The sequence below is a fragment of the Nonomuraea sp. NPDC059023 genome (assembly GCF_042740095.1).
GTDB lineage: Bacteria > Actinomycetota > Actinomycetes > Streptosporangiales > Streptosporangiaceae > Nonomuraea.
This window is the reverse complement of sequence record NZ_JBHYIO010000004.1, coordinates 57,672-114,164: the sequence shown is the minus strand read 5'-3', so window position 1 is coordinate 114,164 and position 56,493 is coordinate 57,672. Positions and strand designations below refer to the sequence as shown.

The following is a 56,493-nucleotide window of genomic DNA, read 5'->3' as shown; positions in this document are numbered from 1 at the left end:
CGAGGATCTGGAAGCCGTTCTGCAGCACCGCCGGGATGAACACGCCGATGACGGTGCCGGCCACGGTGCCGACGCCGCCGAACAGCGACGTGCCGCCGATCACGACGGCGGCGATGGCCTGCAGGTTGTCGGTGGAATGAGCGGACACGCCGGTGATGCCGTACTTCGCCAGTGACAGGTAGCCGGCCAGCCCGGCCAGCAGTCCGGCGAGGCCGTACACGGTGACCAGGTGCCTGGCGACGCGCACGCCGGCGCGGCGGGCGGCCTCGGCGTTGGAGCCGATCGCGTAGGTGTGGCGGCCGAAGCGGGTGCGGGCGAGGGCGAAGCCGAGCACGGCGGTGACGGCGCCGCAGATCCACACGAGGTGCGGCACGCCGAGCCAGCGTGCCAGGCCGAGGCCGAGGTTCAGCTCGCCGGGCGCGCGCAGGTCGACGCCGCCGGTCAGCAGCAGCGCGGCGCCGAGCGACATGCCGAGCGTGCCGAGGGTGACGATCAGCGCGGGGATCCGCCCGTGCGCGACGAGCAGGCCGTTGAGCAGACCCCACCCCAGCCCCGACAGTACGGCCGCCGCCGCCCCCACCAGCAGCGAGCCGGTGGCCTCGGCCGTCAGAGCGGCGGCCACGGCCGAGAAGACCAGCACGCCGCCGACCGACAGGTCGATCCCGGCGGTGATGATCACGTAGGTCATGCCGGTGGCCAGGAGCAGGAGGATGGCGGCGTCGCTGACCAGGTTCAGGAGGTTGAAGGGGGTGGCGAAGCTGCCGGGCCGCAGGAGGGCGAAGGCGGCGAGCAGGCCCGCGAGCACGAGCCCGATCCAGAACACCTGCGCCGACAGCAGCCGTCCGCTCATCCGAGTGCTCCCGTCATCGCGCCGACCAGTTCTTCCATGGAGACCTGCGCGGTGGCGAAGCGGGCCACCCTGCGGCCGAGCCTGAGCACCTCGACCCGGTCGGAGACGGCCTTGACGTCCTGCATGTTGTGGCTGATCAGCAGCACGCTCACGCCGGAGTCGCGCACGCCGCGGATGAGGTCGAGCACGCGGCGGGTCTGGACGACGCCGAGCGCGGCGGTCGGCTCGTCCATGAACACCACGCGGCGCGCCCAGGTGACCGCCCTGGCCACGGCGACGCCCTGCCGCTGGCCGCCGGAGAGCGTGGAGACCGGCGCGTCCTGCGACTTCAGCTCGACCCCGAGGCGCTCGCAGGCCTGCCGGGCGCGCTCGCGCATGGCGGCGTCGTCGAGCAGCCCGAGGCGGCCGAGCAGGCCGGGCCTGAGCAGCTCGCGGCCGAGAAAGAAGTTGGCCGCGGGGGTGAGGTCGGCGCAGAGGGCGAGGTCCTGGTAGACGGTCTCGATCCCGGCGGCCCTGGCGTCCTCGGCGGAGGAGAAGGCCACGGGCCCGCCGTCGAGCAGGATCTCGCCGTCGTCGGGCGGTTCGACCCCGGACAGGATCTTGGCGAGGGTCGACTTGCCCGCGCCGTTGTCCCCGATCAGCGCGACGACCTCGCCGGGCGGCAGCGCGAGGTCGGCTCCGCGCAGCGCCTCGACGTGGCCGTAGCTCTTGACGATGCCGCGGGCTTCGAGCAGCGGTCCGGCCATAGATCTATCAAGAGCGGGGTTGACATCGTTGTCAACCCCCGATCAAGAACAGTCGTGGAGGCCGTCCTGGCCCTGCACGGCCGTGCAGTTCTCCTGGACCCACGCGGTGGCCTGGCCACTTCCTCTACCGCCTCCGGTCATCACGTAGCGCAGGCGGCCGGAGGAGGTCAGCTCCTCCAGGCGCGCGGTGGTCATGGCCGGGTCGGCGCCGGTGAAGCCGCCCATGGCGATGACCGGCTCGCCGGTGGACAGGATCAGCGAGGCGGCCTGCTGCGCGCTGCCCACCGCGACCAGCCAGTCGGCGTTCCCCCGGTTGGCCTCCAGGAAGGTGACCAGCTCAGCACTGACCTCCCGCCCACCAGGACCCCCGGAAAAGCCCGGGTTCCCGGAAGAGCCCGGAGTGCCGGAGAAGCCTGGGGTGCCGCCGGGCGACCGGTCTCCTTGGGGCGGGCCCTCTCCGGCGGGCTGGCGGCCGCCCGGCTGGCCCATTGGGCCGCCGCCGAAGCCGCGGCGGCCGCTGTCGGGTCCCGCGGTCGGGTTGGTGCCGTTCACCGGGGACCGCAGCGGCGTGACCGCGTACGCCGCCGGTCCGGCCAGGCCCGCGACCAGGGCCAGGACCAGCCCGGCGACGGTGATCGCGGCGCCGCGCCGTACCCGGGCCAGGATCAGCGTGAGCCCGGCCAGAGCGGTGGTCCCGAGCACGGCCCAGGCCAGCCACGGCGCCCACTCCGGCGTACGGCGCAGCACCGCGAACGCCCACCCCCCGGTCACCACCACGGCCACCGGCAGCACCCAGCCCAGCACCCGCGCCTCCCGGTAGGCCCGCCACATGAGCACCCCTCCCATCCCGCTCAGCGCCGCCACCGCCGGAGCCATGGCGGTGCTGTAGTAGGGGTGGAAGGTGCCGCTGGAGAAGCTGAAGACCACGACGTGCACGGCCAGCCAGCCGCCCCACACCAGCCACGGCCCCCAGGCCCACGCCTGCCCCGACCTCCGGGCCCGCAGCCCGGCCAGGGTCGCCAGGAGCAGGGCGATCGCGCAGAACGGCAGCAGCCACGAGATCTGCCCGGCCATCACGTCGTTGAACAGCCGCCCGGCCCCGGACTCCCCTCCGAACGAGGGTCCGCCGGCCCGCCCGCCGCCCTGGCCGAAGATCCGGCCGAGGCCGTTGTAGCCGATGACCAGGTCCCGGACCGAGTTGTCGGTGGATCCGCCGACGTAGGGGCGCGAGCCGGTGGGCCACAGGTCGACGATCGCCATCCACCAGCCGCTCGACACCACGAGCACCGCACCGGCGGCCAGCAGGTGGCCGAGCCGCCTGACCACGGTGGCGCGGGCGCAGAACAGGTAGGCGAGGGCGAAGGCGGGCAGCACCAGGTACGCCTGGAGCATCTTGGTGTTGAACCCGAGGCCCACGAAGACCGCGCAGAGCAGCAGCCAGCGGGGACGCCCGGTGCGCAGCGCCTCCAGGCAGAACCAGGCGGCCACGGTGAGCAGCAGGACCAGGAGCGTGTCCGGGTTGTTGTCGCGGTTGATGGCCACGGTGATCGGGGTCAGCGTCATCGCGAGGGCCGCGATGAGCCCGGCCGCCTCCGCCCGCCGTTCACCGAAATATGCGGACATGTTGCGGCGTACCGCCGAGTAGACCACCGCGACCGCCGCCACGCCCGCCAGCGCCTGCGGCAGCAGCATGCTCCACGTCGAGAACCCGAAGATCCGCGCCGACAGCGCCATCACCCACAGCGCCAGCGGCGGCTTGTCCACGGTGATGAACGACCCGGCGTCCAGCGCGCCGAAGAAGAACGCCTTCCAGCTCTGGGTGGCCGACAGGACGGCGGCCGAGTAGTAGGTGTTGGCCATCCCGCTCAGCGCCCACGTGTACAGGACCAGGGCGACGGCGAGCACCCCGGCCAGCGCCCAGCGCGCCCGCGTCATCGGCTCACCCTGCGCGGGTTGAACACCCACACGCGCAGCAGCAGGAAGCGCACCAGGGTGGCCAGCGCGTTCGCCAGCACGACCGCGGCCAGCTCGACGCCGTGCGAGACCCCGCCGGGCAGCAGCGCGAGCCCGCCGGTGGTGAGCGCCAGCCCCACGAGGAAGGCGATCAGGCCCTCGAACTGGTGCCGTACGACGCCGGCCGGGCCGCTGATCCCGAACGTGAAGCGCCGGTTGGCCGCGGTGTTGGCCACGGCGGTGACCAGCAGAGCGATCGCATTGGCCGGCATGGGCGCGAGCGCCCCGCGCAGCAGCGTGTACAGCCCGAGGTAGGCCAGCGTGCTCACGACGCCCACGATCGCGAAGCGGGGCAGCTGCCTGGCCAGCCCGCGCGGCACCTCCCGCGACGGGATCGGCGCGCGCAGCGCGTGGGCGCGGGCCAGCCTGGCCATGCCGCGCAGGTCGTCCAGCGCGGTGCGCACGACGTCGACCCGGCTGTCCGGGTCGTCGACCCAGTCGACCGGCACCTCGTGGATGCGCAGCCCGTGCCGCTGGGCCAGCAGGAGCAGCTCGGTGTCGAAGAACCACTGCTCGTCCTCGACCGCGGGCAGCAGCGCCTGCGCCACCTCGGTACGCACCGCCTTGAAGCCGCACTGGGCGTCGGTGAAGCGGGCGCCGAGCAGGGCGTGCAGGAGCAGGTTGTAGCAGCGGGAGATGACCTCACGCTTGGGCCCGCGCTCCACGCGCGCCGCCGGTGCCAGCCGGGTGCCGATGGCCAGGTCGCTGTGACCCGACAGCAGCGGCGCGACCAGCGGCAGGAAGGCGTCCAGGTCCGTGGACAGGTCCACGTCCATGTAGCTGACGACGTCCGCCTCGCTCCGCGACCACACCTGGCGCAGCGCCCGGCCGCGCCCCTTCTCCTCCACGTGTACGGCCCGCACGTGCGGCAGCTCGGCCGCCAGCTCCCCGGCCAGCGGCCAGGTGCCGTCCGTGCTGGCGTTGTCGGCGATCGTGATGCGGAAGCCGTACGGGAAGGTGGCCAGCAGATAGTCGTGCAGCCGGGTCACGCTCGCGCGCAGGGCGCGCTGCTCGTTGTGGACCGGGACGACCACCTCGACCAGCCGCGTCTTGATGGATGTTGGCATGCTCCCAGGTCACCGGCCCGGTCTTTAGCCGGACTTAGCCGATGATGAGAGTGGGGTGAGACTTCCCGGCAGCCGCACGGTGGCGATCACTCCGCCGCCCTGCGCGTTGTCCAGCCGGACGCTCCCGCCCGCCTCGGCCACCGCCTGCGCCACGATCGCCAGCCCCAGCCCCGAGCCGGGCAGCGCGCGGGCCGACGGGGAGCGCCAGAACCGCTCGAAGACGTGCGGCAGCTCCTCGCGCGGGATGCCGGGCCCGTGGTCGCGCACGGTCAGCACGCCTCCGCGCAGCATCACCTCGATGCCGTTCTCGCTGAACTTGCGGGCGTTGTCGATGAGGTTGAGCACCGCCCGTTCCAGCGAGGCGGCGTTGCCGACGGTGTACCACTGGCCGAGGTCGGTGCTCAGCTCCGCGCCGCGCAGCCTGGCCCGCTCGGCGGCGGCCTTCACCACCTCGTGCAGGGCCAGCTCCACGTGCGGTTCGTGGTCGGTGTCGCCCCTGGCCAGCATGAGCAGGTCGCCCACCAGCGCCGACAGCTCGGCGAACTGGGCCTTCACGTTGACCAGCAGCCGCTCCTTGGCGGCCGGGTCGAGCTGCCTGCCGGTCTGCTCGCTGCGCAGCAGCAGGTCGATGTTGGTGCGCAGCGTGGTCAGCGGGGTGCGCAGCTCGTGGCCGGCGTCGGCGACGAGCTGGCGCTGGCGGTCGCGGGAACCGGCCAGGGCGGCGGTCATCGCGTTGAAGGAGGCGCTCAGGCGGGCGATCTCGTCGTCGCCCTTGACCGGAATGGAGGTGTCGAGGTCCTCGGTGGTGGCGATGTGCTCGACGGCCCTGGTCAGCTCGCCTACCGGGCGCAGGGCCGTACGGGAGACGAACAGGCCCGCCGAGGCGGCGCCGAGCACGCCGAGGCCGGCCACGCCCGCGAGCAGGGCGGCCAGGGTGTTGAGGGAGTTCTGCAGGCGGTCGAGGCGGCGGGCGCTCATGACCGCCACGCCGGGCGCGACCCACTTGGTGGCGACGCGGACCTGCGCGCCGTCGCTGGTGGTGCTCGTGTGCAGGCACTGGCCGCCGGAGCGTGCCACGCGCAGGTCGTCCTCGGTCACGTGGATCGGCGTGCCGAACGAGCAGGTCGGGCTCCCGTCGGCGTAGATGATCTGCTCGGAGTACGGCGGCACGTAGGCGTCCGAACGCGGCGGCTCGGTCGAGCACCTGACCAGGAGCTTGCTCACGTCGGGCCGCTTGCCCGGCGGGCCCTCCAGCTCGTGGTCGAGCTGGTTGAGCAGTTCCATGCGCACGATGGAGAAGCACAGGACCGCCGAGAGCGCGACCGCCAGCGCCACCGCAGCCGTGACCAGCAACGTCATCCGGGCGCGCAGGCTGCTCCATCTCACGGCGCGTTCCGCAGCACGTAACCGACGCCGCGCACGGTGTGGATCAGCCGGGGCTCGCCGCCCGCCTCGGTCTTGCGCCGCAGGTACATCACGTAGACGTCGAGGGAGTTGGAGGTCGGCTCGAAGTCGAAGCCCCACACCTCGCCGAGGATCTGGTCGCGGGTCAGCACCTGGCGCGGGTGGCTGAGCAGCAGTTCGAGCAGCTGGTACTCGGTCCTGGTCAGGTCGAGCCTGCGGGCGCCGCGGGTGACCTCGCGGGTGGCCGGGTCCATGCGCAGGTCGGCGTAGGCGAGCAGGCCGTCCTGCGGCACGGCGCCGAGCGCGCTGCGCCGCAGCAGCGCCCGTACCCTGGCCAGCAGCTCGTCCAGCTCGAACGGCTTGACCAGGTAGTCGTCCGCGCCCGCGTCCAGGCCGGAGACGCGGTCGCCGACGGCGTCACGGGCGGTCAGCATCAGCACCGGCACGTGGTTGCCGCCCTGCCGCAGCCGCCGGCACGCGGTCAGCCCGTCGAGCCTGGGCATCATGACGTCCAGCAGCACCGCGTCGTACGCCTCGCGGGCCAGCTGCTCCAGCGCGGCCTGCCCGTCCACGGCCGTGGCCACCTGGTAGCCCTCGAACTCCAGGCTCGACTGCAGCGCCTCGCGCAGCGCCGGCTCGTCGTCCACCACCAGGAGTCGCATGGGCTCACTCATGAGCCAACGCTATGCCGCCATCATGAGAACTCGCTGAAGGACATGTCGGTCAGGTCAGCAGCGACATCGCGGCGTTGTGGCCGGGGATGCCGCTGACCCCGCCGCCGCGCCGCGCCCCGGCCCCGCACAGCAGCAGCCTCGGGTGCCCGGTCTCGACGCCCCAGCCGCCCCCGTCGGCGTAGGGCCAGCTCAGGTCGCGGTGGAAGATGTGCCCGCCGGGCAGCCCGGCCTCGTTCTCCAGATCGACGGGCGTCTTGGCCTCCAGGCAGGGCTCGCCCGCCGGGGTGGTGGCCAGGCAGTCCTCGATGGGCTCGGCCAGCACGGAGTTGATCGAGCGGAGCGTGGCGTCCAGGGCCGCGCGCCGCGACTTCTCCGGGTCGTCGCGGAAGAGGCGGGCGGGCATGTGCAGCCCGAACAACGTCATCGTCTCCCCGTCCTGGCCGAGGATGGACCGGTCGGTCAGCGAGTGGCAGTAGACCTCCGCGGGCGGCAGCGCCGGGATCTCGCCCCGCGCCGCCTGGGCGAAGGCCCGCGCGAGCTGCTCCTGGCTCTCGTTGATGTGGAAGGTGCCGCTGAAGGCCGCGTACGGTTCCACGCCGGTGTCCTTGAGCCGTGGCAGCCGCCGCAGCACCATGTTGACCTTGAGCTGGGCTCCCTCGGGCGTCTCCGGCTCGTGTCCCAGCAGCCGATCCAGTACGGCCGGCGGCACGTTGGCCAGCACCCGCTCCGCGGACACCACGTGCTCGGCCTCCCCCAGCCGGAAGCTCACCTCCCCGGCCTCCGGGTCGATCCCGATCACCTCGGCCCCGGTCCTGATCTGCGCCCCGGCCTCGCGGGCCGACGTGGCCAGCGCGCCGGACACCGCGCCCATGCCGCCGACGGGGACGTTCCACTCCCCGGTCCCGTCCCCGATCACGTGGTAGAGGAAGCACCGGTTGGCCAGCAGGTCGGCGGCGGGGTCGGCGAACGTGCCGATGAGCGCGTCGGTCAGCACCACGCCGCGCACGGTGTCGTCGCGGAAACGCGCCTCCACCGCCCGCCCGATCGGCTCGGCGAACATCTCCCCCCAGGCCCGCGCCCCGACCAGCCGCTCGACCTCGCGCGCCGCGGGCAGCGGCCCGAGCAGCGTGGGCGCCAGCACCCGCGCCACCTCGGCGGTCATCTCGTAGAACTCCCGCCAGGCCCGGTAGTCCCGCGCGCCGCCGGTGACGGCGCGGAAGGACTCCTCGGTACGGCCGGCGTCCTCGTTGTCCACGAGCAGCCCCGTCCGCCCGACCGGGGTGTAGGAGGCGTAACGCCGCCGCCGGAGCTCGACCCGCAGGCCCAGATCCGTGACGATCTTCGTCGGCAGGAGGCTGACCAGGTAGGAGTAGCGCGACAGCCGCGCCTCGACCCCGGGAAAGGCCTGGGCCGAGATGGCCAGTCCGCCGACGTGGGCGAGCCGTTCGAGGACGAGCACCCGGCGACCGGCGCGGGCGAGATAGGCGGCGGCGACGAGCCCGTTGTGCCCGGCGCCCACGATGACGGCGTCATAACGCATGAAAGGTCCTTAAGCAGGAGACAGGGATGGGACGGCACGAAAGACGCCCCGCTACAGCCCCGTCTGCCAGTGCGGCTCCGGCCGCAGCAGTTCCTCCCTGGACACCATGCCCGGGACCTTACCCGTCACGGATCGGTCAATACCACCTCCACATATCTGCGATCCGGCGTGACCGCGACCACCTGAACCTTCAGCACGGTGTCCACCGCGTACTCCGTGGGCAGGCTCGCCCCCACCCCGGCGGTGCCCTCGAACCAGACCGGGTTCTGCTCGCCGTGCCAGGCCAGCACGGGGCGGCGGCCGATGGAGTGCACGACCACCGCCGGCTGGATCGCCGCGTCCTGGCCGAAGCGGGCGCGGTACTCGACGGTGATCTCGCCCTGGCTGGTCGGGACCACCGCGAGCACGGGGTCGTGCAGGTTCGCCTGGCCGAAGGCGGCCAGGCGGATGCGCGGGGAGGTGGACAGGTCCGGGCGGAGCACGCTGCCGGAGGCGGCGAACTCCGGCACGTACCGGTAGAGGGCGGCCGGCGACAGGTTGCGGTCGCTGCGGAAGAAGCCGGGCGAGATCACGGTGACGCCGACGAACGCGGGCGGCGTCGGGACCGCGCGGTCCTGCACGCCGGTGAAGCCCATGACCGAGTAGTCGTCGTGGTAGACGTAGTCGCCGCAGGGGCCGAAGGCGTGCTCGAAGCCGATCACGTGGCCGATCTCGTGGTCGTAGAAGGACAGGAACCCGCCCTGGTCGAGGACGGCGGCGCCGCCGATGGCGCCGGAGTTGCACGGCGGCGGATGCATGAACACGACCACGCGGTCCACGCCGTCGAAGCTGACGCCGTCGCGCTCGGCCTGCGCGCGGGTCTGGTTGACCATGCCGCCGCGGTCGTCGCGGTTGCCGACCTGCGAGATGCCGGTCAGCACCCGCCACGGCTCCACGCTGAAGCGCAGTTCGCGCAGCCGCAGGGTCGAGGCCGACCAGAAGTCGAGCATGCTCCAGCCGTTCGGCGCGTCGAGGACCTCGCGCAGCGCCGCGTCCGGCCAGACGGGGTGGACGTTGGCGTCGGGGGCGTTCGTCGCCCACGTGTAGCGCAGCACCTTCACGTTGAGTGGCCGCGTGTGCGTGCCGGTACGGCGCAGCAGTTCGCGCACCGACACCTGGCCCGGCAGTCCCGCCTCGCGCCCCAGGGCGCGCACGCTGATCGGCAGCGACCGGACCGCCTTGCTCAGTCGGACGGAGAGCATGGCATTCCTCCAGCGGAGTCAGCGGGGTCAGCGGAGCAGGACGAGGATCGGGATCAGCCCGATGCCCCGGTCGAGCGCGGACATGGCCTTGCCGATCACGGCGCCGAAGGACCGGCCGGGGTCGAGCGCCTTCATCGCGTGGCCGGGCGTGTCGGAGGTGGTGAGCAGGTCGCCGACGCCGACGGGGGCGTAGGAGGCGTCGACCCGGCAGTAGACCTTGCCGACGAGCGCGAGCGGGTAGCGTCCCGCGCGCTGGTCGCGGTGGTCGAGGATGACGCCTGGACGGTAGTCACCCGCCCCCGAGACCACTCCGGCGACCTTGGAGTCGTAGGCGCTGGTGCTCATCCGCACCCGGTCGATCCCGTCGAGCACGACGACCGTGCCGGGCACGACCTCATCGGTCTCGGTTTCCGCGAGCGAGAAATTCTCGGCCAGATCGGCTCCGGTGAGAAGGACGTCGCCGGTGACGATGACATTTCCCTTGAAGAATCCGGCGGGGCCGACGCCGCGATGGTCGGCGTAGAGTGCGGCACCGGTACTGTCCGCATTGAGGTTATAGGCGGCGATAGCCGCGGTATTAGGGGAATTGGTCTCGGCGTGAACGGCTTCATAAGCCTCACTTCTGGCGTCCACCGCCGCGCCGATCCCGGTCCTGACGAACACACCGGGCCCGCGCCCGCGATTGTCGGCGAACACCGAAGCGCCGGTACCCGCCGGATTGACGTTGTAGGCGGCGATGGCGGCCACCTCACTGGCGTTGGTCTCGGCGTGCAGCGCTTCGTACGTCTCGCTCCTGGCGTCGAGAGCCGCCCCCTGCCCGGTCCTGACGAACACACCGGGCCCGCGCCCCCGGTTCTCCCCGAACAGGATGGCCCCGGTGCCCTCGGCGTTGAGGTTGTAGGCCGCCACGGCCGCGGTGGCCGGAGCGTTGGTCTCGGCGTGGACGGCTTCGAACCCCTCGCTCTTGGCGTCCACCGCCGCGCCGATCCCGGTCCTGACGAACACACCGGGCCCGCGCCCGCGGTTCTCCGCGAACAGGGTCGCCCCGGTCCCTTCGGCGTTGAGGTTGTATCCGGCTATGGCCGCGTTCTGCGGAGAATTGGTGGTCGCGTGCACCCCGTCGAATTCCTGGCTGATGCCGTGAACTCCGGGGCCGCTCTTACTGGTGCCTTTTACCGCGGCTTCGCCGGGGCGCGAGGTCTCGCCGTTCAACGCAGGCATTGGGGGGCCTTTCATCGGACGCCTGGGTTCTTCAATATGTCACCCGGTCATCCGGCCAGCCAGGAGATAATCACCTTACTCGTTTATCAATTCGCCATTTAGCGGGATTTATAGACCAATTGGCCGGCTGACGGGGGCCGTGACGACGGGGCATTTGTCCGACGTGAGAAGCGACCCCCACGATCGGCGCCCGCGCGCGTCGGCGGGTGGCGTGGGGGCGGCTTGCCGTAAGGGATGGGAGGGGTTGAGCGCCCTAAGGGATGGGTCACGGCCGGCTGGCGATGGAGAGGAGCGTGGCGGCGGGAGAGGGAAGCGTGCGGCCGCGGCGCCAGACCGCGCGCAGGCTGCGGACCAGGTTGAGGCCGGCCAGCGGCACCTCGACCAGCCGGCCGGTCGCGAGGTCGGCCTCGACGGCGTAGCCGCTCAGCACCGCGGGCGCCGCGCCCGCCGACGCCGCGCCCTTCACCGCCGAGTTCGAGCCGAGCTCCAGCCGGGGGCTGGCCTGGTGGAGGTCGCGGAAGGCCAGGTCGAGCGTCTCGCGCGTGCCCGAGCCAGGCTCGCGCACCACCAGCGGCGTCGCGGCCAGTTCCGCCCCCCGCAGCACGGTACGGCGGCGCGCCCACGGATGCCCCGGCGCCACCACGACCACCAGCCGGTCGGTCCCGACCACGCGCGAGTCCAGCCCGTCGGGCACGTTCGGCCCCTCCACGAAGCCCAGCTCGACCGACCTCGGCGTCCCGTCCGCGCCGGCCAGCACCAGCGCGGCCACCTCGGCGGAGTTCACCACGTCGAGCCCCACCTGCACGTCCGGCTCGCGGTTCTGGAACTCGCCCAGCCACCGCGGCACCAGATACTCCGCCACCGTCATCGACGAGGCCACCCGCAGGTGCGCCGCCTCGCTGAGCCGCACGGCCGCCGCCGCGCGCATGAGCTCCTGCGCCGCCGACAGCACCTGCGAGGCCCAGCCGGCGACCATCTTCCCCTCCGCGGTCAGCGCCGACCCACGCGGCGTACGCTCCAGCAGCGGCAGCCCGAGCCGGCGTTCGAGCTGGGCGATGCGCTTGCTGGCCGACGGCTGGGCGATGCCCGCGGCGCGCGCGGCACGGCCCAGGCTGCCGAGCTCGCCCACGTCGACGAGGAGCTTCAGCGAGTCGAGATCCGGCAGCGCGCTCATAGCCTAAGGCTATGACCTGCCAGGCAATGCATGTCTACTGGGAGGTTCCGGACGGCCGGAGACTCGGATCATGGTCTCCCTCACCGTCACGCGCGCCTGGCCCCGCCTGCATCTGCCCGGCATCGCCCTGGCCGCGGCGGCGGTCGCGATGGCGCTGGTCGTGAGCCGGTTCCTGCCCGCGCTCAGCCCGGCGATCATCGCCGTGACGGCGGGGGCGGCCTTCCACAACCTCGGCTGGCTGCACGAGCGGCTGCGGCCCGGACTGCAGTTCGTCGCGAAGCGCGTGCTGCGGGTGGCGATCGTCCTGCTCGGCCTGCAGATCGCGCTGCCCCAGGTGCTCACGCTGGGCGCCCCGACACTGCTGATCGTGGCGGCGGCGACCGGCCTCACGTTCGTGCTCACGCCGCTGCTCGGACGGTGGCTGCGGGTCGCGCCCGGCACGGCCCTGCTCATCGCCGCGGGCGTGAGCATCTGCGGCGCCTCGGCCATCGCCGCCATGCATGAGAGCGCCGACTCCGACGACGACGACGTGGCCTCCGCCCTGGGTGTCATCACCGTGTACGGCACCGCCGCCATCGTGGCCGTCCCGCTGCTGGCCGGCTGGCTGGGACTGACGGGGCGCCAGCTCGGGGTGTGGGCCGGGGCGGCGGTGCACGAGGTGGCCCAGGTGGCCGCGATCGGCGCGGCCTCCGGCGCGGCGGTGCTGGGGGTGGCGATCACGGCCAAGCTGGCCCGCGTGGTCCTGCTCGCGCCCATGGTCGCGGCCACCACCCTGCGCGCCCAGGCCGGAGCCGCCTGCCGTACCCCTGCCGGGGCCTCCCTGCGCACCGAGACCGAGGCCGCTCTGCGGGCGAGGACCGGCGCCCGGCGGCCGCCGATCATGCCGTTGTTCGTGGCCGGGTTCCTGGCGATGGTGGTGGTGCGCAGCCTCGGCGTCCTGCCCGAGTCGCTGACCTCGGCGGTGCCGCCGGTGACGAGCGTGCTGCTGGCCGCCGCGCTCTTCGGCCTCGGCACCAACATCGACCTGCGGAAACTGGCCAAGGGCGGGCGGGCCGTACTGCTGGGCGGGATCTCCACCGCGCTGATCACCGGCATCTCGCTGGCAGGGGTGGCGCTCCTGGTGTGATCTCGGGTGGACGCGTCAGGGATCGCCCCGTAACGTGCTCACTTTGGAACAACATCAGGAAATAGACCGTTCCAAAGAGTGCCACGTCAAAGGTCCCACAAGGAGCACGTACCCGATCATGCGCACCACCGCCGACCCCATTCTCCAGCCCTCCGACGAGGTGTCCGCGGCCCTGGCCGGCGGTTCGCCCGTGGTCGCGCTGGAGTCCACGATCATCTCGCACGGCCTGCCCCAGCCCCGCAACCTGGAGGTGGCCAGAGAGCTCGAGGCGGTCGTCAGGGACGCGGGCGCGGTGCCGGCCACGATCGCGGTACTGGACGGCATTGCCAGGATCGGCCTGAACGAGGTCGAGCTGGAGCGCATCGCCACCGAATCCGGGCTGCGCAAGCTCGGCCAGCGTGACCTTCCGGTGGCCGCCGCGCTCAAGGCCAGCGGCGCCACCACCGTCTCGGCCACCTCGTTCCTGGCCGCGCGCGCGGGTATCCGGATCTTCGCCACGGGCGGGCTGGGCGGCGTCCACCGCGGCTGGACCGTGGAGCAGGACGAATCGGCCGACCTCGACACTCTGGCCCGCACCCGGATCACGATCGTGTGCGCGGGCGTGAAGTCCATCCTCGACGTGCCCTCGACGCTGCAGCGGCTGGAGACGCGCGGCGTCACCGTCGCGGGCTACCGCACCGACACCTTCCCCGGCTTCTACCTCCACACCTCCGGCGAGCCGATCGACTGGCGCATCGACGCCCCCGAGCAGGCCGCCGCCATCATGCGCGGCCAGGACGCCTTCGGCGGCCCCGAGACCGCGCTGATCGTGGCCAACCCGGTGCCCGAGGACCGGCAGCTCGACCCGGCCCTGCACGACCGCGTGCTGGGCGAGGCGCTGGCCGCCGCCGAGCGCCAGGGCGTCACCGGCCAGGCGATCACCCCGTTCCTGCTCGACTACCTCGTGCGCGGCACCGGCGGCGCCTCCCTGGAGGCCAACCTCGCCGCCGTCCGCGGCAACGTCGCCCTCGCCTCTCGCATCGCCCTCGCCTGGGCCCAGTAATGGACGGCGGGACTGCCGGGGGCCTGCTCGTCATCGGCGACGTCGTCACCGACGTGGTGGCCGTGCACGGCACGCCGGTCGCCACCGGCACCGACACCGAGGCCGACATCGTGCTGCGCCCCGGCGGCTCGGGGGCCAACACCGCCTCCTGGGCCGCCCACCTGGGCGCGCCGACGGCCCTGCTGTCCCGCGTCGGCTACGACAGCAGCGAGTGGCACACGAACGAGCTGGTCAAGGCGGGTGTGCGCCCGCTGCTCTCCGTCGACTCCGACCATCCGACCGCCGTGGTCATCGCGATGGTCGACCGTACGGGTGAGCGGTCCATGCTCACCAACCGCGGCGCCGGCGGCCGGATCTCCCCCGCCGACTGGTCGCCGTCGATGCTGGACGGCATCCGCCATCTCCATCTGTCCGGGTACACCTTTTTCGCGGATCAGGGGCTCCAACTTGCCCGAAATGTGATGGCGGAGGCGGCCGGCCGCGGCGTCTCGATCAGCATCGACCCCGCCTCCACCGGACCGCTGCGCGCCTTCGGCGTCGAACGGTTCCTGCGCGAGAGCGCCCCCGCCGGCCTCGTCATCCCCAACCGCGACGAGGCGCTGCTCCTCTCGGGCGCCGCCGCGCCGGAACGCGCCGCCGAACTGCTCAGCCGGAGGTACGGCACCGCGGTCGTGAAACTCGGCCCCGGCGGCGCGATCGCGGCCGTGGACGGGCGGATCGTGGCCACGGCCGAGGCGCTGCCGAGCGAGGCGGTGGACTCGACGGGAGCCGGTGACGCGTTCGCCGCCGGGTATCTCACGGCACGACTTTCCGGGGCCGGAGAAGGGGCCGCGTTGCGGGCAGGATGCCGTGCGGGTGCCGATTGTGTGGCCCTAGTGGGGGGCCGTCCACGGTACGGTTTGCAGTTGAACCATCTTTACCCTATTCACACCGATTGATAGCTTTCCGCGTAGGCTGCACCACCAGCCACATGCATCACTCTGGGGAGGATACGGTCCGCCGATGGACGTCGAGTCATCGATCTGCCTGAGCGACCTGGTCCCTGCCCTGCGCTGGAGCCGTCCTCAGCAGGTAGCGGAGATCTTGGCCGATCCTCGGCTGCCGGCAGGGTGGTGGAGCTCGCTGGCGTTGTCCCGGGCACTCGGCGCGACGGGCCTCGACTGGGTGTGCGAGCGGCTCGCCCGCCTCGCCTCGGCTCGATGGGACCATCTGTCCCTCGCCGACGTACTGCCCGCGCTGACCGTCCACCACGTGGACCCGACGCTGCCCGGCTGGCCGGAACCGACCCGCTCGGCGATCAACGGCCTGGGCGGGTGGCACCGGCTGCGCCGCCTGTGTCCGGGCGACCTGGCCACGCCCGGTACGCCGGGGGAAGCGGTGATCGGCTCGGTCTTCCGCGAGATCCTCGCCCAGATCCCGATCCAAACCGGCCCCCTCCCTGCCCATACCGGCCCCCTGCCCGTCCAGCCCGCCCCCGGTGCCATGTCCCGGCCGGGCGCTCCCCAGCCGGGCACCGCACCGTCCCACACCGGAGCCACGCCCCACCCCGGAGCCGCGTCCCAGCCAGGCGCCACGTCCCACCCGGCCACGACGTCCCACCCGGGGGCCGCGCCTGCGCAACCAGGCGCCACGCCCTCCCAGCCGGGCAGCGCCCCCTCCCAGCCGGGCGCCCTGCCCGCCCGCCCAGGGGCCCCGGCGCAGCCGGGCGCCGCGCCCACCCACCCGGGAGTTCCTTCACAACCGGGTGCCACGCCCACTCACTCGGGCGCCATGCCCGCACAGCCGGGCGCCGCGCAGCCGGGCACCTCACAGCCCGGTGGCGGTCAACCTGGTGGCGCGCCTTCCCACCCGGGTTCCGTACCCGGCGCTCCTTCTCGTGCCGGTGCGCCCGCGCAGGCCGCGTCACCCGCCGCGCCCGCGCCCGCCGACGGCCCGACCCGCCCGGTCGGTAGCACGCAGCCCTCCTCCGGAGCTCCATCGGTGCCAGGAGCGCCGGGAGGCACCGTGCCCGGCCGGGCACCAGCCGTCGGCCCCGGCCAGAACGCCGCACTCCCTGGCCAGAGCGGCGCCGGCCAAGGCGTCACGCCCCCCGGGCAAGCGGCTCCCGGTCAGGGCGGTCCCGGTCAGGCTGGTGCGCCACCGGCCGGTGCTCCGGGTTCCTCCGGCGCGCTGCCCCAGCGCCCGCCCGGCGCCCCGCTCCCGAGCCCCACCCCGGAACCGTCGGACACCGACCACGCCATGGTCCGCGTGGTGGACGGGCTGTTCCGCGGCATGGACCGCCTCGAACTGGCCGTGGCCACCCACCGCCTGTTCGCCGAGGACCCGGTCAGCCTGCGCACGCTGGCCCACAAGATGCTCGTCGAGCGCGACGTCCTGTCCCCGGCGCAGCGCATGGCCGAGGAACGTGTCCTGAACTGGCTGCGCTCGTCGGAGTCCGCGCCGGTGACCGGCCACATGTTCCGCCTCACCGAGTGGCTCGGCGCCGCCGCCACGCAGGAGCAGCTGATCGGCGCCGACCCGGCCCACCCGGTGATCGTCCCCTCGCTGCGCAGCCCGCTGTGGCGCGTGCTGGTCACGCTCATGCCCGACCGCCGCCTGCAGGACGGCTGGCTCGTCGTCGGCGACCTGCACGGCCTGCAGAACCGCACCCGCCAGCTCCTGGCCACGGCCCCGAACGACGCCGACCGCCACGAACTGCTCGAACAGCTCGGCATCCGCCGCCACTCCGCGCAGGCCTGGCTGGACGCCCTGCCGCCGGAGTCACCCCGCGCCCCGGCCGCCCCGGCCGCGGAACCGGCGCCGCAGCAACCACTGCCCCGCCGTACCCCTGGAGCAAACGGGCACCATCACCGGGGCGGCACGCCGATCCCGGCCGCGCCCGCCGGGAACATCGACCCGTCGGCCGCGCTCGCGACGCTGTCGGCGCTGTCGGGCGGCCGCTCGCCGATGCTGGCCGGCACGCCCTCGACGCCGCCGCCCCCGCCGCCGAGCCCGACCTCGGATCCGCGCCGCTGGCAGCGCATCGAGGTCACGCCCGAGCACCTGCGCGGCGGCCCGGTGCCGGTGCCGGAGGGGTACGCGGCCCAGCTGGGCATGCGGCCCGGCACGCTGCTGTCGGTCACCGGACCGGGCGACAACGCGATCGTGCTGGTCTGGCAGGGGCACCAGCCGGTGTTCGACTCGCTGCAGCCGGTGCTCATGCGCCTCAACGCGCGCCCCGGCGACCAGGTCTACGTGACCGTCGACGGCTACCGGCTGGAGGCCCAGCTAACCGGCTGAGCCGTCGAACAGTCCCGTGCGGTGCGCGGTGGCGGCCGCCTCCCCGCGGGAGGAGACGCCCAGCTTGCCCAGGATGTTCGAGACGTGCACGCTGACGGTCTTGACCGAGATGAACAGCTCGCCGCCGATCTCCCGGTTGCTCTTGCCGTCGGTGAGCAGCCGCAGTACCTCCAGCTCGCGCGCGGTCAGCCCGAACTGCGGCCCCTGCGGCTCCGGCTCGTCGGCGACCGCGATGCGCGCCCGCCGCGCGAACGAGTCGAGCTCCGCCAGCAGCGTCCGCGCGCCCAGCCGCTCGGCCCGCTCACGCGCCCTGGTCAGCCGCTCGGCCGCGTCCTTGCGCGCGCCCGCCGCGTGCGCGGCCCTGGCCGCCCCCGCCAGGGCCCTGGCCTCCTGGTACGGCTGCCGCAACCCGGCCCAGGCCTCGGCGGCCGCGTCCCAGGCGACCAGATCGTCGGCCGCCCCCGCGATCGCGTTGAACGTCAGCCGCTCCGCCTCCTGCAGCACGCCCTCGGCCGTCATCCACCGCGCCTGCGCCTTGGCCTCCTCCAGCACCGCGCCGCCCAGGAGCGCGCACGGGATGAGCACCGGCCAGGCGTAGCGGGGGCTGGCGGCCAGATCCTGCTCGCGCAACACGCGCATGGCCGCCTCCGCGGCCTCCTCCATCCGCCCCCGGGCGGTGTGCAGGTCGATCTCGCGGGCGGCGACGGGCAGCATGTGCTGGTCGCGGTAGATGGTGCGCTTGATCACGCTCTGCTGCGCCGCGAACATCGCCTCGGCCTTGTCGAGGTCGCCACGCCACAAGGCGATGTCGCCGACGAACCCCTGCAGGCTCGCCCGGTACGGCGCGGGCGGCGCCAGATCCAGCGCGTGCTCGATCACTTCCAGCGCCTCGTCCCAGCGGCCCAGCGAGACCAGCGGCTCGGCCAGGTTGATCGCCAGGAACGTGCCCGAGGTGCGGGCCAGGCCGTACTCCTCGGCGTCGGCGATGCCGCGGCGGGCCACCTTGACCGCCTCCTCGTGCCAGCCGGCGCCCTCCAGCCGGTCGGACTCGGAGATCGCGGTGCGCATCAGCGCGTTGTAGGCCTTGTCGCCCATGGCGATCTCGCGGGCCTCGGCGAACTTCACCAGCCCCGCCTCCACGTCGCCGAACCTGAACCGGCCCCACGCCAGGGTCGTCAGCCCGTGTGCCTCGGTGGCGCCGTCGCCGACGGCACGGGCGATGCGTACCGCCTCCTCGGCGTAGGCGATCTTCTCCGGCCACATCTCGCGGGTGTTGCACATGCGCGCCAGCGACTCGGCGATCTGGGCACGCAGCTTGGTGGGCGGCTCGGCGGGGACCAGCTTCGCCGCCGCCTGCAGATCCTCCAGGTTGCCCTTGCGGCCCAGGTCGTAGCGGAGCAGCCCGCGCAACCTGAGCAGCAGCGCGGTGCGCACCGGGTCGGTGACCGGGTCGACCTCCTCCAGCGCGGCGCTGGCCAGCGAGATGCCGCGGTCGAACTCCCCGGCGTTGAAGGCCACCGCGGCGGCGGCGCGCAGCACCTGGACGCGGTCGGCGCCGATGCGTTCGGCGGCGTCGGGGACCTTCGACCACAGTTCGAGCACGCGCGACAGCATCCGCAACTGCTCGTCGTAGGCGGCCGACTTGCGCGCGGCGGCCGCCGCCTTCCAGGCGCTGACCAGCCCCCACAGCGCGTCGTGCGCCGCGTGCCAGTGGTGGGCCAGCTCGATGGCGCCGCGCGGGGCGGGCAGGATCGCCAGGTCGCGTTCGAGCGCCTCGGCGAAGCGGGTGTGCAGCCGGGAGTGCTCGCCGGGCAGCAGGTCGTCGTGGAGCGCCTCGCGGATCAGCGCGTGGCGGAAGGCGTAGCCCTCACCGTCCACCACCAGCACGTTGCCGGCGACGGCGGGCCGCAGGGAGCGCGAGAGCTCGCCGTCGTCGAGCCCGGTCACCGCGAGCAGCAGGTCGTGCTCGATGCGCTGGCCGCCGGCGCTGGCCACCCGCATGAGCTCCTGTGTCTCCTCCGGCAGCCGTTCGACGCTGGCCAGCAGAAGGTCGCGCAGCGACTCCGGCAGGCTGTCACCGCCGCCGCCCTCGCTCAGCAGCGCCTCCACGAACAATGGGTTGCCCTCGCTGCGGGCGTAGATCTCGTCGATGGCGACCGGAGACGGCTCGTGTTCGAGGATGCTCGCGGCCTGGGCGACGACCTGCTTGCGGGTGAGGCGGCCGAGTTCGATCCTGGTCACCCAGTCGACGCGGCCCAGCTCGGCCAGCAGGGGGCGTAGCGGATGGGTGCGGTGCAGTTCGTCGGTGCGGTAGGTCACGACGATGAGCAACGGCACGTCGGTGCGCTGGTAGCGCACGAGGAAGGAGAGCAGGTCGCGGGTGGAGCGGTCGGCCCAGTGGGCGTCCTCGATCACCATGAGCACCGGCCGCTGCTCCGCCAGGTGCTCCAGCAGGCCGAGCACCAGCTCGAACAGCCGGGCCCGCGCCTCGGCGCCGTCGCCGTCGGGCTCGCCGAAGTCGGGCAGCAGGCGGGCCAGGCCGCGCGTGTTGCCACCGGGCACCAGCGCGGACATGCCGTCGTGCCCGATGTCGCGCAGCAGCCGCCGCAGGACCGCGGTGAACGGCGCGAACGGCAGGCCGTCCGTGCCCAGTTCCAGGCAGTGCCCGACGAGCTGACGGGCGTCACCGATGCGCTCGGCGAACTCCTTGATCAGGCGGGTCTTGCCGACGCCCGCCTCGCCGCCGACCAGCACGGTCGAGGCCGACCCGGACCGGGCGCGGGCCAGCGCACGACCGAGCGCGCCGAGTTCACTCGCGCGCCCGACGAACCGGGGGCTCACCGTATGGATGCTCACGCCCCATAGGATGCCACCTGACTAGGACAGAACGGTCACCTAAGAACCTTGCGGAAGAACGTCGCCGACTCCTCGTAGCCCAGAGCGGAGTAGAACTCGGGTGCCCGGCGGGTCGCCATGGCCACGTACCCCGCCTCGCGCTCGCGCGCCCAGCGCTCGAAATCCTCCAGCAGCGAGCGCCCGATGCCCTGGCGGCGCGAGCCGGTCTGCACCATGGCCTCCTCGACCCAGGCCACGGGCCCGTTCGCGAAGAGCGTCAAATGGACGAAGCCGAGCAGATATCCGGTGACCCGCCCGCCGGCCACCGCCGCCAGCAGCAGCGCGTCCTCGTTGCGCAACAACTGCGGCAGGGCCACGTCGAACGCCTCGCGCTCCGGGCGGAACGTCATTCCGAACTCGCGGGCCAGCGCGAAGATCTCGTCCGCGTCGCCCTTCTCGGCCCGCCTGATTACAAGATCGTCAGATGTCACCCTGCGCACCCTACTTCACCGATGCCGATTTATTGCTCTGCAACCGGACAATCACGAATTGTGGTCAAGGCAGGGAGAATAGCGAACGCAGGGTGCTCTACACCACCACCCAGCGTCATAGATCGGAGAGGCCGAGCTGGCGGGCGATCAGCATGCGCTGGACCTCGCTGGTGCCCTCGCCGATCTCCAGGATCTTGGCGTCGCGGTAGAAGCGGCCGACCGGGAACTCGTTCATGAAGCCGTAGCCGCCGAAGATCTGGGTGGCCTCGCGGGAGTTGTCCATGGCGGCGTTGGAGGAGACGAGCTTGGCGATCGCCGCCTCCTTCTTGAACGGCCGGCCGGCCAGCATCTTCTCCGCCGCGTGGTAGTAGGCCAGGCGGGAGGTGTGGGTCCGCGCCTCCATGTCGGCGATCTTGAACTGGATCGCCTGGTAGTGGCCGATCGGGTGGCCGAAGGCCTGGCGTTCGCGGACGTAGCGCAGGCACTCGTCCACGCAGCCCTGGGCCAGGCCGACGCTGAGGGCGGCGATGGCGATGCGGCCCTCGTCGAGGGTCTGCAGGAACTGCGCGTAGCCGCGGCCCCGCTCGCCCAGCAGGTTCTCCGCCGGGACCCGGCAGTCGGTGAAGGACAGCTCACGGGTGTCGGAGGCGTTCCAGCCGACCTTGGAGTACTTCTTCGAGACGGTGAAGCCGGGGGTGCCCGCCGGGACCAGGATCGTGGAGATCTCTTTCCTGCCGTCGCGCTCCCCGGTGATGGCGGCCACGCCGACGACGCCGGTGATGTCGGTGCCCGAGTTCGTGATGAACGCCTTGGTCCCGTTGATCACCCACTCGCCGCCGTCCAGGACGGCGGTCGTGCGCATGCCGCCCGGCACGTCGGAGCCGCCGCCGGGCTCGGTCAGGCCGAACGCGCCCAGCATCTCCCCGCCGGCCAGCTTGGGCAGCCAGGTGGCCTTCTGCTCGGCCGTACCGAAGCGATAGATCGGCATCGCGCCCAGCGAGACCGCGGCCTCCAGCGTGATCGACACGCTGGAGTCGACCCGGGCCAATTCCTCCAGGGCCAGGCACAGCGCGAAGTAGTCACCGCCCATGCCGCCGTGCTCCTCCGGCAGCGGCAGCCCGAACAGGCCCATCGCGCCCATCTGCCGGACGATGTCGTAGGGGAACTCCTCGCGCTCGTAGTAGTCGCCGATCACCGGCGCCACGACCTCGCGGGCGAACGCCTCGACGGTCTTGCGCAGCTCGGAGTACTCGTCGTTGAGCATGGCTAGTCCTTTTGGGAGAGGGCCTTTGGGGATAGGGCCTTTTGGGAGAGGGCTTGGACGACGCGGGACGGGCTCGGCCGGCCCAGCCGCTCGGCGAGCCAGACGCTTGTGGCGACCAGCTCGTCCAAGTTGAGCCCGGTCTCGATGCCGAGACCGTCGAGCATCCAGACCAGGTCCTCCGTGGCGAGGTTGCCGGTGGCCGAGCCGGCGAACGGGCATCCGCCGATGCCGCCGGTCGAGGCGTCTACCACAGTGACGCCGGCCTTCAGCGCGGCCATCGTGTTGGCCAGGGCCTGGCCGTAGGTGTCGTGGAAGTGGACGGCCAGCCGTTCCGGCGAGCCGAACGCCTCGACCAGCGCGGTGGCGTGGCCGGGGGTGCCGACGCCGATGGTGTCGCCCAGCGACAGCTCGAAGCAGCCGAAGTCGAGCAGCCGCGTGCCGACGCCCACGACCTGCTCGATCGGGGTCGGGCCCTCCCACGGGTCGCCGAAGACCATCGAGACGTACGCCCGCACCCTGAGCCCGTGCTCCAGCGCCCCGGCGATCACCGGCTCGAACATCTCGAACTGCGACTCCAGGCCGCGGTTGAGGTTGCGGTTGGCGAAGGTCTCGGTGGCGCTGGCGAAGACGGCGATCTCCTCGACACCGCTCTCCAGCGCCCGGTCGAGCCCCTTGAGGTTGGGCACCAGCACCGGATAGCGGATGCCGGGCCGGCGTTCGAGCATGGCCAGCAGCTCGCCGGAGTCGGCCAGCTGGGGCACCCATTTCGGGTGGACGAAGCTGGTCGTCTCGATCACCGTGTGCCCGGCGGCGGCGAGGCGGCCGATGAACTCGGCCTTCACCTCGACGGGGACGACCGCCTTCTCGTTCTGCAGGCCGTCGCGGGGGCCGACCTCGTAGACCGTGACCCGCTCCGGCAGGCCGTCGAGCTTGTGCATCACGCCTCCACCACGGCGAGGACCACGTCCATGTCCACGGACTGGCCCGCCCGCACCGGGAGCTCGCGCACCACGCCGTCCACGGGCGCGGTGACGGTGTGCTCCATCTTCATCGCCTCCACGACGACCAGCGGCTGATCCTTGGTGACCTGGTCGCCGACGGCCGCCTTGACCAGCAGGACCGTGCCCGGCATCGGGCTGCGCACGACGCCGTCGCCGCCGCCCGCCGCGCCCGGCCGGTCGCCGGGGTCGCCGATGCGGTGCCTGGTCAGCGCCCACGCGCCGCCGTCGCGCCCGATCCACACGGTCTCGCCGTCGCGCGCGAACGTGTAGGAGGTGACCCGCCCGCCGAGCGTCAGCACGGCCCTCTCCCCCGCGACCCGCACCTTCGCCGGTACGGCTCCCGCACCCACGACCGACCCAGGCACGGCTTCCTTGTGCACGGCTTCGCGTTCAGCCGGCGGCTCCTCGGCGGCGCCGGGCAGCCGGATCTCCGCGGCGGTGGCGGGCAGGCCGCGTACGGCCACCTCGTGCACACCCTCGCGGGACTCCAGCCGCAGCGTCGTCCAGGCCCGCTCGCCCACCCGCCAGCCGTCGGCCACGTCCCACGGGTCGCGCCCGGCCGGAGCGCCGTGGAAGATCAGCGCCGCCGCGGCCAGCACGTCCGCCGGGGTCGCGGCGGACAGGTCCAGGCCGGGCAGGACGCGTTCTACCAGCCCGGTGTCCAGCTCGCCCGCCACCACCTCCGGCCGCGTCACCAGCGCCCGCAGGAACGGGATGTTGGTCGTCACGCCCAGCACCGTCGTGCGCCCGAGCGCCCGGTCGAGCGCCCTGAGCGCCTCCTCGCGCGTGGGCGCCCAGGCGACGACCTTGGACAGCATCGGGTCGAAGTCGCTGCCGACCACCGTGCCCGCCGCCAGCGAGGAGTCGACGCGTACGCCGGAGGGCTCCGCCAGCGCGAGTACCCGGCCGCCGGTGGGCAGGAAGCCCCTGGCCGGGTCCTCGGCGTACACGCGGGCCTCGACGGCGTGGCCGCGCAGCCGTACCTCATCCTGCGTGAACGGCAGCGGCTCGCCCGCGGCCACCCGTAGCTGCAGCTCCACGAGGTCGACGTCCGTGACCAGCTCGGTGACGGGGTGTTCGACCTGGAGGCGGGTGTTCATCTCCATGAAGTGGTAGTCGCCGGTGGTGCCGTCGACGATGAACTCGACCGTGCCGGCGCCGGTGTAGCCGACCGAGCGGGCCGCCTCGGCCGCCGCCGCGCCCATGGCGGCGCGCGTCTCCGGGGTGACGAAGGGCGAGGGCGCCTCTTCGATGATCTTCTGGTGCCTGCGCTGGAGGCTGCACTCGCGCTCGCCCAGGTGCACGACGGTGCCGTGGGTGTCGGCGAGGACCTGGATCTCGATGTGCCTCGGGTTCTCGATGAAGCGCTCGATGAGCAGGGTGCCGTCGCCGAAGGCGTTCACCGCGGTGCGGCGCGCCGACTCCAGCGCCTCGGGCAGTTCCGCGGCCGCGCGGACGAGCACCATGCCCTTGCCGCCGCCGCCGGCCGATGGCTTGATCAGCGCGGGGAAGGCGTTCCAGTCGCGCAGGTCGTCGGCGGGCTCGGCGCCGCCGGGCACCACGGGTACTCCGGCCGCGGCGACGGTGGCCTTGGCGCGGATCTTGTCGCCCATGGCCTCGATGGCCTCGGCGGGCGGGCCGATGAAGACCAGCCCCTCCTTCGCGCAGAGCCGGGCGAACTGCGCGTTCTCCGCGAGAAACCCATAGCCCGGGTGTACGGCTTGCGCGCCGATGTCTCGGGCGGCGGCCACGATGGCCCCCATGTCCAGATATTTCGGGACCTGGAGGGCGTGGTCCGCCTCGCGGACGTGCAGGGCGCCGGCGTCGGCCTCGGTGTAGACGGCGACGCTCGTGACGCCCATCGTGCGCAGGGTCCGGATGATCCGGACGGCGATCTCGCCGCGGTTGGCGATCAGAACGGTGGAGAACATCGTCACATCCTGAAGACGCCGTAGCCGATGGGTTCCAGCGGCGCGTTGGCCGCCGCCGAGAGTGCCAGCCCGAGCACGGTGCGGGTGTCGGCCGGGTCGATCACGCCGTCGTCCCAGAGCCTGGCGGTGGAGTAGTAGGGGTTGCCCTGGTCCTCGTACTGGGCGCGGATGGCGTCGGCGTCGGCGTTGCCCACGGTCGTGAGCACGTTGGCCGCCTGCTCGCCGCCCATGACCGAGATGCGGGCGTTCGGCCACATCCACAGGAACCGCGGCGAGTACGCCCGCCCCGCCATCGCGTAGTTCCCGGCGCCGAACGAGCCGCCGATGATCACCGTCAGCTTCGGCACCCGCGCGCACGAGACCGCGGTGACCATCTTGGCCCCGTGCTTGGCGATGCCGCCCGCCTCGTAGGCCTTGCCGACCATGAACCCGCTGATGTTCTGCAGGAACACCAGCGGCACCTGGCGCCGGTCGCACAGCTCGATGAAGTGGGCTCCCTTGAGCGCCGACTCGGCGAACAGGATGCCGTTGTTGGCGATGATCCCGACCGGGTGGCCGTGGATGTGGGCGAAACCGGTGACCAGCGTGTGCCCGTACTCGGCCTTGAACTCCTGGAAACGCGAGCCGTCCACGACCCGCCCGATGACCTCGCGCACGTCGTACGGCTGCCGCGTGTCCGCCGGCACGATGCCGTAGAGGTCGCGCGGGTCGAGCAGCGGCTCCTCCGGCTCGGCGCTGCCCCAGGGGCGGGGCGGCCGGGGGGCCAGGGTGGCGACGATGTCCCTGACGATGGCCAGCGCGTGGGCGTCGTCCTCGGCCAGGTGGTCGGTGACGCCGCTGGTCCGGGCGTGCAGGTCGCCGCCACCCAGTTCCTCCGCGGTGACCTCCTCGCCGGTGGCCGCCTTGACCAGCGGCGGGCCGCCCAGGAAGATCGTGCCCTGGTTGCGGACAATGACCGCCTCGTCGCTCATGGCCGGGACGTAGGCGCCGCCGGCCGTACAGGATCCGAGGACGGCGGCGATCTGCGGGATGCCGCGCGCGGACATCGTGGCCTGGTTGTAGAAGATGCGGCCGAAGTGTTCGCGGTCGGGGAAGACCTCGTCCTGTTTGGGGAGGAAGGCTCCGCCGGAGTCGACGAGGTAGACGCAGGGGAGGTTGTTGTGGAGCGCCACCTCCTGGGCGCGCAGGTGCTTCTTGACCGTCATCGGGTAGTACGTGCCGCCCTTGACCGTCGCGTCGTTGGCGACGATCACGCATTCGCGGCCCGAGACCCGGCCGATGCCGGTGATGATGCCCGCTGCGGGGGCCTGATCGTCGTAGAGCCCGTTGGCCGCCAGCGGCGACAGCTCCAGGAAGCGCGAACCCGGGTCGAGCAGCCCGTCCACGCGGTCGCGCGGCAGCAGTTTGCCGCGCTCCACATGGCGTTGCCGCGAGCGCTCGGGTCCGCCGAGCGCCGCGCGGGCGAGCCTGTCGCGCAACTCGGCGGCGAGCCGCTCGTTGAGGTCGGCGTTGGCCTTGAAAGCCTCGCCCCCGAGGTCGGCGACCGTTTTCAGCACCGGCCAGTGAGTCATGCTGGAAAGGTTAGTCATCATTAACGTCTATGTCTAGAATGTGAGACATGAGCACTCCTACCCGCAGCCGAGGGGCCAGACGCGCCGAGATCCTCGACGCCGCCGCCCGGCTCTTCGCCGAACGCGGCTTCCACGGGGTCTCGATCGAGGAGCTCGGGGCCGCGGTGGGAGTGTCGGGCCCCGCCCTCTACAAGCACTTCAGCGGCAAGGAGGCGTTGCTGGCCGAGATGCTGCTGGGCATCAGCTCCCGGCTGCACAGCGGGGCCGGCGACCTGGTCACCGCCGCCGGGACGCCCGAGGAGGCGCTGTCCGCGCTGCTGCGCGGGCACATCGCCTTTTCGCTGCGGGAGCCGTACCTGATCACGGTGCACGACCGGGAGCTGGGCAACGTGCCCGAGCCGCAGCGGCGGCAGATCCGCCGCCTGCAGCGGCTGTACGTGGAGGAATGGGTCACCGTCCTGACCGAACTGCGGCCCGGCCGCCCCGCCGCCCGGCTGCGCGCGGCCACGCACGCCGTCTTCGGCCTGCTCAACTCCACCCCGCACAGCGCCGGCGACCTCCCCGCCGACGACACCGCCATCCTGCTGTACGAGCTCGCCCACACCGCCCTGGTTAACATTCCCTAACCGGACACCACCGCTCCGCCCGGCACGTTTCCCGGGCGCGCGTGGTCGCGGGATGCCCGGAGATCGCGGCACACTTCGCCTCCCTCGCCCGCCTGGCCGCGGCCACCATGCCCGCGTTCGCCGAGGTCGTCACCCCGTCGCCCCGCGCGCTGTGCCGCACCCCCTGCCCGCCATGCGCCCTGCCTCTGGTTTCGGCCTCTCGCCTGCGGCGCGATCCGCCCTGGGTTTCGGCTGCCATGCGGCGCCTCTCCGCGGCCTGTCCGTGGTCGCCGCACTCCCCCTTGCCCTGAGTGACCGGTAGTCGGCAAATTGCTTGCGGCTGCCAATTATCTAGATATATCTTTGAAGCATCTAGATAGTAGGAGGGTGATCATCGTGCAGGAGTCCGATGACTGGCCCGAGGCGTTCGCTCCCTTGGGCACCCCGTTTCACACGACGGGCCCGCCGATCCCCGTGACGGCCCCGCGCGTACGGCGGGGCGACGTGCGGGCGGCGTTGCTGGTGCTGATCCACGAGGGGCCGCGCAACGGCTACCAGATGATCCAGGACATCGCCGAGCGCAGCCGCGGCGTCTGGCGGCCGAGTCCCGGCTCGGTCTATCCGGCGCTCCAGCAGCTTGAGGACGAAGGCCTGGTCAGCGGTGGCGATTCCGGCGGCAGCCGTACCTTCCAGCTCACCGAGCAGGGGCGTGAGCAGGCGGAGCGGCTGGCGACGGGAAGCGCGCCGTGGGACGAGGTCGCGCGCACGGTCCCCGAGGACCGGCACGAACTGCGGCTCCTGTGGGGGGCGCTGGGCGAGGCATTCGTCCACCTGACCCACACGGCCAACGACCGGCAGGTCGCCGAGGCCAAGAAACTGCTCCGGCAGACGCGCAAGTCTGTGTTCCAAATCCTGGCGGAGGACTAGATGACATTAACTCCGGCGGTAGCCGTACAAGATCTGAAAAAGACCTACGGAAAGGTCGAAGCGGTCAAAGGCGTCAGCTTCGAGGTCCGGCCGGGAGAGGTGTTCGGCTTCCTCGGCCCGAACGGCGCCGGCAAGACCACGACCATCAGCATGCTCTGCACGCTGGTCAACCCCACCGGCGGCAGCGCCAGCGTCGCCGGCCACGACGTGGTCGGCGCCCGCGACGAGGTGCGGCGCAACATCGGGCTGGTGTTCCAGGACCCGACCCTCGACGGGTACCTGTCCGCGGAGCAGAATCTCCGCTTCCATGCCGAGCTGTACGGCGTGCCACGCCACATCGTCGGCGACCGGATCCGCCAGGTCATGGAGATGGTGGCGCTCTGGGACCGCAAGGACGCCAAGGTCATGACGTTCTCCGGCGGGATGAAGCGGCGCCTGGAGATCGCCCGCGGCCTGCTCCACTCGCCCAGGGTGCTGTTCCTGGACGAGCCCACGGTCGGCCTCGACCCGCAGACCAGGGCGGCCATCTGGGGGTACATCAACAAGCTGCGCCTGAGTGAGGACATCACGATCTTCATGACGACGCACTACATGGAAGAAGCCGAGTACTGCGACCGCATCGCCATCATCGACCACGGCGAGATCGTCGTCGTCGACTCCCCCGAGGCGCTCAAGGCCAGCGTCGGCAAGGACCGCGTGCAGATCCACACCGGCGATGACGAAGGTGCCATCACCGCGCTGCGCGAGCGGTTCGGGCTCGAGGCGACGGTGCACGAGGGGGCGGTGACGTTCGCGGTCGCCTCGGGCGAGGAGTTCGTGCCCCGGCTCTTCGCCGAACTCGGTCAGCCGATCAGGTCGGTGAGCGTGTCGCGGCCCTCGCTCGACGACGTCTTCATGTCCTACACCGGCTCCACCATCAGGGACGCCGAAGCCGACGACAAGAACGCCTGGATGAGAGCGATGGTGCGCCGATGACCACCGAAACCATCTCGGTCGTGGTGCCGGCCCGCAGCGCCGGGCACGACCTGCGCGCGGTCAAAGTGGTGCTCCACCGGGAGATGCTGCGCTTCCTCAGCGACCGTACGCGGATGTTGTCCATGCTGTTCCAGCCGGTGCTGTGGTTGTTCATCATGGGCACCGGGCTGGGGTCACTGGTGCAGGGCAGCATCCCCGGCGTCGACTATCGCACCTTCATGTATCCCGGGATGATCTCGATGACGGTCATCATGACCGGGATGTTCTCGGCCGGGTCGATCGTGTGGGACCGGGAGTTCGGCTTCCTGCGCGAGATGCTCGTCGCGCCGGTCTCCCGGGGCGCCATCGTGCTCGGGAAGTGCCTTGGCGGCGCCATCGTGGCCACCGCGCAGGGCGTCGTGATCCTCGCGATGGCGGGGCTGGTGGGCGTGCCGTACTCCGGGACGCTGATGGTGACGTTGCTGGCGGAGATGTTCCTGGCGGCGTTCACGATCACCGCGTTCGGGGTGATGCTGGCGGCGAGGATGAAGAACATGCAGACGTTCTTCGGGCTGATGCAGATGGCCATCATGCCGATGATGTTCCTGTCCGGGGCGATGTTCCCGCTGGCCAACCTGCCATCGTGGCTGCACGTCCTGACCGTGGTCAACCCGATGACGTACGCGGTGGACCCGATGCGGCAGGCCGTCTTCTCCCACCTTTCCGTGCCGCCGGAGGTGAACGCGATGCTGAACCCGGGCGTGCAGTGGTTCGGATGGCAGGTGCCGGTCCTCCTGGAGATCGGCGTCGTCGCCGGGCTGGGGGCGGCGTTGCTGGGGGTGGGGATCCTCCAGTTCCGGCGGGCCGACTGAGGCTCCATGCCGGATCGATATAGCACGCCGCGTTCTGTCGGTGACGGAGGGTATCTTTCCCGATGGCATCTTCGCCCCCCTCCCTTTCGAAGGAGACGCCTGTGCATGTCAGCGAGATCGACCTTCCGCTTCTGGAGCGGCGTGTCACTCTACTGGAAGGAGCTATATTCAGCGGCGTGCCTACGCTGAGCATCGCCGACCGGTTCGACGCGCTGCACACGCGCATCGACGAGACCGGCCGCAACATCATCGAGAAGATGGAAACGCGGTTCGACGCGGTCGACCTCAGGTTCGACGGCATCGATCAACGGCTCGACGCCATGGACCTGCGGTTCGACGGCATCGACCGACGACTCGACGCCATGGACCTGCGGTTCGACGGCATCGACCAGCGGTTCGACACGCTGGAAGCAAGCATCAACGAGCGGTTCGAGAAGGTTGACCAACGGTTCGAGCAGATGGAAGACCGGATGACTCGGGTAGAGGGTCAGCTGGTCGACATCAAGGCCATGCTGATCAGTCTGGGTGCCAAGAACCCCAACTAGCCCGATTCCCTGATGCCCCGGGCTCGATGGTGGGCCCGGGGCGCCGGGGGGTCCTCCGGATGGGGGATGCCGGGTGGCGGGGTGGGGGATGCCGGGGGGCGCGACCGGACGCGAGCATCGCCGTATGACAGCGATAACAGTGCGCGACCTGCGCAAGGCCTACGGCGGCACGGTGGCCGTGGACGGGGTGTCGTTCGAGGTCGCGCGGGGTGAGACGTTCGGCGTCATCGGGCGCAACGGGGCGGGGAAGACGACCACGGTCGAGTGCCTGGTCGGGCTGCGCAAGCAGGATGCGGGCAGCATCCGGGTCCTCGGGATCGATCCGGCGCGGCGGCGGGAGCTGGCCAGGAAGGTCGGGGTGCAACTGCAGGACAGCGCGCTGCCCGACCGGATCAAGGTGGGTGAGGCGCTCAGGCTGTTCGCCTCGTTCTACGCGCGGCCGGCCGACCCCAGGAAGATCATGGGCACCTGGGGGCTGGAGAAACTCAGGAATCGCGCTTTCAGCGATCTTTCCGGAGGCCAGCGGCAACGGCTGCTGCTCGCGCTGGCCCTGGTGGGCGATCCCGAGCTGGTGGTGCTGGACGAGCTGACCACGGCCCTGGACCCGGTGGCCAGGCGCGAGACGTGGGATCTGGTCAGGGGCCTCAAGGCGGCGGGCACGACGATCGTGCTGGTCAGCCACTTCATGGACGAGGCGGAGGCGCTCTGCGACCGCGTGGCGGTCTTCCGCGACGGGCGGATCGCGGCGGTCGGGAGCCCGGCCGAGCTCCTGGAACGGGCGGGCACGGCGTCGCTGGAGGGTGTGCTGTGAGGGCGTTCGTCCAGTTGTCGCTCAACGAGCTGAGGCTGCTGGCCCGCGATCCGGGCAGCCTGTTCTTCATGGTCGCCTTCCCGCTCATGCTGCTGGTGCTCAACAGCGGCAACAAGCGGCTGGAGATCTTCCTGCCCAGCTATATGGCGATGATCCTGGCGATCGGCGGCATCGCGGCGCTGCCGGGGATCGTGGCCACCTACCGGGAGCGCAAGGTGCTGCGGCGGCTGGCGGTCACGCCCATCTCGCCGGTCATGCTGCTGGGGGCGCAGGTCTCGGCCCAGGTGGTGATGGGGTTGGTCGGTTCGCTGGTGGTGATCGGGGCGGGCATGGTGGTCTTCGGGGTGGCTCCGCCGGCGCACCCGCTGCCGCTGGTGCTGGCGTTCGCGCTGAGCGCGCTGATGACGTGCGCGATCGGGTTCGTGATCGCGGCGGTGGCGCCCCGGGCGCGGACGGCGGATCTGCTCGGGCTCACGGTCATGTTCCCGATGATCTTCCTGGCCGGGGCGGCGATCCCGCGCGAGGGCCTGCCGGAGACCCTGCGGACGGTCGGGGACTACCTGCCGCTCACCCAGGCGGTGACGGCGATGCGGGAGGGCTGGTTCGGCACTCCGGCCGCGCCGCCGTTGCTGCTGCTCACGGGGATAATCATCGTATGTACGGCGATAGCCGCGTTCACGTTCAGGTGGGAATGAGCCGCTGGCTCCACGCTTTCCACCTTCTCTTCTACGCCTGCCTGACGTTCCCCACGGCCGTGGTCGCGCTCATGGGGACCGGTGGCGGCCGGCCGCTCACGCTGGGGCTGGCGGCGGCGATGGGGGTCTACTACTGGCTCTTCGTGGTCCGCAGGAGCGAGGACCTGGAACGCCTCAACCCCATGGCCTGGCACTTCCTGGTCCTGCTCTGCCTGCTCTTCCTCCTGCTGCGCCGCGAGCCGGTCTTCGAGCTGGTCCAGTTCGGCATGTGCCCGATGCCGTACGTGCTGCTGCCCGGCCGGTGGGGCTACGCCGGAGCGGTGACGCTGGTGCTGACCACGTTCGTGGCGAGCGGCCGGGTGACCGAGCTGGCGGTGAACCCGGGCGCGCTGGGCGGCCTGCTGGCCAACGCCGGGCTGGTCACGATCATGGGCCTGTTCGCGCACCACCTGGTCAAGGCCGGCGAGGTCGGGGTGCTGCGGGAGCGGGCCCGCCTGGCCAGGGAGATCCATGACACGCTGGCACAGGGGCTCAGCGGGATCATCACCCAGCTGGAGGCGGCGGAGCAGGCGATCGACGATCTGCCGGCCGTACGGCAGCGCATCGCCGTCGCCAAGCGGCTGGCCCGCGAGAACCTCGGCGAGGCGCGGCGCTCGGTGGACGCGCTGCGGCCCGAGCCGCTGAACCGGGCCACGATCGACTTCGCCCTCGGGGACGTGGCGGCGCGCTGGTCGTCGGCGAGCGGGGTGCCGGCCACGGTGGCGGTGGACGGGCCGCGCCGCCCGCTGGATCCGGAGGTGGAGGCGACGTTGCTGCGCGCCGCGCAGGAAGGACTGGCCAACGCCGCCAAGCACGCGGGGGCGCGGCGGGTGGCCATCACGTTGTCGTACATGGAGGACGAAGTGACGCTGGACGTGCTGGACGACGGCGCCGGATTCGACGCGGACGCGGCGCCGGGCGGCGGTTACGGGCTGGCGGCGATGCGCGAGCGCGCGGCGGCGGTCGGCGGCACGGTGACGGTGGAATCGGCACCGGGAGAGGGGACGGCGCTGTGCGTGAGCATCCCGTCCGCCTGATGATCGTCGACGACCATCCGGTGGTGCGGGACGGCCTGCGCGGCATGTTCGACGGCCTGCCCGACATCACGGTGGTCGCCGCCGCGGCCGACGGCCGTGAGGCGCTCGCGCTGGCCAGGAGCACCGAGCCGGACGTCGTGCTCATGGACCTGCGGATGCCGAACCTGGACGGCGTCGGCGCGATCCGCCGCCTGCACGCGGCGCATCCCGCCACGAAGGTGATCGTGCTGACCACCTACGACACCGACGGCGACGTCAGCCGCGCGCTGGCCGAGGGCGTGGCGGGCTACCTGCTGAAGGACACGCCGCGCGAGGAACTGCACCGTGCGGTGCGTACGGCCGCCGCGGGCGGCAGGGTGCTGTCCCCGGCGATCGCCGGGCATCTGATGGCCGGCAAGAGCCAGCAGCAGAAGGACCCGAGCCCGCGCGAACTGGAGGTGCTGCGCCTGATCGCCAAGGGCGCGGGCAATAAGGAGGTCGCCAGGACGCTGCTGATCAGCGAGACGACGGTGAAGACGCATCTCAAGCACGTCTTCGCCAAGCTCGGTGTGGAGACGCGGGCGGCGGCGGTGGTCGCCGCGATCGAACGCGGCCTCCTGTAGAAACTCCAGAGGAAAGCGGAGGGCGCGGGCCCCCTGGATCGGAGGCCCGCGCCCGGGTGGTGCCGGCGGTTACCGCTTGACGCGCACGTAGTCGCTACGGCTGGTGTCGCCGTAGGCGTCGGAGTCGCCCGTGAAGACGAATCTCCAGGTGCCCGACTTCGAGGCCTTCACCTTGGTGTAGATGTTGCCACTGCTGTTGGACCAGGTGGCCTTGTAGTAGTACCACTTGCTGGAGCCCTTGGGCTTGAAGTACAGCCGGATCTTGGCTCGGTGGCCGTCCCAGCCGTCGTCGAGGATCTGCAGCTTGCCCTTGAACTTCAGGTACTTGCCGCGCTTGACGGGCTCGGGGTAGGCGTTGAACTTGATCAGCCTGCTGTCGGCCTTCTCCGGCGGCGGAGGCGGCGTGTGCCGCTCCACGCGGACCCAGTCGGCGTCGCTGGCCGAGCCCTGGATGCCGGAGGAGCCGCCGTACACGGCCCGCCACCAACCGGAGGTGTAGGCCCTGGCGTCGGCCCAGAAGCGGCCGTTGCGGCCGGTCACGTCGCTGGTCACGTGCTCCCAGCGCGAGGACCCGTGGGCCTTGAACTGGATGGCCACCCGCTGGCCGGGCAGGCCTTCCCAGCCCTCGACCTGCAGGTTGCCGCTGAGCGCGAGCCGGTCGCCCTTGTCCACGGGCTCGGGCGAGGCGTCGAAGCCGACGATCCGGCTGGACCGGTCGGCGGCCTTGACGTCCACGCGGTCGGTGTCGCTGACCGAGCCCCTGGCGGAGCCGGTCTTGTCGAACTCGGCCCGCCACCAGCCGGTGGACTCGGCCTTGACGCCGGTGGAGAACCAGCCGGAGCGGCTGGTGCCGGTCTTGGTGATGTGGCGGTAGGCGTCGGTCCCCTTCTCGCGGAAGGTGATCGTGACCTGCTGCCCGCCGTACCCCTTGCCCTCGGCGAGGAGACGGCCGGAGACCTTGATCGTCGAGCCCTTCGCCACCAGGTCGGGGCTGGCGTCGAAGTCGACGATCTTGGTGTCGAGTGCCTTCTTGACCTCGAACGAGCCGCGCGAGGAGCTCTCGCCGTCGCCGTGGGCGATGGCGAGGATGTTCCAGCGTCCGGCGCTCTTGGCGTCGAAGGACTTGGTGCCGGTCCACTTGGTCCACTCGCCGTGCGGCGCGGACTTGAGGTCGACCGGTGTGGGAACGCTGACGTCACCGGGCGCGCGGAGCTGGAGTTCAGCCTTGCCCGCGCCCTTCGTGGTGAAGCTGAACGTCGCCGTGACCGAGTCGTCGAACACGACGACCGGCGACGGACTGACGTCCACGTCGGAAATGCTGGGGGCCTTCGCCCCGGCCGATGCCGACGCCGGCGAGGCCAGAGCGATCGCTCCGGCTCCCATCGCGAGCGCGACGGCTACGGCGCGGATGCGTTGCGACATGCGGGTTTCCGTCCCTTCTGGAGTCCGCAAGTGGTCAACGCGGCATTGAGGGTGCCACGTGTTTCTCTCTAGTAGACGTTTAGGACGGGCAAAAGGTTCGTAAAGCTGACACGCCGTAACGAAACTGAGTCAGTTACACCGGTCCAGAACATGTCACCTCCCGACGAGGCGTCTGGGGGGCATAATCGGGCTTGTGGCGCGCGACACAGTTGAGACTCACTTCCTCGAAGCCGTAGCCGACCTCAAGATGGGCACTCCTCGTGATCCGTCGAGACCGGTCCGCGAAGGCAGCACGCTCAGCGGCCGGCTCTGTCTCGACCTGTACCGCCGCCAGCTCGACAGCCGGCTGCTCGACATCGCGGCCCGCTGGCTGCGCGAGCAGGACCAGGGCTTCTACACGATCGGCTCGGCCGGGCACGAGGGCAACGCCGCGCTGGCCGCCGCGCTGCGCGTCGACGACCCCGCCCTGCTGCACTACCGCTCCGGCGCGTTCTACCTCGCGCGCTCGGCCCTGGCCGGGCGGCTGCCCGAGCAGGGCATCCGCGACGTGCTCCTGGGCCTGACCGCCGCGGCGGAGGAGCCGATCGCGGGCGGCAGGCACAAGGTGTTCGGGCACCCCGAGCTCGCGGTCATCCCGCAGACCTCGACGATCGCCAGCCATCTGCCCAGGGCCGTGGGCGTGGCCTTCGCCATCGAGCGGGCCCGCGCGCTCGACGTTCCCGCCGCGTGGGCCGGCGACGCGATCGCGGTGTGCAGCTTCGGCGACGCCTCCGTCAACCACGCCACCGCGCAGTCCGGCTTCAACACCGCCGCCTACGCCACCTACCAGGGCCAGGCGGTGCCGATCCTGTTCGTCTGCGAGGACAACGGCATCGGCATCAGCGTCCGTACGCCCAAGGGCTGGGTCGAGGCGGCGGCGAACCGGCCGGGCATCGAGTACTTCGCCGCCGACGGCTGCGACCTGGCCGCCGCCTACGACGCGGCCGCGCAGGCGGTGGCGCACGTGCGGGCCAACCGCTCCCCCGCCTTCCTGCACCTGTCGACGGTGCGGCTGATGGGTCACGCCGGCTCCGACGTCGAGGTCGCCTACCGCACCCAGCGCGAGATCCGCGCCGACATGGAGCGCGACCCGCTGCTGCGCAGCGCCGCGATGCTCGTCGAGGCGGGCCTCGTCACCCCCGACGAACTGCTCAAGTCGTACGAGTCCACGCGCGAGCACGTGCTGCGCATGGCGCTGGAGACCACGCGCAGCCCGCGGCTGTCCACGGCCGAGGAGGTCATGGCGCCCATCGCCCCGCGCAGCGAGGACGTGATCGCCAAGATCAGCCCGGTGGCGGCCGAGCCGTCGGTGCGCGAGAAGGCCTTCGCCGGCGCGCTGCCCGAGAACGACAAGGCGATGACGCTGTCGCAGGCGATCAACAGGACGCTCTCCGACGCGCTGGCCGTCTACCCGGAGATGATGGTCTTCGGCGAGGACGTCGCCAAGAAGGGCGGCGTCTACGGCGTCACCCGCGGCCTGCAGAAGCGCTTCGGCGCCGCCCGCGTCTTCGACACCCTCCTCGACGAGCAGGCCATCCTCGGCCTCGCGCTCGGCTCCGGCGTCGCCAAGCTGCTGCCGGTGCCCGAGATCCAGTACCTGGCCTACCTCCACAACGCGCTCGACCAGATCCGCGGCGAGGCCGCCACGCTCTCCTTCTTCTCCCGCGGCGCCTTCACCAACCCGATGGTCGTCCGCGTGGCCAGCTACGCCTACCAGAAGGGCTTCGGCGGCCACTTCCACAACGACAACGCCATCGGCGCGCTACGCGACATCCCCGGCCTGGTCATCGCCTCGCCCTCGCGGCCCGACGACGCCTCGGCGATGCTGCGCACGTGCCTGGCCGCGGCCCGTACCCAGGGCGCGGTCTGCGTCTTCCTGGAGCCGATCGCGCTCTACCACACGCGCGACCTGTTCGACGAGGGCGACGGCGGCTGGCTGGCCACGTACGCGCCGCCGACCCGCTGGTCCGACACGCACGTGCCGATCGGGCGGGCCCGCTCCTACGGCGACGGCCGCGACCTGACCATCGTCACCTACGGCAACGGCCTGCGGATGAGCCTGCGGGCCGCGGTCCGCCTCACCCAGGAGGGCTACAGCTGCCGCGTGCTGGACCTGCGGTGGTTGTCGCCGCTGCCGGTCGAGGACCTGGTGCGGGCGGCGGAGCTGACCGGCAAGGTGCTGATCGCCGACGAGACGCGCCGCTCGGGCAGCGTCTCGGAGGGCGTCGTGGCCGAGCTGGTCGACGCCGGGTTCACCGGGCAGATCGCGCGGGTGACGTCCGCCGACAGCTTCATCCCGCTCGGCGAGGCGGCCGGCCACGTGCTGCTGTCGGAGGAGGAGATCGAGGCGGCCGCCCGCAAGCTGCTCAGCTAGGTCAGTACGGTGACGGCCCGCCGAACATCTCGGCCACCCGCGAGGCCAGCGTGACATCGCCCTCCACCCGCAGCCGCCCGGACATCAGCAGGTCGGCCGGGTTGACCGTACCGGCGAGGACGCGCAGCAGGTCGGCGGCGGGCATCGCGAGCACCAGAGCCGGATCGCCGGCGCGGCCCTGTGCCATCCTGGCCCGCTCGCCGCGCACGATGATCGTCCAGGTGGCCGCCGGTTCGAGCCGGAACTCCAGCGTCCCCTGGAACCCGCCGGCCTTGGCCGGGTCGAAGGAGCGCGCCATCAGCCCGAACAGCAGCCGCTGTTGCCCCGGCCCGAACCACCGCTCCAGCTCCCGGTCCTCGCGCCCGCCGACGAAGCGGGCCAGCAGCCCCTGCCCGCCGCGCCGCGCCGCCTTGCGCGCCGCCCGCAGCCGCTGCCCCGGCCCGGCCGGCGCCCGCCGCCCGATCCGCGCGACCTCGGCGTCCTCCTCGATCCGGTACGGCCGCGCCATCACCCTGACCGGAGCCCGCCTGGCCAGCGCCGCCCCGATCGCGGGCGCCAGCCGTTCCGCCTTGGCCCGTTCCCGCTCCTCGCGCCCGTCGGCGAAGACCGGCAGGACCTTCTTGCCGAACAGCTCCAGGCTCTCGCAGATGTGCTCGTGCCGGTTCGGCCCCGCCTGCAGCACGAAGATCATCTGATCGACGCCCGCCTCCTCGTAGCGGCGGACCAGCTCGACGAGCTGGCGCGGGGTGCCGAGCGCCCCGGCCAGCGGATCGTCGCCGCGCGCCCCGAGCGGGGGCCGGCGGGCGGTGAAGTCGTCCCAGATGGAGCCCCGGCCCGGCTCGTGCCTGGACGGCCCGTAGTAGTGCGCGAGCGCGTAGGCGAAGAACCCGGCGCCGAGCGCGCCGCGCCGTCTGGCCTCCTCGGGGTCCTCGTGGCACATCATGGGCAGCACGACCGCGAGGTTGGCGTTGACCGCGAACCCGGCGGGCACGCACTCCTCGGAGGCCAGCAGCCGGTAGTAGTCGCGCGACCAGGTGGCCGCGTCCTCGGGGTGCACGAACGCGAACGACAGCGCGCCGATCCCGTTGCGCGCGGCCAGCCGGATCGTCTCGCGCCGCGAGCAGGCCACCCAGAGCGGCGGGTGCGGCTTCTGCACGGGTTTGGGGATCACGTTGCGCGGGGGCATGCGGAGGTGGGGCGAGTTCCATCCGGCGAACGGCTCTTCGGCGAACATGCGGGTGACGCAGTCGAGCGCGTCCTGCCACATCTCGCGTTTGAGCTCGCGCGCCACCCCGAATCCGCCGAGCTCCGCGGCGGAGCTGGCCTCGCCGGTGCCGAAGTCCACGCGCCCGCCGGAGACCAGGTCCAGGGTGGCCACCCGCTCGGCCACCCTGGCAGGGTGGTTCACCTGCTGCGGAAGCTGGATGATGCCGTGGCCCAGGCGGATGTTCGTGGTGCGCTGGGAGGCGGCGGCCAGGAACACCTCCGGCGCCGCCGAGTGGGAGTACTCCTCCAGGAAGTGGTGCTCGACCTCCCAGACGTAGTCGAAGCCGACCCGGTCGGCGATCTCGATCTGATCCAGGGCGTCGTTGTAGAGCCGCTGCTCGCTGTCCGGTTTCCAGGGCCGAGGCAGCTGGTGCTCGTAGAAGATTCCGAACCGCATTCTCGGACGGTAAGTGCGTTCTGACATCCTGTCCAGATCCGGACAGGGATCACAGCCACGGCCCGATCGACGGCGCGCCGGGCTCCGGCGCCGGGCCGCGGCCGGTCAGCCACGCGGCCAGCCGCGCGGCGCTCCCGCGCACCAGCGCGACCCGCTCGACCAGGTCGCCCTCGTCCGGCCTGCCGCCGGGGTGGACGCGCCAGGTGCGCGCCCGGTCGAGTGGGACCAGCAGCAGCGCCGGGCCCTGGGGGCGGTTCTCCATGGCCGTGGTGACGTCGCTGAGCAGCGCGTCGACCATGCCCTCGGGGAAGTCGTCGAAGGACCCGCCGGCGCCGAGGTCCACGGCGTGGATCCACAGCTCGCGCGCCCGCATCCAGGGGACGTCGGAGGCGGGCACGATCTTGCCCTGCGCGGTGCGGACTTTGGTGTTCCACTGCAGGTCCGACAGGCCCGCCAGGTCCTCGCGCAGCTCACGGTCGCGGTCGGCCGACAGGGCCGCCAGCTCCGGCGCGGGGATGCGGGCCGTCTCCTCGATCTCCGCGTCGCGGGCCTCCCTGCTCGGGTACATCGCCCGCTCCTCGCCGGTCCTGGCCCAGTGGACCAGGCGGGACAGCGCCCGCGCGTTGCAGGCCACGTGCGCCACCACATGGCGGCGCCGCCATCCCGGCAGTTGCGAGGCCCCGTCCAGTCCCGCCTCGACGGCCGCGTCCACCTTGCGGGCGAAGTACTGGCCGCCCGCCTCCATCCACCCGAACTCACTCATGGACACCACGCTAGGACCACGCGCCCCGCGCGGTCCGGCAGACCCCTACAGCCAGTCGCGTCTCTTGAAGACGATGTACAGGATCAGGCACACCCCGGCCATCAGCACGACGGCGAACGGGTAGCCGAGCGTCCAGTGCGTTTCCGGCATGAAGTCGAAGTTCATGCCGTAGATCGTGCCGACGAGCGTCGGGGCGAAAAGAATGGCGGCCCAGGCGGAGATCTTCTTGACCTCCTCGCCCTGCCGGATGCTGGCCTCGGTCATCTTGGCCATCTCGGCGTTCTGGGCCTGCGTGACCAGGGTCGAGTTGATCACCAGGATGTCCTGGAGCATCTGGCGGAAGGCGGCCACGCGCTCGGTCACCGTGATCGCGTGGTCGGCGACGTCGCGCAGGTAGCTCTGGAGTTCCTCGTTCACGCCGTACTTGGTGGCGCCGGCGATGAAGCCGTCGATCATCTTCAGCAGCGGCGCGGTCGCCCGCTGGAACTCGATGACCTCGCCGCTCAGCTCGTAGACGCGGCGCGAGACCGCCGGGTCGCCGCTGAACACCTGGCCCTCGATCTCCTCCAGGTCCTTCTGCAGCCCGGCCACGACCGGGGCGTAGCCGTCCACGACGGCGTCGAGGATGGCGTACAGCACCGCCTGGGGGCCCTGGCGCAGGAGGTCGGGGTCGGATTCCATGCGTTTGCGCACGGCCTGGAGGTCGGGGGCCTCGGCGTGCCGTACCGTGATCACGAAGTTGGGGCCGACGAAGACGTGCAGCTCGCCGAAGGCGACCTCCTCCACGTCGTCGAGGTAGCGCGCGGCGCGCAGCACGACGAAGAGCGTGTCACCGTAGCGGTCGGCCTTGGGGCGCTGGGAGCCGACGATGGCGTCCTCTAGGGCCAGTTCGTGGAGCTGGAACTCCTCGCCCAGCTTGACCAGTTCCCACTCCTTCGGGCGGTACAGGCCGATCCAGGCCATGGTGCCCGGCATCTCCTTGAGCCGTTCGAAGGCGTCGGCCAGCGAGCCTGGGTTGTCGATGCGCTCGCCGTGCTGGTAGATGGCGTTGTCGATCACGGTCGGGCGGTAGGGGGCTTCCTCTTCCACGGCCCGGGGATCCATGGAGTGCTCCGGCGCCTGCTCGCGGATGCGACTGCTTTGCAGAAAGCCCTTCATGCGTGCCATGCGCTCACTCCTTTACGACACCTCGTCGAGCGCCTGGTGGGCCCGGTCCCTGATCGTCTTGCGGAACATCGGCGTCCAGCCGAACAGCAGGCCGGCCGGCCTGCCGAGGGCCATCCTCGACCACCGCTTGAAGTCGAACTCGTCGTGGTGCCGCACGATGAGCCCGTCCTCGAAGCGGAAGAGCGCGGTGACCTCGTTGACGACCTCGCGCCCCGTGCCGCTGAAGGTGTAGCGGGCCGTCCAGATGGCGCTGCCGGTGTGGGCGTCGGCCCGCACGTCGCGGAAGTCCGAGCGCAGCCCGTCGCGTACGCCGAGCTGCAGCCGCCACATCGCCATCACCCGGTCGCGCCCCTCCACCTCCTGGAAGACCGGATCGCCGAAGCTGACGTCCGGATGGTAGCAACGCTCCATGACCTCGAGGTTGCCGCGGCCCAGCGCTTCGTAGAAGGCGCGGACCAGCGCCTCGTGCCGATCGTTCACCCCTCTATCAGATCATGTCCGACCCGTTGTGCCAGCACACGGCCCTGACCCATTCGTCCCCGAGGCCGAGCCGGTCGAGCGCGTGGAGCTGGTGCGCGTACGAGTGTGGAATGTTCGGGAAATCGCTACCCAGCACCACCTTCCCCGCATGGCCGAGTTCACGCAGCGCGGGGCGGAGCGCGGCCGGGAAGGGCATGCCGAGCTCGGCGAAGTCGGTGAAGGCCATCGTGGTGTCGAGCGCGACCCGCTCGTAGCGCTCCGCCAGGCCGAAGAACGGCTCGTACTCGGGCATGCCGAGGTGGGCGATGACCAGGCGCAGGCGGGGGTGCCTTTTCAGGAGGCCGGCGATGGGTTCGGGGCCGATGCGGCCGCCGGGCACGGGGACGGAGCTGGCGTGGACGACGACCGGGAGCCCGGCCTCGGCCAGCAGGCCCCAGATGCCGTCCAGCTCGGGCAGGCGGGGGTCGAAGTCGCTCACCTGGAGGTGGATCTTGAAGATGCGGGCGCCGGCGTCGACGGCCTGCCGTACATAGGACGGAGCGTCCGGCTCGGGGTAGAAGGTCGCGGAGGGGACGCACTCCGGGGTACGGCGGGCGAAGTCGAGCGTCCAGGCGTTGAGATCCCGGGCCATGCCGGGTTTGTGGGCGTAGGCCAGCGCGGAGAAGCGGGTGACGCCCATCTCGCGCAGCCGGGCCAGGCGCTGCTCCACGGGCCACTGGTAGGTGACCTTCCAGCCGTCGCCGAGCAGCGGGCCGCCGTGGTTGAAGTGATGCCAGACGCGCCGCTCCATCCGTTCGGGCAGGAAGTGCACGTGCAGGTCGATCAGGCCGGGCAGCCCGCGCGCCGCCCGCCAGGCGGGAACCCCGGAATCAGAATGAAGTTCTGTGACCACGGCGGTGACTTTACCCGGATAGGGTCTCTACTCGATGGACAAGTTCCTGGCACAGCTCGTGGAGGTCCAGCCCGCCCCCGAGCCATGGGTGATCGTGGTGTCGGCGGTGTTCGCCTTCGCGGTGGTCTCCTACACCACCTCCTGGCATCTCACCCGAGGGCTCGTCACGATCGCGCACGAGGGCGGGCACGCGCTGATGGCCCTGCTCACGCGGCGCAAGCTGGAGGGCATCCGGCTGCACTCCGACACCTCCGGCGTGACCCTGACCAGGGGCAAGCCCACCGGGCCCGGCATGGTGCTGACCGCGCTGGCGGGGTATGTCGCGCCGTCGCTGCTGGGGCTGGCGGGCGCGTGGCTGACCGACCAGGGGCGCATCACGCTGCTGATCTGGGTCGTCCTGTTGTTCCTGGTCTGCATGCTGCTGCTGATCCGCAACCTCTACGGCGCGCTCATCCTGCTGGCGACCGGAGGCGCGATCTTCGCCCTGTCCATGTACGCGCCGGACGACATCCAGCAGGTCGTGGCCTACGTGGCGGTGTGGTTCCTGCTGTTCGGCGGCATCCGCCCGATCATGGAGCTGCAGCGCAAACGCCGCCGCAGGCAGGCGGGCAACTCCGACGCCGACCAGCTCGCCAGGCTCACGGTGCTGCCCGGCGGCTTCTACGTCTTCTTCTTCCTGCTGGTCGCGGGTGCCTCGATGTTCGGCGGCGCGTACCTGATGTCGCCCTTCTGACGCCCACACCCGGGCAAATCGCTAAACTCGCCCCTGACAGGGGGGAAGCACTGTGCAGCACGTCGAGGACGCCCCCGGCTATCGAGTGCTCGATCAGGCCGGCCAGGGCGGATTCGCCATCGTCTACCGGGCCTACCAGGAGCGTCTCGACCGGGTCGTGGCGCTCAAGGTGCTGTCCGTGGACCGGGTCGACAGCAAGACGATGCGCAGGTTCCAGCGCGAACTCCAGCTCACCGGCCGCCTCACCGGCCACCCCAACGTGGTCACCGTCTTCGACACCGGCACGACGCGATCCGGCAAGCCGTACATCGCGATGGACTTCTTCGAGAACGGCTCCCTGCGCGACCGCATCCGCAACAACGGGCCGCTCCCCCTGCAGGAGGTGCTGCGCTCGGGCGTCAAGCTCGCCGGGGCGCTGGCCGCCGTCCACGAGGCCGGGGTCCTGCACGGCGACATCAAACCGCAGAACATCCTCATCTCCCGGTACGGCGAGCCCGCCATCGCCGACTTCGGGGTCGCCCGCGTCATCGACACCGCCGAGGTGTCCGCCTCGACCCACGCGTTCACCCCGCTGCACGCCGCGCCTGAGGTCCTGAGCGGCCACCAGCACACCGCCGCCACCGACATCTACTCGCTCGGCTCCACCCTCTACCACCTGCTGGCCGGCCAGCCCGCCTTCCACAGCCCGACCGACCCGTCGATCGCGCCGCTGATGTACCGCGTCCTGAGCAGCGACCCGCCGCCCATCAATCGCGCCGACGTGCCCGCCGTGGTCTTCTCCACGGTCCTGCGCGCGATGGCCAAGGACCCTCAGCAGCGGTACGGCACGGCCCGCGAGTTCGCCGAGCGGCTGCGGCAGATCCAGGCGGAGCTCGGGCTGCCGGTCACCGACCTGCTCGGCGCCGACCTTGGCCCCTCCCCCGCGCCGCGGCCCGACTCGCCGTCCGGCCCGCAGACCCACCCGGCCACCTACCCGGCGACCGCCCCGGCCGACCTGAACGGCCCCGCCCAGGCTCCCGCCTACCCGCCCGCCAGTCCCAGCCCTTGGGCGCCGGGCTCCACGTATCCGGTGACCGGCGCGGTCAGCCCGTGGGCCCCTTCCGAGACCCGGCACGCCACCGGTCAGGCTCCGGCCGGTCCTGCGGGCGGGCAGGCCACGAGTCCGTGGGCGCCCGAGGCCGGTGTGCCCCTTGCCCCGCAGGTTCCCTTGGCGCAGCCGCCTGGGGGAAGTGGTCCGGCGCCCGGCGGGCGGCGCAGGAAGGACGGCGGCTCCCCGGGGCGCGGCAAGATCGTGATCGGGGTGGCCGTGGTGGCGGTGGCCCTGGCCGGTACCGGGGTGGCCGTCTACCTGTCACAGCGCCCGTCCGGCACGGTGCCCACGGCCGGCCGTACGCAACTGAAACAGCCGAGCACTCCCACCGTCGACCGCGAGTCCATCGACGCGCTCCGGCCGCGCGGGCTCAAGGTGAGCCGGGATCTGGGCGTGTCGGTCACGCTGACCTGGCGCCTGCCCGGCGGCGCGCGCGAGTACCCGATCGTGGTCCAGCGCGAACCCTCCGACGACGAGCCCCTCATCCCGCTGCCCGCCGGCACGACCTCCACCCGCGTGACCGGCCTCACCAAGGGCGTCGGCTACTGCTTCCTGGTCGGTGTACCCCTGCAGATCTCGCAGAAGACCAGCGTCGCCTGGTCCAAGCCGACGTGCATCCGAGGCGCCCTGCCGGGCGGCCCCCAGCCCAACGACGCCGCCGCCCCCAACGCCGCCGCGTCTACCTCGCAGTGAGCCGCCGTCCCAGCGTTCCCAGCCGGTAACCCTCTCCCGGCTCGGCCTCCACCAGGCCTTCGTGGCACATCGTGGTGCACAGCGCGTGCACCGTACTGCGCGGGATTCCGGTACGGCCGGCGAGTTCGCGCACCGACAACGGGCGCTGGGTGCCGGCCAGCGTGCGCAAGACACACGCGGCCTTCGAGACCGACTGAACGTGGGACATGGCCCACCCTGCCCACCACCGCCCGACCCGATCAACCCCGGGTCCCGCGACACGGAACCTGAGGCGTCGCCCCCGGATCGCTCGCGGCGCGCTCCAGGGCATGGGCAGCGGAGCCCCACGGCCTTTACCGCACTGGTCTCATTTGGCCTGGCGGCGGCGGGGTTTGGTGGGGGCCGCGGTCTCCGCCTCCTCCGACAGCACCTCGATGATGCGGCGGGAGACGATCTCCAGGTGCTCGTGCAGGTGGGCGACGGCGGCGTCGACGTCGCCGCGGGCGGCCAGGGTGGCGAGGTGGCGGTGACCGCCCTGGTCGTGGCCGACGCGCAGGCCGAGGAGGTAGCGGCCGACGGAGTTGCGCAGGTCCTCGATGATGCCCACGGCGACGGGGTTCTCGCCCGCGTCGTACAGCTCCCGGTAGAAGGCGGCCCGTTCCTCGGCCAGCGAGCTGCTGACGTGGGGCTCGTCGAGGGCGGTGCCGAGCTCGCGCAGCCGGGCCGCCCTGGCGGAGGTCATCCTGGCGATGGACTTGCGCAGGGCGTGCGACTCCAGCAGGACGCGCAGCTCGTAGATCTCGCGGACCTGCTCGACGGTGAGCGTACGCACCACGGCGCCGCGGTGCGGGTGGAAGGAGACCAGCCCCTCGGACTCCAGTTGCATGAGCGCGGTGCGCACCGGGATGCGCGAGACGCCGAGGCGCTCGGCGAGCTCCTCCTGGCGCAGATGCTCGCCGGGTGCCAGCACGCCGGTGATGATGCACTCGCGGATGACGTCGTAGGCCATCTGTCCGACCGTTTTGTATCCAGCGGACATACGGCCGACGACATCGTCGAACGAGGGCTTGGTCGCGGTCTCCACGCTCACGCCTCTCCCGGGGATCCGGTTATCGGATCCAATCCAAGCACAGGTGTCCCGCCATGCGGGACACTACCGGAGTCTGGGCAGTACCTCGGCCCCGAGCAGGTCGATCACCTCGAACCAGCGCGGGAAGGAGAAGCGGAAGTCGAAGACGAGGTGCTCCACCCCGGCCGCCTCGAACTTCTTCACCTCGTCCACGATCTCCCCCGGATCGCCGACGATGAGCTGGCCTTCGAGGTCCTCGACCGTCTCGAACCGGCCCGATGGCGGCCTGACCGCGAACTTGGCCTTGTTCGCCCAGGCCAGCAGGCCCGGGACGTTGACGTCGCGCAGCGCCTCCTCCCTGGTCGCGGCGACGGAGGTGGGCGGGATGACGGCGACGGTCGGGAGCTTCCTGCCGTTCTCCTCGCAGATCTCGCGCATGCTCTCGACGCGGCGGCGGATCGTGGCCAGCGAGATGCGGCCGGGCATCCAGCCGTCGGCCCACTCGGCGGCCAGGCGGGCGCTGCGGGGGGTGGCGCCGCAGTACCAGAAGGGGACGGGGCCGCCGACGGGCTTGGGTTCGATGCTGACGCCGGTGAAGGTGAAGTTGTCGTCGGAGTAGCTCACGTCGTTCTCGACGGCGACCTTGCGCAGGATCTCGGCGTTGGAGCGGACCAGCGAGACGCGGTCCCTGTCGCCCCAGCCGATCGCGTCGAACTCGTGCTGGAAGGTGCCCGCCCCGAACCCCAGGATGAGCCGGTCGCCGACGAGCTGCGTCATGGTGCCGAGCTGCAGCGCGGTGGTCAGCGGGTGGCGGAAGGGGATCAGCGAGCCGGTGCCGAGCTGGATGCGCGAGGTCACCGCCCCGATGGCGGTCAACGTGGTGAGCGCGTCGTAGAACTCCCGGTTGGGCGACTCCATCTCACCGTGCGGCTCGAAGACCAGGTGGTCACGCACCCAGACGGAGTCGAACCCCAGTTCCTCGGCCCGCTGCGAGCCACGGAGCAACCGGTCACGGGAGGCGAACTCACCAAAGTGGGGAAGCAAGAGGCCGAATTTCACGACAAATCTCCTTAAATCCATGAGGTACGGCTACCGCCCCACCCGCCCTCCCCAACCCCTCAAACCCCTGAACCCTGCGGGACCTGAGCCCCTCAAGCCCTTCGGCCCTCAAGCCCTCGGCGTCACAAGGCCCTGGGCCCTCAACCCCCTGGGCCCTGAGACTCGGGGTTCCCAGGTCTCCGGGTGCCCCGAGCCTTCCGGCCGGAAAGCCGGAGCCACGATCTCGGCTTCTCGGCCTCGGTCCTGGTCCCGGGCTTCCGGAATGAGAGGAGGAGGTCGAGGGCGCGGTGGTGGAGGCAGGGCGGGTGGTGAAGGTGAGACGGGAGGCGGAGGTTGGGAGGCGGAGGCGGGGTGGAGTCGGGTCGGAGGTGGAGTCGGGTTGGAGGTTGGCGAGTGGAGGTTGGGGGGTGGAGGTTGGGGGGTGGAGGTTGGGGGCGGGAGGCGGGGTGAGGGGTGGAGGCTGGGGGTGGGTCAGGCTTGTTGGCCGTGGCCTGGGTGGCCGACGACTTGGCCGTCGCCGTACACCTCGACTCCGCGGACGAACGTGCGGTCGATGCGGACCCCGCACGTCACCCCCGCATAGGGTGTCCAGCCGACCCTGGACAGGACGTCCGCGTCGGTGATGGTCCACGGCGCGTCAGGGTCGGCGATCACGATGTCGGCGTCGCGGCCGGGGAGCAGGGCGCCCTTCGTGGGGAGGCCGAACTTGCGGGCAGGGGTCTCGGCGGCCATTTCGACGACGCGTTCCAGGGTGATCTGACCGGACAGGGCGGCGTTCAGGAGGAGGGGGTAGAAGTACTGGATGCCGGGGGTTCCGGTGTGGGAGCTCCACATGCGGGTCCAGCCGATCTCCTTCTCCTCGCGCGTGTGCGGCGCGTGGTCGGAGGCGGCGATGTCGATGGTGCCGTCGCGCATGCCGTCCCAGACCGCCTCGCGGGCGTCGTCGGGCACCCAGTACGAGAGCGCATAAGGCCCTAGCCGCTCGACGTGCTCCCACCGGGCCAGGAACGGCATCCAGTGGTTGACCTCGCACGTCACGTCCACGCCCCGGGCCTTGGCCCGGCGGACGGCGTCGACGGAGCGGCGGGTCTGCATGTGGGCCAGGTGGACGGGGCAGCCGCTGGCCTCGGCCAGGCGGAGGACGACGTCGATGGCGGTGTCCCAGATGACGCCTTCGCGTTCGGCATAGGCCTGGGCGTAGGCCTGCGGGGTGTTCTCGCCGCGCTCCAGGTAGCGGCCCTCGATGTAGTCCATGAGCGCCTGGTCGTGCGGGTGGACGATGAAGCGTTTGCCGGTGGCGGCGATGGTGTCCATCATGCGCAGCAGGTCGCCGTGGTCGTGCATGCCGGTTCCGGCGGGGTGCGGGTAGGTGCGGCCGGTGTCGACGACCATGTACACCTTGTAGGCCCTGATGCCCATCTCGGCCATCTTGGGGACCTGGTCGGTCAGGGTGGCGGCGGGGTTGTGGTTGTAGTCCACGATCGAGGTCGCCGCGTATCGGGACAGGACGTCCCGCAGGGTCTCGGCGGTGGTGGTGGGCGGGTCGAGGTTGGGCATCCCGAAGATCGTCGTCACACCTCCGGCCGCGGCCTGGCGGGTGGTGGTGAGGATGTCCTCCTTGTGGGTGAAGCCGGGTTCGCGGGTGTGGACGTGCACGTCGACCATCCCGGGCAGGACGAGCTTGCCGGTGGCGTCGACCACCTGGTCTCCGGTCTCCACCTCCCGGGAGACCAGTCCGGCGATCTTGCCGCCGGACACGAGCACGTCGGCGTCGAGGCGGCCGGCGGGGGTGACGACCGTTCCTCCGGCGATCCTCATCATGCGGGCGCCTCGATCCGCGCGTCGCCCTCGGGGGTGGAGACCACCAGGTGGGCGGGTCCGAGGTGGCGGTCGAACCAGGCGACGACCCTCGGGGTCACCTCGGTCCAGTAGCGGTCGTAGGCGGCGTAGTGGGTGGTGTGCCGCTGCATGATCAGCTCGCGGGGGCCGCGGGCGGCGGCGTACACCTGCTCGGCGTGGTCGGTGGGGGTGGTGGCGTCGTTCTCGATGCCGATGACCAGCAGCGGGGTGTGCACCGTGGCCGCCGCGGGCCGGTAGGCGAGGATCTCCTCCACCGCGGGGGCGAACGCCACCTGGGTCGGGATGCGCTCGTCCACGTCGGCCTTGACGGTCGTGGCCCGCCGTTCCTTGGTCGGGACCATGATCTCCTCGCGGGGATGGACGAGGCGGCCCTTGCCGGTGCGTACGCGGTCGAGGCGGTCGGACTCGACGTCGGCCAGGAACTCCAGCCACTCGTACTCGCTGCGCATCCGGTGCAGCCAGTCGGCCCCGTCGGCGACGGGCAGCTGGCTGACCGCGGCCCGGACCCGCCGGTCGGCGGCGGCCAGCAGCACGGCGTTGCCGCCGCCGGAGCCGCCGCTGCCGAAGACGCCGATGCCGTCGGGCACGACGTCGTCGCGCCCGCTCAGGTACGTGACGGCGGAGCGCAGGTCCTGCAACTGCCGGACCGGCGACAGAATCGACCGGTCGCCCTCGGAGCCGCCGAAGCCCCGGTAGTCGAAGACCAGCACGGCGAAGCCCGCCGCGGTCAGTGCCTCGTGATAGCGGACGTAGAGTTTCGCGTCCTTGAGCCCCAGCCAGCCGGGGCCCTGGACGATGGCGCGGTACGGCCCCGCCCCCTCGTCGGGGGTACGCCACAGGGCGCTGATCCGGTCGCCTTCGCTGTACCAGCTCACTTCTTCTGTGCGCATGCCCACAGCCTGGATTTCGTATCCAATCTTGTCAACACTCTCTCGGAAACGTCCGATAGGAGGGGGTTGACCGTGATTTAAGGCCATGAATAATGTAGCCATCTCGTTCCCCTGGGAGTACGGAGCCGTTTATGGCGACCGATCCGATCATCCAGATCCGCGACCTGTCCGTCCGGTACCACGTCGCCAGGACGGGCAACCGGCTGATCGCCGTGCAGGACGTCGACCTCGACGTCATGGAAGGCGAGTTCCTGACCGTCCTCGGGCCCAGCGGCTGCGGCAAGACCACGGTCCTCAACTGCGTGGCGGGCCTGCTCACCCCGACGACCGGCACGATCCTGGCCGGCGGCCGCCCGGTCACCGCGCCGGGCCCCGACCGGGCCGTGGTCTTCCAGGACTACGCCCTGCTGCCCTGGCGTACCGTCGCCGACAATGTCCGATTCGGGCTGGAGATGCAGCCCCGGCTGAAGGAGGGCGCCGCCGACCGGATCGCCGAGGCCATCCGCCTCGTGGGCCTGTCCGGATTCGAGAACTCCTACCCGCGCGAACTGTCCGGCGGCATGCAGCAGCGCGCCGGGCTGGCCAGGTCGCTGGTCGCCGATCCGCGCATCCTGCTCATGGACGAACCGCTCGGCGCGGTCGACGCGCTGACCCGCGAGGTCATGCGGGCCGAGCTGAAGCGCATCATCGACGCCACCGGCAAGACCGTCGTCTTCATCACCCACAGCATCGACGAGGCCGTCCAGCTCGGGGACCGGATCGCGGTGTTCAGCTCGCACCCGGGCACCATCAAGGAGATCGTCTCCGTGACGCCGGGCAACCGCGAAGGGCTGCGCGACCAGTTGTGGAAGTCGCTGGAGTCCGACGCCGTGGCCGCGGCCCGCGGGGCCGCGGAATGACCGCGCGCACCGCCCCCGCCAAACCCCTGCGCGCCCGCCCATCCGGTACGGCCCGCCGCCCCTGGAAGTACCGCACCCCGCTCATCGCCCTGGCCGACCTGGTGGTCTTCGTGGCGCTCTGGCACGTGGCCGTGGTCGAGCTCGAACTGGTCAACCGCGTCTTCTTCCCCTCCCCCGGCGACGTGGCCGGCGCGCTGGCCTCGCTCACGTCCAGCGGCGAACTGGCCGGCCACCTCGGCACCAGCGCCAGAAGCTGGCTGATTGGATACAGTCTCGGCGCGGCCGCCGGAGTGGTCACCGGACTCGTGACCGGGAGCCTGCCGTGGGCCAACCGGCTGCTCATGCCGCTGCTCTGGTCCCTGTGGGCGACGCCGCTCATCGCGCTCCAGCCCACGCTCACCGCCTGGCTCGACTACGGCGACGGGCCGATCGTCGTCCTGGTCTTCCTCAGCACGATGATCCCGGTGGCGCTCAACACCGCGACCGGCGCGGCGCAGACCAGCCCGTCGCTGATCAGGGCGGCCCGGGTGTTCGGCGCGGGCCGGATGGCGGTCTACCTGAAGATCCGGCTGCCGTGGGCGGTGCCGTACGTGATCGGGGGTCTTCGGCTGGCGGTGCCCACGTCGATGATCGGCCTGCTGGTCGGCGAGATGGTGGGCTCACCCAGCGGCGTCGGGTCGATCATCGTCAACGCCACCGCGCGGTTCAGGACCGGCGAGGCGTTCGCCGCCATCGGCGTCTACGTCGTGCTGTCGGTGGTGCTGGTACGGCTGCTCGACCTGGCCGAACGCCGGGCCGGCGGGTGGAGGAACCATGCGTGACCTCAAGAGGTGGGCGGTCGCCCTGGAGGTGGCGGCGCTGTTCGCGCTGTGGGAGCTGGCGATCAGCGGGCTCAAGCTGGCCAGCCCGTCGTTCGTGCCGCCGCCCAGCGCGATCTGGACGGCGTTCACCGGGATGCTGGCCGACGGCACGCTGCCGGAGCACGCCTGGTTCAGCACGCAGAACGCGGTGACCGGGTTCCTGCTCGCGGTGGTCGTCGGCGTGCCGTGCGGGCTGGCGCTCGGGTCGTCGCGGCTGGTCAGCGACGTGGCCGGGCCGCCGTTCTGGACGGCCTACGCGATGCCGAGGATCGCCTTCCAGCCGCTTCTCGTGCTGTGGCTCGGGTTCGGGGCGGCGCCCAAGATCCTCATCATCTTTCTCATGGCGGTCTTCCCGATCGCGATCAACACCATGGACGGCATCAGGGGCGTGGATCCCTCGCTGGTGCGGGCGGCCCGGGTGTACGGCTGCGGCCGTATCCAGGTGTTCCTCAGGGTGCAGCTCTGGGCGGCGCTCCCGCTGATCCTCACCGGGATCCGCATGGGCGTGGCCAGGGCCATGGTCGGCATCGTGGTCGGCGAGTTCATCGGGGGCAGCCAGGGGCTCGGTTACCTGATCTTCCGCAGGTCGGCCGACTTCGACCTGGCATCCGCGCTGGCGCTCACGCTTCTGCTGGTCGTCATCGCCAACGTGTTGATGGCGCTGGTGAGTCTCGCTCGCCGGATCGCCGCTCCCTGGTATGCCGAAGGAGTGTCATGAAACGTCTGATCGTGCCGCTGGCCGTACTCCTGATCGCCGGATGTGGCGGCAACGCGCCACAGACGCCCGCGCCCGCCGCGACCGGACCCATCGGCGCGCCGGAGAAGACCACCCTGAAGATCGGCATGCGGCTGCCGAACCTGGACACCAACGCCCCCGTCGAGATCGCCCTCGACAAGGGCTTCTACAAGGAGGAGGGGCTGACGGTCGAGCGGGTGGAGGTGCAGTCGATCAGGGAGGGCCTGGTCGGCGGGAGCCTCGACTTCGGCGCCGAGGCCTCGCCCGACGTGGTCGCGGCGGCGACGGCGGGCACCGGGCTGCGGATCGTGGCCGGGTACCGCAACCGCGAGCCGTTCGTCGTGGTGGTCCAGCCGCAGATCGCCAAGCCGCAGGACCTCGCGGGCAAGCCGGTGCTGCTGGGCGCCAATCCCGGCACGATCGAGTACGACGTGCGGGTACAGCTGCTCAAGGAGGCCGGTTTCGACCTGACGGGCGTGGCGGTGAAGCCGGTGAACCTGCCGGGCGGCTCGAACGCCTGGGTGGAACAGTTCAAGCAGGGCAAGCTGGCGATGACCGTGATCTTCCCCCGGCACAAGAAGCTGGTGCAGGGCCGCTTGGTGCTGGACGTGATGAAGGAGTGGCCCAACGACAGCCTGACCGCGCTCAAGGACTTCGTGGACCGCAACCCGAACACCACGGCCCGCTTCATCCGGGCGACGATCAAGGGCATCAAGGTCTACAAGGACCCCGCGCAGCAGGCGTACGTGCAGAAGCTGATGCGCGCCAAGGGCTTCACCGTGACGCCGCTGGACGAGGAGCCCGAGGTCTACGCCAACGGCCCGCTGCTCTACGACGACGACATGGGGCTGAACCCGAAGGGCTTCGAGGAGTTGCTCGCCGTGCTGAAGCTGCCGCCGGCGCCGTTCGCGTCGTTCACCCATCTCGGCCAGCTCACCCGCGCGCAGGACGCGCTCGGCGTGGCCAAGCGCCCATGAGGGCGGCACGCTGGGACGGCTCGCGGCTGCGCGTCGCCGACGTACCGGTGCCGGAGCCGGGTCCGGGCGAGGTGCTGATCGAGGTGCGGGCGGTCGGGGTGAACCAGCTCGAACGCCAGGTCATGGCGGGCGCGCCGCTCGGCCCCGGCGTGCTGCTCCCCCGCACGATCGGGCTCGACCCGGCGGGCGTCGTCGTCGCCTGCGGGCCGGGCGTGCCCGACCGCGTGGGGGCGCGCGTCGCGGTCAAGCCGAACGTCCCGTGCGGCCGATGCGGCGCGTGTACGGCCGGCCGCGAGGCCGACTGCCCGGCCCAGACGGTCGTCGGCATCCACCGTGACGGCGGCGCCGCTTCTTACGTGGCGGTTCCCTCCCGCGTGGCGTTCGACGTGGGGCCGCTGCCGTTCCCGAGGGCCGCGGCGGCGGTGCACAGCGTGCCCATCGCGCTGCACATGATCCGCCGATCAGGCCGGGGCGTCCCGCGGAAGGTGCTGGTGACCGGGGCCACCGGGGCGCTCGGCTGCGCCGCGGTGCAGGTGGCGGCCGCGCTGGGCGCCGAGGTGACCGCGGGCGCCCTGGAGGGCGAGCCGATCGGCGACCTGCCCGGCCTGGGCGCGAGCGAGGTGGTCACCTACTCGCGCGAGGGCGCCGGCGAGGCGCTGGAGAAGGCGCTCGACGGCAGGTCGCCCGCCCTGGTGCTGGACGCGACGGGCAGCGGCGAGCTGATCTCGGCGGCGCTGCGGTGCGTGGCGTGGGCGGGCGCGGTGGTCGTGGCCGCGGCGCTGCCGGACTCGGCCGTCGCGATCGACACCCGCGCCTTCTACACCCGCCGGGTCACCCTGTACGGCTGCGCCGCCGCGGACTACGCCGACGTCCGCGACGGCCTGGACCTGGTGGCCCGCGGCCTGGTCAGACCGCCGGTGGCGGCGGAGCTGCCGCTGGAGGAGGTCGGCGCGGCCTTCGCCATGGCGGGCCGGCGCGACCATCTCGGCAAGGTGATGCTCGTGACTAAGGAGGAGCTGACATGCCCCTGAGCGGGCTGCGCGTGATCGAGGCGGGCCAGTACATCTCCGCGCCGTACGCGGGGAAGCTGCTGGCCGACCTCGGCGCGGAGGTGACGAAGGTGGAGCCGCCGGGCGGCGATCCGATGCGACGCTGGCAGGGTGGCGGCGGCCGGCCGTACAGTCCGCAGTTCGCCGCCTACAACCGGGGCAAGCGCTCGGTGACGCTCGATCTGAAGGACCCGGACGGGCTGGCGGCGCTGCTGGAGCTGGTCTCCGGCGCGGACGTGCTGATCGAGAACTTCCGGCCCGGGGTGGCCGACCGGCTGGGCTTCGGCTGGCCGGTCATGAAGGTGCGGGAGCCGCGGCTGGTGTACTGCTCGATCACCGGGTTCGGGCCGAGCGGGCCGTACGCGAAGCGCCCGGCGTACGACACGATCATCTCGGCGATCGGCGGCATGTACGGACATCTGGTGCCGCTGGACGATCCGCGCCCGGCCGGGCCGGCGTTCTCGGATCTTCTGTCGGGCATGTCGGCGGTCCAGGGCATCCTGGCGGCGCTGCACGCGCGCTCGGCCTCCGGCGAGGGCCGGCGCGTGGAAGTGTCGATGCTCGGGGCGCTGACCGACTTCCTGACCGAGCCGATCGCCACCTACCTGGAGACGGGCACGGTCGCCGGGCCTTCGACCAGGGCGGCGCGGGCGCAGGCCTACGGGTGCGTGAGCTCGGAGGGACTGCCGTTCGTGATCCATCTGTCGGTGCCGGAGAAGTTCTGGCTCGGGCTGCTGAAGGTCCTGGAGCGTCCCGATCTGGCGGAGGATCCCCGCTTCGCCACCCGTGAGCTGCGCTTTCGCCACTACGCGGAGCTGGAGGAGACGTTGCGGGCCGAGACGGCCAAGCGGCCGCGCGATGAGTGGTTCGAGCGCCTGACCGCCGCCGACATCCCGCACGGGCCGCTGAACACCGTCGCCGACCTGGTCCAGGACCCGCAGGCGCTGCACCTGGGCCTGATCGACGACGAGACCACCCGGCCGGGCACCCGCTTCTCCACGCACGAGCGGCGGCTGCCGCGTCCCGCCACCAGACCCGCACCGGAGCTGCAGTGAAAGCCATCGACGTGCACACCCACCCGCAGACCGAGGAGTTCCTGGCCGCGATGGGACACCGCCGCAGCCAGATGGGCGCCCACTTCGGCAAGGAGCGCACCCCGATCTCGTTCGCCGCCCAGGCCGACCTCTACCGCGAGCGCGACATGATGGCCGTGATCGTCAACTCGGCCGGGCTGCCGGAGCTCAACGACGCGCTCGGCCGGGCGCAGCGCGAGCACGCCGACACCTTCATCGCGTTCTGCGGCATCGACCCCTGGTCGCCGGACGCGGCGCGGGAGATCCGGCGCTGCCACGACGAGTACGGCATCAGGGGCGTCGGCGAGCTCAACCCCGGCCGCCAGCGCTTCTTCCCCAACGACGAGCGCTTCTATCCGATCTGGGAGGTCTGCGCGGAGCTGGGGCTGCCGGTCATGTTCCACGGGGGGTTCCTCGGCGCGGGCGCCGGCACCCGCGGCGGCATGGGCTACAAGCTGGAGTACACCCGGCCGATCCCCTACCTGGACGACGTGGCCGCCGACTTCCCCGAGCTGACGGTGATCGCCGCGCACCCCGGCTGGCCGTGGCATCTGGACAACCTGGCCGCCTGCTGGCACAAGGCCAACTACTACCTCGACCTGTCGGGCTGGGCGCCGCGCTACTGGCCGGCCGAGGTGGTCCACTACGCCGACAGCGTGATCACGAAGCGCGTGCTGTTCGGCACCGACTGGCCGGTGCTGGGCCCCGAGCGCTGGGCGGCGGAGTTCGAGTCGCTCGACTTCAAGCCCGCCTCGCGGCAGCGGATCATGCTGGACAACGCGAGGGAGCTGTTCGGCCTTGGCTGAGATCGTCGGCGTCTACGGCACCACGCACAACCCGCTGCTGTGGCGGGCGCGGGGCGACGACCTGGCCGCCACGCGCGCGGGTTTCGAGCGGTTGCGGGTACGGCTGGCCGCCGCGAAGCCGGATGCCGTGGTCGTGGTGGCGACCGACCACCTGACGCAGTGGTTCTACGACACGATGCCCGCCTTCCTGGTGGGCAAGGCGCCTGTCGTTCCGGCGACGTTCTGGAACGAGGAGCGGGAGTTCGGCCTGCCGTACCGGGAACTGGTGGGTGACGCGGAGCTGGGGCGGGAGCTGCTGGGCGGCGGGATCGAGCGCGGGGTGGACTTCGCCGCCTCCGACGCCTTCCGCGCCGACCACAGCGT

The 56,493-nt window shown here is 71.7% G+C and carries 51 protein-coding genes (2 of these 51 running past the window's edge); 24 read left to right on the top strand and 27 right to left on the bottom strand.

From position 1 onward, the window contains the following. The 10 genes from ACFWYW_RS08715 to ACFWYW_RS08670 form a co-directional block, all read right to left on the bottom strand. Positions 1–850, bottom strand: partial view of an ABC transporter permease gene (locus ACFWYW_RS08715; protein WP_379613350.1) — the 5' portion only. Its footprint begins 95 nt before the window's first position; only the first 850 of its 945 coding nucleotides appear in the window; it begins with the start codon at positions 848–850; its stop codon lies beyond the left edge, outside the window. Then, positions 847–1,596 carry an ATP-binding cassette domain-containing protein gene (locus ACFWYW_RS08710; RefSeq protein ID WP_379613352.1) on the bottom strand — a complete coding sequence of 250 codons (750 nt, stop codon included), beginning with the start codon at positions 1,594–1,596 and terminating at the stop codon, positions 847–849. The genes ACFWYW_RS08715 and ACFWYW_RS08710 overlap by 4 nt, the downstream gene beginning before the upstream one ends. 42 nt (positions 1,597–1,638) lie before the next feature. Next, positions 1,639–3,531: a glycosyltransferase family 39 protein gene (locus ACFWYW_RS08705; RefSeq protein ID WP_379613354.1), complete on the bottom strand. Its 1,893-nt coding sequence runs from the start codon at positions 3,529–3,531 to the stop codon at positions 1,639–1,641. Then, complete coding sequence (locus tag ACFWYW_RS08700; RefSeq protein WP_379613356.1) at positions 3,528–4,676, bottom strand: glycosyltransferase; 1,149 nt, start codon at positions 4,674–4,676, stop codon at positions 3,528–3,530. The genes ACFWYW_RS08705 and ACFWYW_RS08700 overlap by 4 nt, the downstream gene beginning before the upstream one ends. Positions 4,677–4,700: 24 nt before the next feature. Next, complete coding sequence (locus tag ACFWYW_RS08695; RefSeq protein ID WP_379613358.1) at positions 4,701–6,062, bottom strand: sensor histidine kinase; 1,362 nt, start codon at positions 6,060–6,062, stop codon at positions 4,701–4,703. Further along, positions 6,059–6,742, bottom strand: coding sequence for a response regulator transcription factor (locus ACFWYW_RS08690; RefSeq protein ID WP_379613546.1), 684 nt, complete (start codon positions 6,740–6,742; stop codon positions 6,059–6,061). Before ACFWYW_RS08690 ends, ACFWYW_RS08695 begins: the two co-directional genes overlap by 4 nt. Before the next feature lie 61 nt (positions 6,743–6,803). Beyond that, entirely contained in the window at positions 6,804–8,294 is a 1,491-nt protein-coding gene (locus ACFWYW_RS08685) for a phytoene desaturase family protein (RefSeq protein WP_379613360.1), read from the bottom strand. A gap of 125 nt (positions 8,295–8,419) precedes the next feature. Then, positions 8,420–9,535, bottom strand: coding sequence for a hypothetical protein (locus ACFWYW_RS08680; RefSeq protein WP_379613362.1), 1,116 nt, complete (start codon positions 9,533–9,535; stop codon positions 8,420–8,422). 27 nt (positions 9,536–9,562) lie between these two features. After that, positions 9,563–10,756 carry a hypothetical protein gene (locus ACFWYW_RS08675; protein ID WP_379613364.1) on the bottom strand — a complete coding sequence of 398 codons (1,194 nt, stop codon included), beginning with the start codon at positions 10,754–10,756 and terminating at the stop codon, positions 9,563–9,565. A gap of 265 nt (positions 10,757–11,021) precedes the next feature. Continuing rightward, a complete protein-coding gene (locus ACFWYW_RS08670) occupies positions 11,022–11,930 on the bottom strand; it encodes a LysR family transcriptional regulator (protein WP_379613366.1) in 909 nt (302 codons plus the stop codon). Positions 11,931–12,000: 70 nt separating this feature from the next. Here ACFWYW_RS08670 and ACFWYW_RS08665 point away from each other — a divergent pair, with 70 nt between their 5' ends. The 4 genes from ACFWYW_RS08665 to ACFWYW_RS08650 all read left to right on the top strand — a co-directional run bounded on the left by ACFWYW_RS08665 (position 12,001) and on the right by ACFWYW_RS08650 (position 17,377). Then, the gene (locus ACFWYW_RS08665; RefSeq protein WP_379613368.1) at positions 12,001–13,056 is read left to right on the top strand and encodes a YeiH family protein; all 1,056 of its coding nucleotides are present in this window, start codon (positions 12,001–12,003) and stop codon (positions 13,054–13,056) included. A 118-nt stretch (positions 13,057–13,174) separates the two neighbouring features. Continuing rightward, positions 13,175–14,098, top strand: coding sequence for a pseudouridine-5'-phosphate glycosidase (locus tag ACFWYW_RS08660; RefSeq protein ID WP_379613370.1), 924 nt, complete (start codon positions 13,175–13,177; stop codon positions 14,096–14,098). Then, complete coding sequence (locus ACFWYW_RS08655) at positions 14,098–15,036, top strand: carbohydrate kinase family protein (RefSeq protein WP_379613372.1); 939 nt, start codon at positions 14,098–14,100, stop codon at positions 15,034–15,036. Before ACFWYW_RS08660 ends, ACFWYW_RS08655 begins: the two co-directional genes overlap by 1 nt. A 64-nt stretch (positions 15,037–15,100) precedes the next feature. After that, positions 15,101–17,377 carry a hypothetical protein gene (locus ACFWYW_RS08650; protein ID WP_379640939.1) on the top strand — a complete coding sequence of 759 codons (2,277 nt, stop codon included), beginning with the start codon at positions 15,101–15,103 and terminating at the stop codon, positions 17,375–17,377. Here the strand turns inward: ACFWYW_RS08650 and ACFWYW_RS08645 are convergent. From ACFWYW_RS08645 to ACFWYW_RS08620, 6 genes are all read right to left on the bottom strand, one after another. Then, entirely contained in the window at positions 17,366–20,233 is a 2,868-nt protein-coding gene (locus ACFWYW_RS08645) for an AAA family ATPase (protein WP_379613376.1), read from the bottom strand. The two genes, ACFWYW_RS08650 and ACFWYW_RS08645, sit on opposite strands and share 12 nt — an antisense overlap. 35 nt (positions 20,234–20,268) lie before the next feature. Further along, on the bottom strand, positions 20,269–20,703 hold the full coding sequence (locus ACFWYW_RS08640; protein WP_379613378.1) for a GNAT family N-acetyltransferase: 435 nt from the start codon (positions 20,701–20,703) through the stop codon (positions 20,269–20,271). A 115-nt stretch (positions 20,704–20,818) separates the two neighbouring features. After that, entirely contained in the window at positions 20,819–21,967 is a 1,149-nt protein-coding gene (locus ACFWYW_RS08635) for an acyl-CoA dehydrogenase family protein (RefSeq protein ID WP_379613381.1), read from the bottom strand. 2 nt (positions 21,968–21,969) lie between these two features. Further along, positions 21,970–22,905: a hydroxymethylglutaryl-CoA lyase gene (locus ACFWYW_RS08630; RefSeq protein WP_379613383.1), complete on the bottom strand. Its 936-nt coding sequence runs from the start codon at positions 22,903–22,905 to the stop codon at positions 21,970–21,972. Further along, a complete protein-coding gene (locus ACFWYW_RS08625) occupies positions 22,905–24,899 on the bottom strand; it encodes a biotin carboxylase N-terminal domain-containing protein (protein ID WP_379613385.1) in 1,995 nt (664 codons plus the stop codon). The genes ACFWYW_RS08630 and ACFWYW_RS08625 overlap by 1 nt, the downstream gene beginning before the upstream one ends. Before the next feature lie 2 nt (positions 24,900–24,901). Further along, a complete protein-coding gene (locus ACFWYW_RS08620) occupies positions 24,902–26,470 on the bottom strand; it encodes a carboxyl transferase domain-containing protein (RefSeq protein ID WP_379613387.1) in 1,569 nt (522 codons plus the stop codon). A gap of 47 nt (positions 26,471–26,517) precedes the next feature. Between ACFWYW_RS08620 and ACFWYW_RS08615 the strand changes: the two genes are divergently transcribed. The 9 genes from ACFWYW_RS08615 to ACFWYW_RS08575 all read left to right on the top strand — a co-directional run bounded on the left by ACFWYW_RS08615 (position 26,518) and on the right by ACFWYW_RS08575 (position 33,557). Further along, on the top strand, positions 26,518–27,096 hold the full coding sequence (locus tag ACFWYW_RS08615) for a TetR/AcrR family transcriptional regulator (protein ID WP_379613389.1): 579 nt from the start codon (positions 26,518–26,520) through the stop codon (positions 27,094–27,096). 366 nt (positions 27,097–27,462) lie between these two features. Beyond that, complete coding sequence (locus tag ACFWYW_RS08610; protein WP_379613391.1) at positions 27,463–28,002, top strand: PadR family transcriptional regulator; 540 nt, start codon at positions 27,463–27,465, stop codon at positions 28,000–28,002. Further along, positions 28,003–28,977, top strand: a complete 975-nt coding sequence (locus ACFWYW_RS08605; RefSeq protein WP_379613393.1) for an ATP-binding cassette domain-containing protein — start codon at positions 28,003–28,005, stop codon at positions 28,975–28,977. Then, positions 28,974–29,828, top strand: a complete 855-nt coding sequence (locus ACFWYW_RS08600) for an ABC transporter permease (protein WP_379613395.1) — start codon at positions 28,974–28,976, stop codon at positions 29,826–29,828. Before ACFWYW_RS08605 ends, ACFWYW_RS08600 begins: the two co-directional genes overlap by 4 nt. Positions 29,829–29,929: 101 nt before the next feature. Continuing rightward, entirely contained in the window at positions 29,930–30,373 is a 444-nt protein-coding gene (locus tag ACFWYW_RS08595; RefSeq protein ID WP_379613397.1) for a hypothetical protein, read from the top strand. Between the two features lie 124 nt (positions 30,374–30,497). Next, positions 30,498–31,184, top strand: a complete 687-nt coding sequence (locus tag ACFWYW_RS08590) for an ABC transporter ATP-binding protein (protein WP_379613399.1) — start codon at positions 30,498–30,500, stop codon at positions 31,182–31,184. Next, positions 31,181–31,879, top strand: a complete 699-nt coding sequence (locus ACFWYW_RS08585; protein ID WP_379613401.1) for an ABC transporter permease — start codon at positions 31,181–31,183, stop codon at positions 31,877–31,879. Before ACFWYW_RS08590 ends, ACFWYW_RS08585 begins: the two co-directional genes overlap by 4 nt. Then, the gene (locus tag ACFWYW_RS08580) at positions 31,876–32,955 is read left to right on the top strand and encodes a sensor histidine kinase (RefSeq protein ID WP_379613404.1); all 1,080 of its coding nucleotides are present in this window, start codon (positions 31,876–31,878) and stop codon (positions 32,953–32,955) included. The genes ACFWYW_RS08585 and ACFWYW_RS08580 overlap by 4 nt, the downstream gene beginning before the upstream one ends. Further along, complete coding sequence (locus ACFWYW_RS08575) at positions 32,931–33,557, top strand: response regulator (protein WP_379613406.1); 627 nt, start codon at positions 32,931–32,933, stop codon at positions 33,555–33,557. Before ACFWYW_RS08580 ends, ACFWYW_RS08575 begins: the two co-directional genes overlap by 25 nt. Before the next feature lie 69 nt (positions 33,558–33,626). On the opposite strand, the gene ACFWYW_RS08570 is transcribed toward ACFWYW_RS08575, so the two are convergent. Further along, positions 33,627–34,979 (bottom strand): hypothetical protein, encoded by a 1,353-nt coding sequence (locus ACFWYW_RS08570; RefSeq protein ID WP_379613408.1) that lies wholly within the window; start codon positions 34,977–34,979, stop codon positions 33,627–33,629. 193 nt (positions 34,980–35,172) lie between these two features. On the opposite strand from ACFWYW_RS08570, the gene ACFWYW_RS08565 reads away from it, so the two are divergent. Then, positions 35,173–37,392 (top strand): thiamine pyrophosphate-dependent enzyme, encoded by a 2,220-nt coding sequence (locus tag ACFWYW_RS08565; protein WP_379613410.1) that lies wholly within the window; start codon positions 35,173–35,175, stop codon positions 37,390–37,392. Position 37,393: 1 nt separating this feature from the next. On the opposite strand, the gene ACFWYW_RS08560 is transcribed toward ACFWYW_RS08565, so the two are convergent. The 5 genes from ACFWYW_RS08560 to ACFWYW_RS08540 are packed head-to-tail and all read right to left on the bottom strand — an operon-like array spanning position 37,394 to position 42,357. After that, positions 37,394–39,055, bottom strand: coding sequence for an LLM class flavin-dependent oxidoreductase (locus ACFWYW_RS08560; protein WP_379613412.1), 1,662 nt, complete (start codon positions 39,053–39,055; stop codon positions 37,394–37,396). Positions 39,056–39,104: 49 nt separating this feature from the next. Continuing rightward, positions 39,105–39,818, bottom strand: a complete 714-nt coding sequence (locus ACFWYW_RS08555) for a maleylpyruvate isomerase family mycothiol-dependent enzyme (RefSeq protein ID WP_379613414.1) — start codon at positions 39,816–39,818, stop codon at positions 39,105–39,107. 45 nt (positions 39,819–39,863) lie between these two features. Continuing rightward, entirely contained in the window at positions 39,864–40,985 is a 1,122-nt protein-coding gene (locus ACFWYW_RS08550; protein ID WP_379613416.1) for a magnesium and cobalt transport protein CorA, read from the bottom strand. 12 nt (positions 40,986–40,997) lie between these two features. Beyond that, complete coding sequence (locus ACFWYW_RS08545; RefSeq protein WP_379613418.1) at positions 40,998–41,465, bottom strand: nuclear transport factor 2 family protein; 468 nt, start codon at positions 41,463–41,465, stop codon at positions 40,998–41,000. Positions 41,466–41,472: 7 nt separating this feature from the next. Further along, positions 41,473–42,357 (bottom strand): amidohydrolase family protein, encoded by an 885-nt coding sequence (locus ACFWYW_RS08540; RefSeq protein WP_379613420.1) that lies wholly within the window; start codon positions 42,355–42,357, stop codon positions 41,473–41,475. A gap of 34 nt (positions 42,358–42,391) precedes the next feature. On the opposite strand from ACFWYW_RS08540, the gene ACFWYW_RS08535 reads away from it, so the two are divergent. Together ACFWYW_RS08535 and ACFWYW_RS08530 are read left to right on the top strand one after the other, a co-directional pair. Beyond that, entirely contained in the window at positions 42,392–43,090 is a 699-nt protein-coding gene (locus ACFWYW_RS08535; protein WP_379613422.1) for a M50 family metallopeptidase, read from the top strand. A gap of 52 nt (positions 43,091–43,142) precedes the next feature. Next, the gene (locus ACFWYW_RS08530; RefSeq protein ID WP_379613424.1) at positions 43,143–44,873 is read left to right on the top strand and encodes a protein kinase; all 1,731 of its coding nucleotides are present in this window, start codon (positions 43,143–43,145) and stop codon (positions 44,871–44,873) included. Here the strand turns inward: ACFWYW_RS08530 and ACFWYW_RS08525 are convergent. The 5 genes from ACFWYW_RS08525 to ACFWYW_RS08505 all read right to left on the bottom strand — a co-directional run bounded on the left by ACFWYW_RS08525 (position 44,860) and on the right by ACFWYW_RS08505 (position 49,730). Beyond that, on the bottom strand, positions 44,860–45,081 hold the full coding sequence (locus tag ACFWYW_RS08525) for a helix-turn-helix domain-containing protein (protein ID WP_379613426.1): 222 nt from the start codon (positions 45,079–45,081) through the stop codon (positions 44,860–44,862). The genes ACFWYW_RS08530 and ACFWYW_RS08525 overlap by 14 nt on opposite strands. A gap of 138 nt (positions 45,082–45,219) precedes the next feature. Then, the gene (locus ACFWYW_RS08520; protein WP_379613428.1) at positions 45,220–45,942 is read right to left on the bottom strand and encodes a GntR family transcriptional regulator; all 723 of its coding nucleotides are present in this window, start codon (positions 45,940–45,942) and stop codon (positions 45,220–45,222) included. Positions 45,943–46,005: 63 nt separating this feature from the next. After that, positions 46,006–46,980, bottom strand: coding sequence for an LLM class flavin-dependent oxidoreductase (locus ACFWYW_RS08515; protein WP_379613430.1), 975 nt, complete (start codon positions 46,978–46,980; stop codon positions 46,006–46,008). Between the two features lie 471 nt (positions 46,981–47,451). After that, positions 47,452–48,801: a dihydroorotase family protein gene (locus ACFWYW_RS08510; RefSeq protein WP_379613432.1), complete on the bottom strand. Its 1,350-nt coding sequence runs from the start codon at positions 48,799–48,801 to the stop codon at positions 47,452–47,454. After that, entirely contained in the window at positions 48,798–49,730 is a 933-nt protein-coding gene (locus tag ACFWYW_RS08505) for an alpha/beta hydrolase (RefSeq protein WP_379613434.1), read from the bottom strand. Before ACFWYW_RS08505 ends, ACFWYW_RS08510 begins: the two co-directional genes overlap by 4 nt. Positions 49,731–49,861: 131 nt before the next feature. Here ACFWYW_RS08505 and ACFWYW_RS08500 point away from each other — a divergent pair, with 131 nt between their 5' ends. The 8 genes in view from ACFWYW_RS08500 to ACFWYW_RS08465 are tightly spaced (each overlapping or abutting the next) and all read left to right on the top strand, a layout consistent with a single transcriptional unit that may run on beyond the window. Then, a complete protein-coding gene (locus tag ACFWYW_RS08500) occupies positions 49,862–50,629 on the top strand; it encodes an ABC transporter ATP-binding protein (protein ID WP_379613437.1) in 768 nt (255 codons plus the stop codon). Further along, entirely contained in the window at positions 50,626–51,450 is an 825-nt protein-coding gene (locus ACFWYW_RS08495) for an ABC transporter permease (RefSeq protein WP_379613439.1), read from the top strand. The genes ACFWYW_RS08500 and ACFWYW_RS08495 overlap by 4 nt, the downstream gene beginning before the upstream one ends. After that, positions 51,443–52,207, top strand: a complete 765-nt coding sequence (locus ACFWYW_RS08490) for an ABC transporter permease (RefSeq protein WP_379613441.1) — start codon at positions 51,443–51,445, stop codon at positions 52,205–52,207. The genes ACFWYW_RS08495 and ACFWYW_RS08490 overlap by 8 nt, the downstream gene beginning before the upstream one ends. After that, entirely contained in the window at positions 52,204–53,202 is a 999-nt protein-coding gene (locus tag ACFWYW_RS08485) for an ABC transporter substrate-binding protein (RefSeq protein WP_379613443.1), read from the top strand. Before ACFWYW_RS08490 ends, ACFWYW_RS08485 begins: the two co-directional genes overlap by 4 nt. Further along, the gene (locus ACFWYW_RS08480; RefSeq protein WP_379613445.1) at positions 53,199–54,233 is read left to right on the top strand and encodes a zinc-binding dehydrogenase; all 1,035 of its coding nucleotides are present in this window, start codon (positions 53,199–53,201) and stop codon (positions 54,231–54,233) included. The genes ACFWYW_RS08485 and ACFWYW_RS08480 overlap by 4 nt, the downstream gene beginning before the upstream one ends. Beyond that, on the top strand, positions 54,224–55,306 hold the full coding sequence (locus ACFWYW_RS08475) for a CaiB/BaiF CoA transferase family protein (RefSeq protein WP_379613447.1): 1,083 nt from the start codon (positions 54,224–54,226) through the stop codon (positions 55,304–55,306). The genes ACFWYW_RS08480 and ACFWYW_RS08475 overlap by 10 nt, the downstream gene beginning before the upstream one ends. Beyond that, entirely contained in the window at positions 55,303–56,130 is an 828-nt protein-coding gene (locus ACFWYW_RS08470; RefSeq protein WP_379613449.1) for an amidohydrolase family protein, read from the top strand. Before ACFWYW_RS08475 ends, ACFWYW_RS08470 begins: the two co-directional genes overlap by 4 nt. Then, positions 56,123–56,493, top strand: the 5' end (the start) of a protein-coding gene (locus ACFWYW_RS08465) for an extradiol ring-cleavage dioxygenase (RefSeq protein ID WP_379613451.1). 451 nt of this gene lie beyond the right edge of the window; the window shows 371 of its 822 coding nt (coding positions 1–371); the start codon lies at positions 56,123–56,125; its stop codon lies off the right edge, out of view. The genes ACFWYW_RS08470 and ACFWYW_RS08465 overlap by 8 nt, the downstream gene beginning before the upstream one ends.

Bases quoted from the DNA above. Each gene is read 5' to 3' on its own strand.
- ACFWYW_RS08710 (WP_379613352.1), bottom strand. From the start codon at position 1,596: ATGGCCGGACCGCTGCTCGAAGCCCGCGGCATCGTCAAGAGCTACGGC.
- ACFWYW_RS08705 (WP_379613354.1), bottom strand. From the start codon at position 3,531: ATGACGCGGGCGCGCTGGGCGCTGGCCGGGGTGCTCGCCGTCGCCCTG.
- ACFWYW_RS08700 (WP_379613356.1), bottom strand. From the start codon at position 4,676: ATGCCAACATCCATCAAGACGCGGCTGGTCGAGGTGGTCGTCCCGGTC.
- ACFWYW_RS08690 (WP_379613546.1), bottom strand. From the start codon at position 6,742: ATGCGACTCCTGGTGGTGGACGACGAGCCGGCGCTGCGCGAGGCGCTG.
- ACFWYW_RS08685 (WP_379613360.1), bottom strand. From the start codon at position 8,294: ATGCGTTATGACGCCGTCATCGTGGGCGCCGGGCACAACGGGCTCGTC.
- ACFWYW_RS08680 (WP_379613362.1), bottom strand. From the start codon at position 9,535: ATGCTCTCCGTCCGACTGAGCAAGGCGGTCCGGTCGCTGCCGATCAGC.
- ACFWYW_RS08675 (WP_379613364.1), bottom strand. From the start codon at position 10,756: ATGCCTGCGTTGAACGGCGAGACCTCGCGCCCCGGCGAAGCCGCGGTA.
- ACFWYW_RS08670 (WP_379613366.1), bottom strand. From the start codon at position 11,930: ATGAGCGCGCTGCCGGATCTCGACTCGCTGAAGCTCCTCGTCGACGTG.
- ACFWYW_RS08665 (WP_379613368.1), top strand. From the start codon at position 12,001: ATGGTCTCCCTCACCGTCACGCGCGCCTGGCCCCGCCTGCATCTGCCC.
- ACFWYW_RS08660 (WP_379613370.1), top strand. From the start codon at position 13,175: ATGCGCACCACCGCCGACCCCATTCTCCAGCCCTCCGACGAGGTGTCC.
- ACFWYW_RS08655 (WP_379613372.1), top strand. From the start codon at position 14,098: ATGGACGGCGGGACTGCCGGGGGCCTGCTCGTCATCGGCGACGTCGTC.
- ACFWYW_RS08650 (WP_379640939.1), top strand. From the start codon at position 15,101: ATGGACGTCGAGTCATCGATCTGCCTGAGCGACCTGGTCCCTGCCCTG.
- ACFWYW_RS08635 (WP_379613381.1), bottom strand. From the start codon at position 21,967: ATGCTCAACGACGAGTACTCCGAGCTGCGCAAGACCGTCGAGGCGTTC.
- ACFWYW_RS08630 (WP_379613383.1), bottom strand. From the start codon at position 22,905: ATGCACAAGCTCGACGGCCTGCCGGAGCGGGTCACGGTCTACGAGGTC.
- ACFWYW_RS08625 (WP_379613385.1), bottom strand. From the start codon at position 24,899: ATGTTCTCCACCGTTCTGATCGCCAACCGCGGCGAGATCGCCGTCCGG.
- ACFWYW_RS08620 (WP_379613387.1), bottom strand. From the start codon at position 26,470: ATGACTCACTGGCCGGTGCTGAAAACGGTCGCCGACCTCGGGGGCGAG.
- ACFWYW_RS08615 (WP_379613389.1), top strand. From the start codon at position 26,518: ATGAGCACTCCTACCCGCAGCCGAGGGGCCAGACGCGCCGAGATCCTC.
- ACFWYW_RS08605 (WP_379613393.1), top strand. From the start codon at position 28,003: ATGACATTAACTCCGGCGGTAGCCGTACAAGATCTGAAAAAGACCTAC.
- ACFWYW_RS08600 (WP_379613395.1), top strand. From the start codon at position 28,974: ATGACCACCGAAACCATCTCGGTCGTGGTGCCGGCCCGCAGCGCCGGG.
- ACFWYW_RS08590 (WP_379613399.1), top strand. From the start codon at position 30,498: ATGACAGCGATAACAGTGCGCGACCTGCGCAAGGCCTACGGCGGCACG.
- ACFWYW_RS08580 (WP_379613404.1), top strand. From the start codon at position 31,876: ATGAGCCGCTGGCTCCACGCTTTCCACCTTCTCTTCTACGCCTGCCTG.
- ACFWYW_RS08570 (WP_379613408.1), bottom strand. From the start codon at position 34,979: ATGTCGCAACGCATCCGCGCCGTAGCCGTCGCGCTCGCGATGGGAGCC.
- ACFWYW_RS08560 (WP_379613412.1), bottom strand. From the start codon at position 39,055: ATGCGGTTCGGAATCTTCTACGAGCACCAGCTGCCTCGGCCCTGGAAA.
- ACFWYW_RS08555 (WP_379613414.1), bottom strand. From the start codon at position 39,818: ATGAGTGAGTTCGGGTGGATGGAGGCGGGCGGCCAGTACTTCGCCCGC.
- ACFWYW_RS08550 (WP_379613416.1), bottom strand. From the start codon at position 40,985: ATGGCACGCATGAAGGGCTTTCTGCAAAGCAGTCGCATCCGCGAGCAG.
- ACFWYW_RS08535 (WP_379613422.1), top strand. From the start codon at position 42,392: ATGGACAAGTTCCTGGCACAGCTCGTGGAGGTCCAGCCCGCCCCCGAG.
- ACFWYW_RS08525 (WP_379613426.1), bottom strand. From the start codon at position 45,081: ATGTCCCACGTTCAGTCGGTCTCGAAGGCCGCGTGTGTCTTGCGCACG.
- ACFWYW_RS08510 (WP_379613432.1), bottom strand. From the start codon at position 48,801: ATGATGAGGATCGCCGGAGGAACGGTCGTCACCCCCGCCGGCCGCCTC.
- ACFWYW_RS08505 (WP_379613434.1), bottom strand. From the start codon at position 49,730: ATGCGCACAGAAGAAGTGAGCTGGTACAGCGAAGGCGACCGGATCAGC.
- ACFWYW_RS08500 (WP_379613437.1), top strand. From the start codon at position 49,862: ATGGCGACCGATCCGATCATCCAGATCCGCGACCTGTCCGTCCGGTAC.
- ACFWYW_RS08495 (WP_379613439.1), top strand. From the start codon at position 50,626: ATGACCGCGCGCACCGCCCCCGCCAAACCCCTGCGCGCCCGCCCATCC.
- ACFWYW_RS08490 (WP_379613441.1), top strand. From the start codon at position 51,443: ATGCGTGACCTCAAGAGGTGGGCGGTCGCCCTGGAGGTGGCGGCGCTG.
- ACFWYW_RS08485 (WP_379613443.1), top strand. From the start codon at position 52,204: ATGAAACGTCTGATCGTGCCGCTGGCCGTACTCCTGATCGCCGGATGT.
- ACFWYW_RS08480 (WP_379613445.1), top strand. From the start codon at position 53,199: ATGAGGGCGGCACGCTGGGACGGCTCGCGGCTGCGCGTCGCCGACGTA.
- ACFWYW_RS08475 (WP_379613447.1), top strand. From the start codon at position 54,224: ATGCCCCTGAGCGGGCTGCGCGTGATCGAGGCGGGCCAGTACATCTCC.